At 72.9% G+C, this 57,671-nt stretch carries 43 protein-coding genes (2 of these 43 running past the window's edge); 27 read left to right on the forward strand and 16 right to left on the reverse strand.

From position 1 onward, the window contains the following. Positions 1–1,279, reverse strand: partial view of a sensor histidine kinase gene (locus ACFYO8_RS01325; protein ID WP_357708835.1) — the 5' portion only. The gene continues 677 nt to the left of window position 1, outside the view; only the first 1,279 of its 1,956 coding nucleotides appear in the window; its start codon is at positions 1,277–1,279; the stop codon falls past the left edge of the window. Between the two features lie 216 nt (positions 1,280–1,495). Between ACFYO8_RS01325 and ACFYO8_RS01330 the strand changes: the two genes are divergently transcribed. The 3 genes from ACFYO8_RS01330 (at position 1,496) to ACFYO8_RS01340 (ending at position 3,407) form a co-directional block, all read left to right on the forward strand. Next, on the forward strand, positions 1,496–1,675 hold the full coding sequence (locus ACFYO8_RS01330; protein ID WP_354864102.1) for a hypothetical protein: 180 nt from the start codon (positions 1,496–1,498) through the stop codon (positions 1,673–1,675). Next, positions 1,672–2,685, forward strand: coding sequence for a cupin-like domain-containing protein (locus ACFYO8_RS01335; protein ID WP_354864100.1), 1,014 nt, complete (start codon positions 1,672–1,674; stop codon positions 2,683–2,685). The genes ACFYO8_RS01330 and ACFYO8_RS01335 overlap by 4 nt, the downstream gene beginning before the upstream one ends. A gap of 128 nt (positions 2,686–2,813) precedes the next feature. Beyond that, positions 2,814–3,407 (forward strand): VanZ family protein, encoded by a 594-nt coding sequence (locus ACFYO8_RS01340; RefSeq protein WP_354864098.1) that lies wholly within the window; start codon positions 2,814–2,816, stop codon positions 3,405–3,407. 79 nt (positions 3,408–3,486) lie between these two features. Here the strand turns inward: ACFYO8_RS01340 and ACFYO8_RS01345 are convergent, their stop codons facing one another. After that, positions 3,487–6,204 carry a sugar-binding protein gene (locus tag ACFYO8_RS01345; RefSeq protein WP_354864096.1) on the reverse strand — a complete coding sequence of 906 codons (2,718 nt, stop codon included), beginning with the start codon at positions 6,202–6,204 and terminating at the stop codon, positions 3,487–3,489. Positions 6,205–6,731: 527 nt separating this feature from the next. Between ACFYO8_RS01345 and ACFYO8_RS01350 the strand changes: the two genes are divergently transcribed. From ACFYO8_RS01350 to ACFYO8_RS01380, 7 genes are all read left to right on the forward strand, one after another. Next, entirely contained in the window at positions 6,732–7,880 is a 1,149-nt protein-coding gene (locus ACFYO8_RS01350; protein ID WP_354864094.1) for an ROK family transcriptional regulator, read from the forward strand. A 207-nt stretch (positions 7,881–8,087) separates the two neighbouring features. Beyond that, positions 8,088–9,140, forward strand: coding sequence for an extracellular solute-binding protein (locus ACFYO8_RS01355; protein ID WP_354864092.1), 1,053 nt, complete (start codon positions 8,088–8,090; stop codon positions 9,138–9,140). A gap of 60 nt (positions 9,141–9,200) precedes the next feature. Next, positions 9,201–10,277: an ABC transporter ATP-binding protein gene (locus ACFYO8_RS01360; RefSeq protein WP_355095031.1), complete on the forward strand. Its 1,077-nt coding sequence runs from the start codon at positions 9,201–9,203 to the stop codon at positions 10,275–10,277. After that, the gene (locus ACFYO8_RS01365) at positions 10,274–12,022 is read left to right on the forward strand and encodes an iron ABC transporter permease (RefSeq protein ID WP_354864088.1); all 1,749 of its coding nucleotides are present in this window, start codon (positions 10,274–10,276) and stop codon (positions 12,020–12,022) included. Before ACFYO8_RS01360 ends, ACFYO8_RS01365 begins: the two co-directional genes overlap by 4 nt. Beyond that, complete coding sequence (locus ACFYO8_RS01370; RefSeq protein ID WP_355095033.1) at positions 12,010–12,831, forward strand: creatininase family protein; 822 nt, start codon at positions 12,010–12,012, stop codon at positions 12,829–12,831. The genes ACFYO8_RS01365 and ACFYO8_RS01370 overlap by 13 nt, the downstream gene beginning before the upstream one ends. Positions 12,832–12,878: 47 nt before the next feature. Then, a complete protein-coding gene (locus tag ACFYO8_RS01375) occupies positions 12,879–14,333 on the forward strand; it encodes a lyase family protein (RefSeq protein ID WP_354864084.1) in 1,455 nt (484 codons plus the stop codon). Positions 14,334–14,428: 95 nt separating this feature from the next. After that, positions 14,429–15,328, forward strand: a complete 900-nt coding sequence (locus ACFYO8_RS01380) for an ROK family protein (RefSeq protein WP_354864082.1) — start codon at positions 14,429–14,431, stop codon at positions 15,326–15,328. 182 nt (positions 15,329–15,510) lie between these two features. Here ACFYO8_RS01380 and ACFYO8_RS01385 read toward each other — a convergent pair whose 3' ends face one another. The 4 genes from ACFYO8_RS01385 to ACFYO8_RS01400 all read right to left on the reverse strand — a co-directional run bounded on the left by ACFYO8_RS01385 (position 15,511) and on the right by ACFYO8_RS01400 (position 19,554). Continuing rightward, positions 15,511–16,095, reverse strand: coding sequence for a TetR/AcrR family transcriptional regulator (locus tag ACFYO8_RS01385; protein WP_354864080.1), 585 nt, complete (start codon positions 16,093–16,095; stop codon positions 15,511–15,513). Positions 16,096–16,146: 51 nt separating this feature from the next. Further along, positions 16,147–16,872: an ABC transporter ATP-binding protein gene (locus ACFYO8_RS01390; RefSeq protein ID WP_354864078.1), complete on the reverse strand. Its 726-nt coding sequence runs from the start codon at positions 16,870–16,872 to the stop codon at positions 16,147–16,149. Then, positions 16,869–17,999, reverse strand: a complete 1,131-nt coding sequence (locus ACFYO8_RS01395; protein WP_354864076.1) for an ABC transporter permease — start codon at positions 17,997–17,999, stop codon at positions 16,869–16,871. Before ACFYO8_RS01395 ends, ACFYO8_RS01390 begins: the two co-directional genes overlap by 4 nt. A 193-nt stretch (positions 18,000–18,192) precedes the next feature. Then, a complete protein-coding gene (locus tag ACFYO8_RS01400; RefSeq protein WP_354864074.1) occupies positions 18,193–19,554 on the reverse strand; it encodes a PHB depolymerase family esterase in 1,362 nt (453 codons plus the stop codon). 238 nt (positions 19,555–19,792) lie between these two features. Between ACFYO8_RS01400 and ACFYO8_RS01405 the strand changes: the two genes are divergently transcribed. Continuing rightward, positions 19,793–20,764 carry a PaaX family transcriptional regulator C-terminal domain-containing protein gene (locus ACFYO8_RS01405; RefSeq protein ID WP_354864072.1) on the forward strand — a complete coding sequence of 324 codons (972 nt, stop codon included), beginning with the start codon at positions 19,793–19,795 and terminating at the stop codon, positions 20,762–20,764. A 9-nt stretch (positions 20,765–20,773) separates the two neighbouring features. Here ACFYO8_RS01405 and ACFYO8_RS01410 read toward each other — a convergent pair whose 3' ends face one another. Beyond that, entirely contained in the window at positions 20,774–21,448 is a 675-nt protein-coding gene (locus ACFYO8_RS01410) for a 4'-phosphopantetheinyl transferase superfamily protein (protein ID WP_354864070.1), read from the reverse strand. Between the two features lie 108 nt (positions 21,449–21,556). Between ACFYO8_RS01410 and ACFYO8_RS01415 the strand changes: the two genes are divergently transcribed. Then, complete coding sequence (locus tag ACFYO8_RS01415; RefSeq protein ID WP_354864068.1) at positions 21,557–22,036, forward strand: hypothetical protein; 480 nt, start codon at positions 21,557–21,559, stop codon at positions 22,034–22,036. A 27-nt stretch (positions 22,037–22,063) separates the two neighbouring features. Here ACFYO8_RS01415 and ACFYO8_RS01420 read toward each other — a convergent pair whose 3' ends face one another. Next, entirely contained in the window at positions 22,064–23,653 is a 1,590-nt protein-coding gene (locus ACFYO8_RS01420) for a ricin-type beta-trefoil lectin domain protein (protein ID WP_354864066.1), read from the reverse strand. 515 nt (positions 23,654–24,168) lie between these two features. Here ACFYO8_RS01420 and ACFYO8_RS01425 point away from each other — a divergent pair. The 3 genes from ACFYO8_RS01425 to katG all read left to right on the forward strand — a co-directional run bounded on the left by ACFYO8_RS01425 (position 24,169) and on the right by katG (position 28,027). Next, positions 24,169–25,170, forward strand: coding sequence for a glycoside hydrolase family 11 protein (locus tag ACFYO8_RS01425; RefSeq protein WP_354864064.1), 1,002 nt, complete (start codon positions 24,169–24,171; stop codon positions 25,168–25,170). A 128-nt stretch (positions 25,171–25,298) separates the two neighbouring features. Next, the gene (locus ACFYO8_RS01430) at positions 25,299–25,724 is read left to right on the forward strand and encodes a Fur family transcriptional regulator (RefSeq protein WP_354864062.1); all 426 of its coding nucleotides are present in this window, start codon (positions 25,299–25,301) and stop codon (positions 25,722–25,724) included. A gap of 26 nt (positions 25,725–25,750) precedes the next feature. Next, the gene (gene katG / locus ACFYO8_RS01435; RefSeq protein WP_354864060.1) at positions 25,751–28,027 is read left to right on the forward strand and encodes a catalase/peroxidase HPI; all 2,277 of its coding nucleotides are present in this window, start codon (positions 25,751–25,753) and stop codon (positions 28,025–28,027) included. Positions 28,028–28,314: 287 nt separating this feature from the next. Here the strand turns inward: katG and ACFYO8_RS01440 are convergent, their stop codons facing one another. The 4 genes from ACFYO8_RS01440 to ACFYO8_RS01455 all read right to left on the reverse strand — a co-directional run bounded on the left by ACFYO8_RS01440 (position 28,315) and on the right by ACFYO8_RS01455 (position 31,197). Then, positions 28,315–29,535 (reverse strand): MFS transporter, encoded by a 1,221-nt coding sequence (locus tag ACFYO8_RS01440; RefSeq protein WP_354864058.1) that lies wholly within the window; start codon positions 29,533–29,535, stop codon positions 28,315–28,317. Positions 29,536–29,611: 76 nt separating this feature from the next. After that, on the reverse strand, positions 29,612–30,085 hold the full coding sequence (locus ACFYO8_RS01445; protein WP_354864056.1) for a hypothetical protein: 474 nt from the start codon (positions 30,083–30,085) through the stop codon (positions 29,612–29,614). 34 nt (positions 30,086–30,119) lie between these two features. Continuing rightward, positions 30,120–30,308: a ribonuclease gene (locus ACFYO8_RS01450; RefSeq protein ID WP_354864054.1), complete on the reverse strand. Its 189-nt coding sequence runs from the start codon at positions 30,306–30,308 to the stop codon at positions 30,120–30,122. Between the two features lie 76 nt (positions 30,309–30,384). Then, entirely contained in the window at positions 30,385–31,197 is an 813-nt protein-coding gene (locus ACFYO8_RS01455; protein WP_354864052.1) for a hypothetical protein, read from the reverse strand. A 112-nt stretch (positions 31,198–31,309) separates the two neighbouring features. On the opposite strand from ACFYO8_RS01455, the gene ACFYO8_RS01460 reads away from it, so the two are divergent. After that, positions 31,310–33,982: a cation-transporting P-type ATPase gene (locus ACFYO8_RS01460; protein WP_354864050.1), complete on the forward strand. Its 2,673-nt coding sequence runs from the start codon at positions 31,310–31,312 to the stop codon at positions 33,980–33,982. A 21-nt stretch (positions 33,983–34,003) separates the two neighbouring features. Next, positions 34,004–34,933 (forward strand): universal stress protein, encoded by a 930-nt coding sequence (locus tag ACFYO8_RS01465; protein ID WP_354864048.1) that lies wholly within the window; start codon positions 34,004–34,006, stop codon positions 34,931–34,933. A gap of 27 nt (positions 34,934–34,960) precedes the next feature. Here the strand turns inward: ACFYO8_RS01465 and ACFYO8_RS01470 are convergent, their stop codons facing one another. Then, positions 34,961–35,260: an STAS domain-containing protein gene (locus ACFYO8_RS01470; RefSeq protein WP_354864046.1), complete on the reverse strand. Its 300-nt coding sequence runs from the start codon at positions 35,258–35,260 to the stop codon at positions 34,961–34,963. Next, a complete protein-coding gene (locus tag ACFYO8_RS01475; protein WP_354864045.1) occupies positions 35,257–39,405 on the reverse strand; it encodes a SpoIIE family protein phosphatase in 4,149 nt (1,382 codons plus the stop codon). The genes ACFYO8_RS01470 and ACFYO8_RS01475 overlap by 4 nt, the downstream gene beginning before the upstream one ends. A gap of 304 nt (positions 39,406–39,709) precedes the next feature. Here ACFYO8_RS01475 and rph point away from each other — a divergent pair, with 304 nt between their 5' ends. Continuing rightward, positions 39,710–42,307 carry a rifamycin-inactivating phosphotransferase gene (gene rph / locus ACFYO8_RS01480; RefSeq protein WP_357710951.1) on the forward strand — a complete coding sequence of 866 codons (2,598 nt, stop codon included), beginning with the start codon at positions 39,710–39,712 and terminating at the stop codon, positions 42,305–42,307. A 46-nt stretch (positions 42,308–42,353) separates the two neighbouring features. Here the strand turns inward: rph and ACFYO8_RS01485 are convergent, their stop codons facing one another. Next, the gene (locus tag ACFYO8_RS01485) at positions 42,354–44,462 is read right to left on the reverse strand and encodes a cellulase family glycosylhydrolase (RefSeq protein ID WP_355094894.1); all 2,109 of its coding nucleotides are present in this window, start codon (positions 44,460–44,462) and stop codon (positions 42,354–42,356) included. A 303-nt stretch (positions 44,463–44,765) separates the two neighbouring features. Between ACFYO8_RS01485 and ACFYO8_RS01490 the strand changes: the two genes are divergently transcribed. The 6 genes from ACFYO8_RS01490 (at position 44,766) to mmsB (ending at position 52,029) form a co-directional block, all read left to right on the forward strand. Then, positions 44,766–45,134, forward strand: a complete 369-nt coding sequence (locus ACFYO8_RS01490; protein WP_355094896.1) for a MerR family transcriptional regulator — start codon at positions 44,766–44,768, stop codon at positions 45,132–45,134. A gap of 42 nt (positions 45,135–45,176) precedes the next feature. After that, a complete protein-coding gene (locus tag ACFYO8_RS01495) occupies positions 45,177–46,271 on the forward strand; it encodes a 12-oxophytodienoate reductase (protein WP_355094898.1) in 1,095 nt (364 codons plus the stop codon). Positions 46,272–46,442: 171 nt separating this feature from the next. After that, positions 46,443–47,819 carry an endo-1,4-beta-xylanase gene (locus ACFYO8_RS01500; protein WP_387188617.1) on the forward strand — a complete coding sequence of 459 codons (1,377 nt, stop codon included), beginning with the start codon at positions 46,443–46,445 and terminating at the stop codon, positions 47,817–47,819. A 202-nt stretch (positions 47,820–48,021) separates the two neighbouring features. Beyond that, positions 48,022–49,161 carry a multiple monosaccharide ABC transporter substrate-binding protein gene (gene chvE / locus ACFYO8_RS01505; RefSeq protein ID WP_355094902.1) on the forward strand — a complete coding sequence of 380 codons (1,140 nt, stop codon included), beginning with the start codon at positions 48,022–48,024 and terminating at the stop codon, positions 49,159–49,161. A gap of 82 nt (positions 49,162–49,243) precedes the next feature. Continuing rightward, positions 49,244–50,782: a multiple monosaccharide ABC transporter ATP-binding protein gene (gene mmsA, locus ACFYO8_RS01510; protein ID WP_354864033.1), complete on the forward strand. Its 1,539-nt coding sequence runs from the start codon at positions 49,244–49,246 to the stop codon at positions 50,780–50,782. Further along, positions 50,779–52,029, forward strand: coding sequence for a multiple monosaccharide ABC transporter permease (mmsB, locus tag ACFYO8_RS01515; RefSeq protein WP_354864031.1), 1,251 nt, complete (start codon positions 50,779–50,781; stop codon positions 52,027–52,029). Before mmsA ends, mmsB begins: the two co-directional genes overlap by 4 nt. Positions 52,030–52,088: 59 nt before the next feature. Here mmsB and ACFYO8_RS01520 read toward each other — a convergent pair whose 3' ends face one another. Next, a complete protein-coding gene (locus ACFYO8_RS01520; protein WP_354864029.1) occupies positions 52,089–53,744 on the reverse strand; it encodes a ricin-type beta-trefoil lectin domain protein in 1,656 nt (551 codons plus the stop codon). A gap of 652 nt (positions 53,745–54,396) precedes the next feature. Between ACFYO8_RS01520 and araB the strand changes: the two genes are divergently transcribed. The 3 genes from araB to ACFYO8_RS01535 form a co-directional block, all read left to right on the forward strand. After that, positions 54,397–56,079, forward strand: coding sequence for a ribulokinase (gene araB, locus ACFYO8_RS01525; protein ID WP_354864027.1), 1,683 nt, complete (start codon positions 54,397–54,399; stop codon positions 56,077–56,079). Beyond that, positions 56,076–56,747 (forward strand): L-ribulose-5-phosphate 4-epimerase, encoded by a 672-nt coding sequence (locus tag ACFYO8_RS01530; RefSeq protein WP_354864025.1) that lies wholly within the window; start codon positions 56,076–56,078, stop codon positions 56,745–56,747. Before araB ends, ACFYO8_RS01530 begins: the two co-directional genes overlap by 4 nt. A 97-nt stretch (positions 56,748–56,844) precedes the next feature. Beyond that, positions 56,845–57,671: the 5' portion of an ABC transporter substrate-binding protein gene (locus tag ACFYO8_RS01535; protein WP_354864023.1), read on the forward strand. The gene runs 169 nt beyond the window's last position; the window shows 827 of its 996 coding nt (coding positions 1–827); it begins with the start codon at positions 56,845–56,847; the stop codon falls past the right edge of the window.

Below are 57,671 nucleotides of genomic sequence, written 5' to 3' on the forward strand. Positions count from 1 at the left end.
CCACCGGGGCGAGCACGGCGAGCGCCTCGCCGGCCCGGTCGTCGAGCAGCTCGCCGGGCCGGGGCCAGGCGTGCAGGTGACCGACCAGCCGGTCGCCCCGGAGCAGCGCAACGGTGACCGGCGGCCCGCCCTCACGCGGCGGCGGTTGCGGCTCGTCCTCGGTGATCAGCACGTCGGCCAGCCGCAGCGCGGTGGCCACCGCCGCGCCGATGTCGCTCGTGCTGCCGCCGCTGCGCACCACCCGGTGCAGCAGGAGTTCGGGCGCCTCGCCGTGCACGAGGCCGTCCACCCGTCGCTGCACGAGCGCGCGGACCGGCTGGAACGCGGCCGCGATCGCGCCGGTGACCAGCAGCTGCGGCAGCGGCATCGCCTGCGGCAGCAGCCGGTCGAGCAATGCGACGGCCGCGCAGTAGGCGGCGATCACCGTGGCTGTCATCAGGTACCAGACCAGGGTGCGCCGCACGGCCAGCCGCAGTCCCCACAACTGCTGGCGCAGCACCACCACCGCCACCGCGGCGGGGAAGAACGCCTGGGAGGCGAGCATCAGCAGCGCGGGCACGGCCGGCGGCGCCACCGCCGGCGGCAGGAGCGTGGTCAGGAAGGCCAGGGTGAGCAGCGCGCTGCCCGCGGTCACCCAGCCGAGGCCGTTGCGCCGCGTGGGCTCCCCGCGCCGCCACCGCCACGCGACGCCGGCGGCGGCCAGCAGACCGAGCCCGGCCAGCGCGTACGCCAGCACGGGCGACAGCTGTCGCAGCAGCGCGGCGCGGCCCTCGCGTAGTTCCGGCGTCAGCGGCACCACGCCCACCGGCGGCGACGCGGTGACGAGGACGGCCACCGTCAGCACCACGTACCCGAGGCCGGCCGCGACGGCGATCCGCTCGAGCCGGCCGGGTGGCCGCTCCGGCAGCAGCCAGGGCATGACCACGACGAGCGAGTAGAGGCCCGGCACCCAGGCCCAGTGGTGCAGGGCGGTCAGCAGCGGCGGCCCGCCGACGGCGAGCTGCCACTGGCCGCAGCACGCGGCGAGCGCGCCGCCGAGCGCCGTCGCGGTGGCGATCCACCCCGGAAGCCGGCTGCCGCTGCGCCCGCGACTCAGGATCAGCCACGCCACCGCGCCGTAGACGACGCCGTCGAGCAGGTCGACGAGCGAGTAGAGCTGAGTGGCGGTGAACGGGGGAGTCGCCACCGCCCAGCCGACGACCGCACCGAGGGTGAGCACGCCGGAGGCGGCGAGGACGACCCAGGCCCCCGCGCGCCGGGTACGGAATTCGTCGCGCATGTCAGGTCCACTGTGTCAGGACGTAAGGCGCCGGGGACCACCTGAACGGCGTGCGGTGGATGGCGGGCCGGACGGGGGTGTCCCGGCGGCCGGGGGCGGATGTCCCGGCCGGGGCGGGACCGGGGTATCGGCCGTGCGGCGTGGCGGCGGCGTCCCGGGCCGGGCGGGATCGGCGTCCCTGGTGGACCGGGACGCCGCGCCGGTTGACTGCCGGGCATGACCGAAACCACGCCGGACCACATCCCGGCCCACGTCAAGAATTCCTACGTCAACTGCTCCGAGTACACCCGGGCGCCCCGGCTCACCCCGCCGCCCTCCGAGGGCCGCGCCGACGCCGTGGTGCTGACGCTGCGGCCGTCCGCGCCGGCCGCTCCGTCCGTCGGGGTCACCCGGTGACCGTGGCCGCCGCACCGGGCCTGCTCCCCGTCTGGCGGGAGTGGCTCGCCGAGAACCTGGCGATGGGAGTCGCCGCCGGGCAGGCCCGGGCGGCGGCCGTCGACGCCGGCGCGGACGCCGACGCCGTCGACGCCGAACTGGCGGCGCTCGCCGACCATCCGTACTTCGCCGTCTGCCGGCGGCTCGCGCTGCGTTACGACTGGATGGAGTCGGTGCTGGACACCTACCGGGTGCTGCGCGACGACGACGAGGGCCGCGTCCTGGAACGCCGGGCCGACCTCACCGCCGAGGAGTTCTTCGGCCGCTACTACTACGGCAACCGGCCGGTCGTGCTCGACGGCCTGATGGCGGACTGGCCGGCACTGGACTGGACACTGGACCGGATGGCCCGGAGCTGCCCGGACGCGGTCGTCGAGGTGATGACCGGCCGGGAGGCGAACCCCGACCACGCCTGGCAGTACGACAGGCACCGCACCACCATGGCGTTCGTCGACTACCTGGCGATGCTCGGCTCCGGCGCGCGGACGAACGACTACTACATGGTGCCCCGCAACGAGAACTGGAACGGGGCGCTGCGGGCGCTCGCCGACGACGTTGCTCCGCCCCCGCACCTCGTCGACCCGGCCGGTGGCGGCCATCTGCTGCTGGGACCGGCGGGGACGGTGACGCCGCTGCACGTGGACAACAGCACGGTGCTGCTCTGCCAGGTGCTCGGGCGCAAGCACGTCCGGCTGGTGCCGTCGTACCAGCGGCATCTGGTATATCCCCGCGGCGGGACGTTCAGCGCGGTGGACGCGGCGCGACCGGACCTCGACCGGCATCCCCGGTACGCCGAGGCGACGGTGCTGGAGACGGTGCTCGAACCGGGGCAGATGCTGCTGGTGCCGGTCGGGTGGTGGCACTGGGTGCACGCGCTGGATCTCAGCGCCACCGTCACGTTCCACCACTTCCGGGTGCCCGGTCAGAACCATCGGATGGCCACGCCGCCGGCGGCCCGCGCCGACGGGTGAGGACCGGCGGCGTGCCGGCCGGGCTTCCCGCGTACTCGACGGAACCGGCCGGCCTCGCGGACGACGACGCGCGGCGGGAGGCAGGATGACACCCGGACGGCCGTCGGCCGGACGGAGGTGGAGGCGGCGTGGTCGAGGGATGGCACGGCTGGTTCGGCACGATCACCGGGGTCGTGCTCCTCACGGTGGCCGCGTTGCCGGCCGCCGCGCTCACGGTGTGGGTGCTGGCCCGCCGGCGCGGCGGCGGGGCGGCGGCGTGGCGTAGGTCGGTGGCGGAGGTGGGCATCGTCTACGGGACCGCGCCCTGGGTCTGGATGATCATGCTGCCGGGGGAGCGGGCCGGTGCCGTCCCCGGCCGGGTGAGCCTGGTGCCGCTGCGGGACCTGCTCACCGTCCTCGCGAGCGGGCCGCTGACGGCGACCGGCCAGATCGTCGGCAACCTGCTGGTGTTCGCGGCGCTCGGGTTCTTCGCCCCGCTGCGGTTCGCGGCGCTGGCGTCGGTGCCGCGGATCCTGGCGCTCGCGGCCGGTTGCTCGGTCCTGGTCGAGGTGGCGCAGTACGTCCTGCGGCTGGACCGGGTCTCCTCGGTCGACGACGTCCTGCTCAACGCCGCCGGGGCCGGGCTGGCCGCGCTGGCGTCACGCCGCTGGTGGCGGGAGCCGGCCGAGGCGTCACCGCCCGCGACCGGCGCCGGTTCGCCGATGGGGGCGCGGTCCGGGTAGTGCGGACGGCACGATGGGCCGGACCTGCCGGCCCGGCCCATCGCGGTGCGCACGTCAGGTCGACGCGCTCACCGTCCGGTCAGCTCAGCGTCTTCGCCGCAGCTGTGGTGGCGCCGCCGTGCTCGTACGAGACGAGCAGCGAGGTGCCGGCCGGAAGCGGCCCGTTCAGCGGCAGGACGAGCGTGCCGTCCTTCCGCAGGTCGGCCTTGGCCTGCGCCACGACCTTCGTGCCGTCCCAGAGGAAGGCCCGGGCGGTGCCCGCCTTCTTCACCTGGAGCTGGACCGACACCTTGCTCGCGGTGCTGGTGACCTTCTTGATCTTCACGGTGTCGTCCGGCAGCTTGGCGTAACCACCCGGTGCGACCCCGTCCGAGACGGACTGCAGCAGGGTCTGCGGCGAGTCCACGCTCTGCGCCGCGGTGTCGGGCATGATCGGAGCCTTCGGCGCCGACGGCTTCGCCGCCAGGGCCGGCAGCGTCGCGTTGCCCCAGCGCCACGGGTCGGCCCGTACGCCGCTCCAGGTCGACCAGCCGACCCGGGTCTGCGAGCTGAGGTCCTGCGTGTCCGAGTCGTTGACCAGGATGTTCAGGCCCATCCGGTTCGGGTCGATGGTGTCCGGCAGCACGCTGAACGGAATCTTGACCTCGATCCGGTAACCCGTGTACGGGTTGCTGGTCACCACGGAGGCGATCTCCACACCCGGCGCGGTCTCCGGGCCGCCCTGGTGGTTGTCCCGCTCCCGGGCGAAGCACGGCGGGTTGCCGTTGGCCTCGTCCCTCGTGGCCGGGAAGAGCGCCATGTTGAACACGGTGGAGGTGTTCGCCGAGTTGCCCCGCGGGTCGATGCCGAACTCGATGTTGTCGTTACGCCGCGGACGCTTGCAGTCCTCCGGCGGCAGGACGGTGCCGAGCACGTCGTCGGTGATGGTGAAGATGGCGTACAGGGCGTCGTCGGTGTGGGTGAGCTGGGCGGTGCCGGAGATGTCCGACGCCGGGGCGGCGGTGCCCTCCCAGCGGGTCGAGATGTCGATGACCTCGCCGGTGTACTCGTGGTCGTGACCGTGGCCGTCCACAGTCGGCGCGGTGGCGGCCTTCGGGATCGTGGTGACCGGGACCAGGTTGAACGCGCCGGGCTCGCTGGCGCTGCCACCGGTGTAGCTGGTCTCGATCTGCACCCGGTAGGCGCCGTTGTCCGGGGCCCGGTTGGCCGTCGGCAGCGACGTGTCGGTGTTGGTCACGGTGAACGTCACCGAGGTGCTGGCGCCCGGCTGGAGGCCGCTGTACGGCACCTGCTGCTCGGCCACCGAGAAGCCGGCGGGGACGTTCAGCTTGACCGCGCCGGACTCGACCCGGGTGCCGTGGTTGGTCAGGTTGACCTTGACGCTGCGGGTGCCGCCGCTGGGGATGTTCAGCAGGGACTCGATGAGCGCGTCGAGCTGCTGGGTCTTGTTCCGCACGGTCCACGCGCGGAAGTCGGCGATCTCCTCCAGCGGCTCCAGGGTGCCGCGCACCGGCGCGGTGCCCTGAACCTGGGCGCTGCTGGTGCCGCTGCCGTCCTTCTTGCTGGTCAGCGTGGCGTCGATCTTGAAACGGGTACCCACCTGGACCTGCGCGGGCGGGGTGACCGTGAAGGTCTTCACGACCTCCTTACGCGGGGTCAGGGTGCCGACGTTGCCGTTGCCGCTGACCGTCCAGCCGGCCGGCACGTTCAGGGTGACAGCCGCGCCCGGGATGGCCTTCTCGGCGTACAGGACGGTGTCCACCTTGATGGGCTGGCCCGCCACGGCCTCCCAGGTGCGCGGACGCACGTGGACCTCGGTGCCTAGCGGCAGGCCGCCCGGGGCGCGCACGGTGGCGCCCTGGAGCGCGCCGGTGCCGGCGCCCACGTTCGGGTCCGGGTACGGGGTGCGGGTGTCGATCAGCGTCAGCCGGTTGCAGCCGATGGCGTCGGGATTGGTCGTCGGGAAGGAGCTGTTGCCCCAGCCCTGCGACACGTACTCCCGGCGGGCCCAGGTCTGGACCGTGTTCCACCGGTTGCCGTCGTGGCGTGCCGACTCGTAGCCCTGCCAGGTGCCGAAGACGACGTTGCTGGCCTCGTTCGGGGTGAACGTGGTCTCGCAGGCGGGACCGTTGCTGGCGGTGCCGCTGCCGCCGGTCTGGAAGATGCGGGAGACCCGCCAGGGCGCGAGTCCCTCCTTCTTGATCTGGTCCGGGAACGCCTTCGGGTCGGCCGCCGCGTAGAAGGCCTCCACGGCCAGCATGGCCGCCTTCTGGTGGTTGCCGTGGTTGCCCTGCGTCGCCGAGGGGTTCATCGTGAGGATGACCTCGGGCTTGGTGGTCCGCAGGACCCGCACGATCCGGGACAGCGTCTCCTGGTGGCCCCAGACCTCCTCGGTCAGGGGGGCGCTGGCGGTGTACCAGAAGTCCAGCGCGTCCAGGTTGTAGATGTGCTCGACGCCGGCCCAGCCGACGGCCTTGCGCTCCTCGGCCTCCCGCAGGATGCCGAGCTCCGGGCCCTCTTCGAGGCCGGTGGCGTTGCCGCCGCCCTCGCCGCGGGTGGTGGTGATGACGCCGGCCTTCATGCCGTGATACTCGTTCCAGTATCCGAGCATGCCGAGCTGGCCGGCCTCGTCGTCCGGGTGGGCGCCGATGAACATGATGTCCAGGTCAACCGGCTTGTCGGACTTCTTGGCCTGGGGCTTCGGTGCTGCTTGCTGGGGGTTGGCCTGGGCCGGAGCGGCCAGGCCCATCGACAGCAGACCGCACATGGCGATCGCCGCGCTGGTGCGCCATCTCATGGGCATACCTCTTCGTCTCGAAGCGGGAGTGCTGCGGCTGGACGGTGACGGGCCCGGCGCGGGCCGGCTGACACGTGGCTCGTGCCGGGCCGTGAGGCGGACAGCTGTCCACTGAGGATTGTCGGATCCTCGCTGGTGGTGGTGCTCGACAACGGGGGTGGTGGTGCACGCGCACCGTCACGGCGTGAGCGGTGCGCACAGTGGCGCCGTGTTCGGGCCACCGGAAGGCCTTCGGGCCGTAACCTAGGGATCTTGCGGAGCCGTCGTCAATAGGCTTGGACGACTTTCTTCCTTATTCGAAGAAACAATCCCCCCTGCTCAGGGCGATGGCCGCGCGGTCTTCGGTAACCTGTGGACAGTCTATGTCCGGGTTTGGGACCCCAATGTGGACCGGAGGGCTCGTTTTGCCTGCCATGTCGGTCTGGCCCCGGCCCGCCCAGCTTGTCGGCAGACAAACTCTCCCTGGTCGGCGGACCGAGATCATCTCGTTACTTGACCAGATAATTTTTTCGCACTAAGAATAAAGTGTGTCTGACAAAGCCCCGACCAGCCCGGTCAGCCGTGAGCGGTCCCGTGAGATCAAGCGTCTCTCGGTGATCTTGGCCGCCCGGCAGGCCCGGCGGCTGTCCCGGGTGGACCTCGCCGAGATGACCGGCCTCTCGGCGGCAACCGTGACCGCGCTCGTGCGGGAGCTGGTCGCCGAGGGCTACCTCATCGAACGCGGCCCCGGCGCGCCCACCACCGGTCGGCCCCGGGAGATGCTCGAGTTCAACCCCCGCGCCGAGCTCGTCGCGGCGGTGTCGCTGGAGCCACCCCGGATCAGCTGCGAGATCGCCGACAGCGAGGGCGCGGTCATCGCGCACCGCGTCGCGCGGCTCGGCGCGGACGTGGTGGAGACCGTCTGCGAGTTCGTGCTCGACCTGGTCGGCGACAACCTGCCGTCGCTTCGCGGCGTCGCGATCGCGGTGCCCGGCGTGTCCAGCAACGGCGCGGTACGCCTCGCGCCGTCGGTCGGGCTGGTCGAGGCGTGGCCGATCGGCGAATCGGTGCAGCGGCGGCTCGGCGTACCCGTGGTCGTCGACAACGACGTCAACCTCATGGCCGCCGGCGAGTGCGTGGCCGGTGCCGGCGCGGACGTGGCCAACCTGCTGCTGATCCACGTCGCCGACGGCATCGGCGCCGGGCTCGTGCTGGACGGCAAGGTTCGGCGTGGCGCCAGCGGAGCGGCCGGCGAGGTCGGCTTCCTGCCGCTGGGCGGCGGCACCGAGCGCCGCTACACCGGCGTGGGCGAGTTCGAGGCGCAGTGGTCGGTGAACGCCATAGCGGAGCGGGTGGTCGCGCTCAACCCCGGCCGCCGGCCCGAGTCGCCGGTACGGGAGCTGAGCCGGCTCGCCGCGACCTCGGCGCTCGCCCGCGACTACCTCGACGAGGTGCTCGGCGCCTGGGCCGGGCTCATCCTCTCCTGCGCCTGCGTGGTCGATCCAGGGCTGGTGCTGCTCAGCGGCGCCGCCGCGGAGCTCGACGACGCGGCCCTGGACCAGCTCCAGGCCCTCGTCTCCGCCCGGACCCCGGCCCCTACCGAGGTGCGCCGGGCCACCCTGGGCGACCAGGCCGTGCTGCACGGAGCGATCAGCTACGCGCTCTCGGCCGCGGTTCCCCGACCCTCACTTCCCTGACCACCCCCCGACCCCGGCCCCGGACGACCCCCGACCCCGACACCACACCCACCGCCGCCCACCCCCATCGTCACCGCCGCCGTCGCGGCGACCGCGTCCGTACCCGGACGGCAGGTCGCGGCGCGATGCGGCACGCCCCGGTCCCGGGACGGGACCGCACACCGACTTTCCCGCTTCCGATAGTTCCCCCGCAAAGTGGAGGTTCCAATGAAACGTCGTTTGGCCCTGGCCGTCGCGTTCAGCGCGCTACTCGCCGTCAGCGCGTGTGGCGGCAGCGACGACGACGCGGACGCCGGCTCCGGCAGTTCCGCGTCGGCCGAGAAGGTCGTCATCTACAGCGCCCGCGACAAGTCGGTCACCGACTACGTCGTCGAGCAGTTCACGGCCAAGAACCCCGAGTACAAGGGCAAGGTCGAGGTGCTCAACATGGGTGCCCAGGAGGTGCTCGAGCGGGTCCGCGCCGAGAAGGCCAACCCGCAGGCGTCGGTCTGGTGGGGCGGCACCCAGCAGGGCCTCGCCGCCGGGGCGTCGGATGGCCTGCTGGAGTCCTGGCAGCCGTCGTTCGCCTCGAAGATCGACGCGCGGTACAAGGACGCCGAGGGCCGCTGGTTCGGCGAGATCCTGCTGCCCGAGGTCATCATGTACAACAACAAGGCGCTGACCCCGGAGACCGCGCCGAAGGACTGGGACGACCTGGTCGACCCGAAGTGGAAAGACAAGATCATCATCCGGGACGTGGCCGCCTCCGGCACCATGCGCTCGATCTACGCCTCGATGATCCAGCGCTTCACGGCCGACGGGTCCAACCCGCAGCCCGGCTACGACTGGCTGCGCAAGCTCGACGCCAACACCGTCGAGTACGCCGCCAACCCCAGTGACCTCTACCTGAAGATGTCGCGTGAGCAGGGCGTGGTCAGCGCCTGGAACCTCCAGGACATCCTGCTCCAGGCCAACGAGAAGATGCCGTTCGGCTACGTCATGCCGGCCTCGGGCGCGCCGGTGCTCGTCGACGGCGTCGCGGCGGTCAAGGGCGGCAACAGCGAGGGCGCGAAGAAGTTCCTCGAGTTCCTGTTCGACGACTCGCTGCGGGCCAGCCTGGCCAAGGACTACTTCCAGATCCCCGCTGTCGACATCGCCGAGAAGCCCGAGTGGCTGACCAAGCTCGACCTCAAGCCGATGAACGTCGACTGGAACGTGATCGGCAAGAACGAGACCGCCTGGATCACCCACTGGAACGCCCAGATCAAGGGCAAGGGCTAAGACGCTCGGAACCGGGCCGTGCTCCGGCACGGCCCGGCTTCGTCCTGGAAGGACCCAGAAATGATCGATGTCCGACTGACGGCGGTCAGTAAGCGCTTCGCCAAGTCGAGCGACTCCGCGGCGGTCGATGACGTCACCGTCACCATCGGAGCCGGCGAGTTCTTCACGCTGCTCGGACCGAGCGGTTGTGGCAAGACGACGACGTTGCGCATGGTGGCCGGCTTCTACTTCCCGACCTCCGGTCACATCCACTTCGGCGACGACGACGTCACCCACTGGACGCCGAACAAGCGGGACACCGGCATGGTGTTCCAGAACTACGCGCTGTTCCCGCACATGACGGTGGCGCAGAACGTCGCATACGGGCTGAAGGTCCGCCGGGTCTCCCGCGCCGAGCAGGCCCGCCGCGTCACCGAGGCGCTCGCCCAGGTGCACCTCGCCGGGTACGGCGACCGGCGCATCGACGCGCTCTCCGGCGGCCAGCAGCAGCGCGTCGCGCTGGCGCGGGCCCTGGTCATCCGCCCGCGCACCATGCTGCTCGACGAGCCGCTGTCGAACCTCGACGCGAAGCTGCGCGAGGAGACCCGCGCCGAGATCCGGCGCATCCAGCGGGAGAGCGGCACCACCTCGATCTACGTCACGCACGACCAGGCCGAGGCGATGGCGATGTCGGACCGGATCGCCGTGATGGAGTCCGGCCGGGTCCAGCAGGTCGGCACCCCGCACGAGGTCTACTACCGGCCCGCGAACTCGTTCGTGGCCCGGTTCATCGGACGCAGCAACGTGCTCAGTCTGCCGGTGACCGGCGCGACGGAGCAGCGCGTCCGGGCGCGCCTGCCCGGCGGCGCCACGATCGAGGTCGGCGCCCCCGCCGGACACGGCCTCGCCGAGGGCGACACCGCGCTGGTCTCCGCGCGCCCCGAGCACATCGCGGTCGGCGGCGGCGACGACGCGACGGCGGCCCTGCGCGGGCGGGTCAACCACGTCGAGTTCACCGGCATGGCCACCCACGTGACTGTCGACGTGGACGGCGACGACGTGATGGCCGCCATGGTCGACGCGCCCGCCGGTATCCAGCTCGGCGACGTCGTGGGCCTGCGGCTCGTACCGGAGCGGCTCTGGGTGGTCAAGCCGTGACCGCTGCGAACCCGACCGCCCCCGGCTGGGCGGCGGTCCTCGGCCGGCGCCTGGCCGGCGGGGCGAATTCACGATGGTTCCCCTACCTGCTGGTGCTGCCGCTGGTCCTGGTGCTCTGGGGCTTCGTCGTCCAGCCGATGTTCGCCACCTTCCGCGAGAGCGTCAGCGCCAACGGCAGCGACAACTACCTCCAGTTCCTCTCGTCCTCCGGGGTGGCCCGCGAGTCGCTGTTCACCTCGCTGTTCATCTCGGCCGCGAGCGTGCTGCTGTGCGGCGTCGTCGGCGTGGCGATGGCGTTCCTGCTCAAGCGGTTCCACTTCCGCGGCCGGCGGCTCATCGAGGCCTTCATCCTGGTGCCGGCGGCCCTGCCGCCGCTGATCGGCGCCGTGTCCTTCCAGCTGCTCTACAGCAACATCGGCATCGTGCCGCGCGGCCTTCAGGCGCTGCTTGGCACCGACAAGCCGGTCCTGGCCTTCGACGGCATCGCCGGCGTGCTGGTGGTGCACACGTTCACCATGTACCCGTTCTTCTTCCTGGCCGCCTCGGCGGCGCTGGCCGGCATGGACCCGTCGGTCGAGGAGGCGGCGTACAACCTCGGCGCGAGCCGGGTGCGCGTGTGGCGCACCGTCCTGCTGCCGATGCTCACCCCGGCGCTGATCTCGGCGTCGCTGCTGGTCTTCATGACGTCGCTGGCGTCCTACACCGCGCCACTGCTGTTCAACGTCAGCCAGACCATGACGATGCAGATCTACATCAACCGCACCAACGGCGACCTGCCGATGGCCTCGGCGTACGCCTCCGTGCTCGGCATCGTCTCGATCATCTTCCTGCTGTGCATGCGCTGGTACGAGGGGCGGCGTAACTACCAGTCCCAGTCCAAGGGCGTCTCGGCGGTCCGGCGGGAGATCACCAACCCGATCGGCCGCTGGCTGGCCCCGCTCGCCTCGGTGCTGGCCACGCTGGTCCTGCTCGCCCCGGTCGGCGCGATCGCGCTCGTCGCGTTCTCCGAGGACCGGTCCTGGACCACCGAGGTGCTGCCGCCGACGTACACGTTCGAGAATTTCGTCACCATCTTCACCGACCCCAAGGCGTTCCAGCCGATCCTCAACTCGGTGCAGATGAGCCTCCTCGCGGTCGTGGGCTGCGTGGTCATCGGCGTGCTCGTCGCGTACGCGGTGCGGCGGCTGAAGTTCGTCGGACGCGGCCTGCTCGACGTGGCCGTGATGATCGCCTGGGCGCTGCCCGGCACGGTCGTGGCGATCAACCTGATCTCGGCGTTCAGCACCGGCAACGCGTTCAGCTTCGGGCAGGTGCTGGTCGGCACGTTCTGGATCCTGCCGCTGGCCTACTTCGTGCGGTTCCTGCCGATCGTGTTCCGGTCCAGCTCCGCGACGCTGGCGCTGATCGACCCGTCGCTGGAGGACGCCGCGCGCAACCTCGGCGCCTCCTGGCTGCGCGCGTTCTACACGATCACCGTGCGGCTGATGCTGCCCGGCGTGCTCGCCGGCGCGCTGCTGGCGTTCGTGCACGGTGTCGGCGAGTTCGTCGCCTCGGTGCTCATCTACACCTCGTCGACGGTGCCGATCTCGGTCGCCATCAACAACCGCATGTACAGCTTCGAGCTGGGCACCGCGGCCGCCTACGGCATGCTCCAGGTGCTGCTCATCTTCGTGGTGATGTGGTTCTCCGGGCGGCTGGAGAGCAGCCGTACCGCGACCCGGAGGGCCGAGCAGTGGACGAACTGATCGAGCGGTGGCGGACCGGGGGAGGTCTGCTCCCGGTCACCCGGGTGCCCGGGCACGCGTTCGCCGCCGTGACCGAGGCGGCCGACCTGGCGGTGCTGCCGGTCGGCGCGGTCGAGTGGCACGGTCCGCACCTGCCGATCGGCACCGACCTGATCCTGGCCGAGGGCTTCGCCGGGGAACTGGCCAACGGGTCCGCCCGGGCGGTGCTGTTCCCGGCCACGCCGTACGCCGCCTGCCCGGGCCAGACCCGGCAGTGGCCGGGCACCGTGGCGCTGCGGCCGGAGATCGCCGTCGGCTACCTCGCCGACGTGCTCGCCGGCATCGTCGAGGCGGGCTTCACCCGGGTGCTCGTGGTCAACGGGCACGACGCCAACATGTCCACCGTCCGCGCCGCCATGGAGTGGGTGTCCGGGCGGCACCGGGCCAGCATGATGCTGGCGAACTGGTTCCAGCTTGTCGGCCCGGACGAGACGACCGACATGTTCGGGGAGCTGCCGGCCCGGGGGCACGGCGGCGCGTACGAGAGTTCCGCGGTGCTCGGCTTCGACCCGGACGCGGTGCGCCTGGACGCGGCGCCGGACCTGCCGCCGAAGCCGAAACTGCCCGTCCCCTACCCGTACGTGCTGGTGGAGTCGCGGCCGGATCCCTGGCAGGGCTGGTCGGGCCACGTCTCGCTGGCCGGCCGGGAGGCCGGCGACCGGATCCGCGTCACCGCCGGCGCACGCCTGCGCGAGCTGGTCGAGGCGTGGCTGGCCGCGCCGCTGCCCGGGCCGCCCGGCGCCGACCGGCCGGACCAGACGACCGGATGACCACGCGCGGCACGCCGCACGACAACGCACCACCTCGGGAGGCCACCATGAGCCCGTCACTGACCGTCTACCAACAGCACCATCTGCGCGTCGTGTTCGACCACCACGTCGCCCACCTCTACCCGGCGATGGTCACGGCCAGCAAGGCCCACGTCGTCATGCTCGCCGAGCAGGGGCTGATCTCCGACGAGGCCGCCGCGACGATGCTGCGTGGCCTGGCCGCCCTCACCGGCGACCGGCCTGAGGAACTGGAGTACGACGGCAGCGTCGAGGACGTCTACTACACGCTGGAGAAGCGTCTCGCCGCCGCGGCCGGCATCGAGGTGTCGCAACTGAGCGTGCAGCTCGCGCGCAGCCGCAACGACCTCGACGCCGGCGTCTTCCGGATGGTGCTGCGCGACCAGCTGCTCCAGGTGCTCGACGCGCTGCTGGCCACCGGCCGGACCGTGCTGGACCGCGCGGACCGGCACGCCGACGTGGTGATCACCGGCTACACGCACCGCCGCCCGGCCCAGCCGACCAGCATCGGGCACGTCTTCGCCGGCTACGCCGAGGCGCTCGCCGGTGAGGCCGCCGCGTACGCCGACCTGCTCGACGAGATGAACCGCTCGCCGCTGGGCTCCTGCGCCTTCGCCGGCACCGACCTGGACATCTCGCCCCGCCGGCTGGCCGACCTGCTCGGCTTCGACCAGCTCATCGTCAACTCGTACGAGGCGGTGGCCGGCGCCGACCACCTGGTCCGGGTCGCCACGCTCAACGCGCAGGCGCTCGCCACCGGCGCCCGGCTCGCCCGCACCCTGATGGACTGGCTGAGCTGGGGCTGGGTGGTCACGCCCGCCGACTTCACCCAGGGCAGCAGCATCATGCCGCAGAAGCGCAACCCGGTGGTGCTGGAACACCTCGTCTCGATGGCCGGCGCCGCCGCCGCCGACGCGGCCAGCGTGCTGAACAACGTCGGCGCCGCCTGGTGGGAGGACTCCAACAACGCCACCACCGACGTGCAGGCCCGGCTCTGGGACGGCGACGACCGGGCGTACCGGTTCTTCTCCCTGCTCGGCGGCCTGATCGAGAAGCTGGACCCCCAGCGCCCGCCGTCCGGCGAGGAGATCGTCGCCTCCGGCGCCACCACCACCGCCGCCGCCGACGCGCTGGCCCGCCACGGCGTGCCGTTCCGGGGCGCCCACTCGCTGCTCGGCCGTCTGGTACGCGGCGGCGCCCCGGCCACCTGGACCGGGGAGCTGGTCCGGTCCACCGCCGCCGACCTCGGCCTGACGCTCGACGACGCCGCGGTACGGGACCTGCTGGGCGCCGCCGTCCGCCCCGAGCTCGTGCTGCGCCGGGCCCAGGCCGACGGGCCCGGCGAGGCGGCCGTCCGGGACCAGGTCGGGCGACTGTCTACAATGCTCGACGCGGTGCAGGAGCGGGCGCAGGCGTTGCGCGACCGGCTGACCCGTGCCGACGCGGCTCTCGCCGAGGCGGTCGCGGCGAGGGTAGGCCCGTGACGGGCCGGCCGACGCCGCTGGCCGTGGTCGCGGACGTCGTGTCGCGGCGACCACGTGATCTGGACCGACGGCCCGAAGGGCGATCTGACATCACCATGGAACGACCGGCAAATTCGCGCCTGCTCGGCATCGACTTCGGCGGCACCAAGATGGCCATCGGTGTGGGCGACACCGACGGCCGGCTGCTCGTCTCCGAGCGCCTGCCCACGAACGCCGAGCAGGGCGCGCAACAGGCCCTCACCCGGGCGCTGGACCGGGCGCGCGACCTCGCCGAGCAGACCGGCGGCACCATCGTGGCGGCCGGCATCGCCTCACCCGGCATCGTGCACGACGACGGCATCGAACTGGCGCCGAACGTCCCCGGCTGGGAACGGCTGCGGCTGGCCGACGCGGTCCGCGCCCACCTGAACGTGGCGCACGTGCGGGTGGTCAACGACCTGAAGGCCGCCGCCCACGCCGAGCTGCGGCTCGGTGCGCTGCGCGACGCCGACCCGGGACTCGTCGTCGGGCTGGGGACCGGGGTGGCCGCGGCGGTCACCGTCAACGGTGAGGTGCTGCCGGGCCGCCACGGCGCGTCCGGCGAGATCGCCTACGGACTGACCGACCTCAGCTGGCCGCCTCGCCTGGAACCGATGCTGGAGGCGACGTTCTCCGGCCGGGCCCTGGACGAGCTGGCGCAGCGGCTCGGGGTGGACGGCCGGGCGGCCGGCCTGTGCGCGGCCGCGGAGCAGCCCGGCCCGGTACGCGAGCAGCTCCGCCGGCGCGTCGACGAACTGGCCCGTCAGCTGATCACGTGCTGCCTGCTGCTCGACCCGCAGCGGATCGTGCTGGTCGGCAGCGTCGCCGGCAACGACCTGGTGCGTGAGCTGCTCAGCGAACGGCTCACCCACACGCTGCCGTACCCGCCGGAGATCGTGCTGTCGGACTTCGCGCAGGACGCCGCGCTGCTCGGCGCGCTCGCCCTGGCCACCGAGGCCCAGCCCGCGGTGGTCTGAAGGCGACCACCGGGGAAACGCCGCCGGGCGGGGCGCGCAGCTGTGTGCCCCGCCCGGTCCGCGCCGGCCGGCTCATGTGCGGAACGCGGCGGCCGCCTCCTGGATCTGCGGCCCGGTCGCCGAGGACCCGCGCCGGGCCGGGACACGTCGCGCCCGCCGCCGGCCCGGCCGCGGGCTTCGGGTCAGCCGGCGTCCGGTCGCAGGTACGGCGCGAGCAACTCGCGGGCGAGACCGGTCGCGACCGCCAGGTCGAGCCCGTTCTCGATCATCCGGCTGAGGGTGTACACGATGGACTGGACGAGTTCCGCCATCCGGTCCGGGTCGCTCGCCCCGTGCTCGGTGAGCGCGGCGCGCAGCGGCGCTTCGAGGCTGTCGTGCAGCAGCCGGCTGGAGGTCGCCAGCACCTCGCTGTCACCCGCCGACGCCAGCGCCCGGGCCAGCGCGTGGTCCCCCCGGGCGACCAGTTGCAGGTTGGCCTCGACGTACGCCAGGATCCTCGCTCCCGGCGTGCCGGCCTCGGCCATCTGCTTCTCGACGAAGGCCGACCACCGGGGGAAGGTGTCGGCGACCAGCACGTCGAACATGTCGGTGCGGGACTTGAAGTACGAGTACGCGCTGGAACGGGCCAGCCCGGCGTGCCGGGCCACGTCGGCGAGGCTCGGAATCCGCTCCGGGTGCTCGGAGAGCAGGGCGCGGGCGGCGTCCAGCAACGCCGCCCGCTGCGCGGCCCGGTGTTCCGCAACGGTCGAGGCTTGGATCTTCGGCACGCCGACCTCCCCGTCTCTCCCCGTCGCCCGCGTCGTTCCCCGCGGTCGTGCTCAGCCGCTCGCGGCGAGCTTGCCGTCGACCATCTCGTAAACGGTGTCACAGTATTGCAGCACGTCGTGGTCGTGAGTGACCATCACGACCGCCACCGAGCGCTCCCGCGCCTCCTGGGCGAGCAGCTGGACGATGTCGTGGCTGCGGGCCCGGTCCAGGGCCGCGGTCGGCTCGTCCACCAGCAGCACCGAGGGCTCGGTCATCAGCGCCCGGGCGATCCCGACGCGCTGGCGCTCGCCACCGGAGAGCTGGTGCGGCCGTCGGTCGGCCTTGCCGGCCAGGCCGACGTGCGCGAGCATCTCCAGCGGGCCGCGGCCGGACCGCTCCCGCCGCCCGCCCAGCCGAAGCGGCAGGCGCAGCTGGTCGGCGGCGGTCAGCGCGGGCAGCAGGTTGCCCGACTGGAACACGAACCCCACGTGCCGGCGGCGCAGCTCGGTGCGCGCCCGGCGGCTGGACACGGTCATGTCGTGCCCGGCCACCGTGACGGCCCCCTCGTCGGGGCGGGCCAGCCCACCGGCGACGGCGAGCAGGCTGGACTTGCCCGCGCCGGACGGCCCGACGATCGCGGCCAGCTCGCCCGGCGTGACGGTCAGGTCGACGTCGTCGAGCGCGTGCACGGTCTCCGCGCCGTCGCCGTGACGCAGGTGCACGCCGCGCATGACCAGGCCGAGGGCGGCCGGAGTGGTGCCCGGAGTCGAGGGGTACGGGGTGCGCCGGCTGCTCATCGGTTGCCTCCCAGGGCGGTCGCCGGGTCGATGGAGGTGAGGCGGACGACGGCGGCTGCCGCGCCGGCCAGGCCGAGCACGAGCAGGCCGGCCGCGGCGGCGGCGATGCTCTGCGGGTGCAGTGCGAACGGCACGTTGCCGCCGGAGATCAGCGCGCCGAGGCCGAGGCCGATCCCCATGCCGACGGCGATGGCGAGGGCCAGCAGGATCAGCGCCTGGGTGAGGGCGTCGCGCAGCACCCAGCGGGTCGAGGCGCCGAGTGCCCGCAGCACCGCGACCTCCTGCTTGCGCTGGATCGCCCAGACCGCGAAGAACGCGCCGGCCACGAGCGCCGAGATCGCGTAGAGGAAGCCCTGGATCAACTGGAGCGTGGTCGTCTCGGCGGTGTAGCCCGGAGAGGCGCCGTAGGACTCGTCGAGCGTCATGCTCTCCGTGCCCGCCGCCTTGTCGCCCGCGGCCAGGTCCACCGAGTCGCCGTCGGCGGCGCGGACCGCGACGGCGGTGATCTCCTGGGCCGCCTGCGCCGGCACCTGCGCGCCGGCCGGGGTACCGGACTTGATCGCCTGCCACGTGGCCAGCGGCACGTACGCCACGTCGACGTGGCCGAAGGTGTCCTGTTGCTCGGTGACGCCGACCACGCGCAGCCGGGTGCCGAGCCGGTCCACGGTCACCGTGTCGCCGACGCGCAGGCCCGCGTCGACAGCGGTGGGGCTCACCACGATCCCGTCCGCCGGGCCGAGGCGGTCGCCCTCACCGACGGCGGGTGACAGGAACGAGTCGGTCTCGACGCCGAACAGCGCCAGGTCGACCTCGGTGCCCCCGTCGGTACGCCCGTTGATGAGCGTGTTGCCGAACGCTGTCGCCTCCGCCACGCCCGGCTGGTCGCGCCAGGTGTCCACCGCCGAGGCGTCCACCACGCTGCGCGAGAACGCCGAGTCGTGCTGCACGCCGTGGGCGAAGGCGAACGAGGTGACCGGCAGGTTCTGCAGGCCGGAGACGCCGTCGCGGACCAGCCCGACGGACAGGCCGGACAGCATCACCATCAGCACCGAGATCAGCGCGATCACGGCCCCCATCAGGGCGAATCGCAGCCGCGCGAACCCCAGCTCGCGAATGGCCAGGAACATCAGCCGCCACCTTTCAAACTTGTCGACACCATGTCGCTATGTTAGCAACGCGGTGTCGGCAAAAAGGGAGCGGCGGCTGTCTACCCGACCACACCGCAAGGCGGGACGTGCGCGTGAAACGGCCCCGCGACCTCTCGGGTCGCGGGGCCGTCCCCGGCGCCGTGGGAAGAAACGCCGGAGTGTGGAGCGCCGGTCAGGCGAGCGTGCAGGGCGAGCCGTTGAGGCTGACCGAGCCGGGCCGGGCGGTGTTGCCGGTGTGCGTGGCCTGGAAGCCGATGGTGGTCGAGCCGCGGGCCGGGATGGCCGCGTTGTACGCGACGTTGCGTGCGGTCACCTGACCCGAGGCGGGGGAGTAGGACGCGTTCCAGCCCGAGGTGATGGTCTGGCCGCCGGGCAGCGTGAACGTCAGCGACCAGCCGTTAACCGCGGTCGTGCCGGTGTTGGTGATGGTGATGTTCTCGGTCAGCCCGTTGTTCCAGGCGTTCAGCTCGATGCTCACCGAGCAGGCGCCGGTGCCGGGCGGCGGGGTGGTCGGGCCCGGCGTCGGCGAGACGGTCGGACTCGGCGAGACCGTCGGGCTCGGCGACACCGTCGGGCTGGCCGTGGTGGTGGGGCTGGGCGTGCTGGTCAGGCCGAAGAACGCCAGCGCGGCCGCGGCCATGCCGGCCGACGGCAGGCTGTGCCCGGCGCCCTGGATGCTGTACGCCTCCACCTGGACGGTGCCGGTGCTGTCGGCGTAGCGGCGCCGGTTCCAGCCGGACTGCGGCGTGTCGGTGGACGTGGGGTTCTGGCTGAGCCCGAACACGTTCGTCCACTGCTCGATCGTCTCCTGGAGCAGCGAGTACGGCACCAGCGTGTCGGCCGTGCCGTGCCACAACTGCACCCGGGGACGGGGTCCGGTGTAGCCGGGGTACGCCTGGCGGACCGCGTCACCCCACTGCTGCGGGGTGCGGTTCATGTTCCCGCCGGTGCACTGGCTGGCGCCGGGGGGATAGTCGGCGGCGCCGGCGAAGCAGTTGAACGGCACGCCCATGAACGCCGCGCCGGCCTTGAAGACGTCCGGGTAGAGCGCCAGCATGTGGTTGGTCATCATGCCGCCGGACGAGCTTCCGGTGGCGTAGACCCGGTCCGGGTCGGCGCCGTACTGCTGCTGGACGTATCGGACCATCGAGATGAGCGACACCGGGTCGCTGCCGCCGCCGCGCCGCTTGGCCGCGTCGGACCAGGTGTCGAAGCAGTTGCCGAAACCGGCCTGCTGGGTCGCGCTGGGATAGATCACGATGTACCCGTACCGGTCGGCCAGGCTGGCGAACTCGCTGCCGGAGTAGAAGCCGGGGCCGGATCCGCCGCAGCCGTGCATGGCCACCACGGTGGCCGGACGGGCCGGACGGTTGTCCGGTACGTAGACGTGCATGCGCATCCGGCCGGGGTTGTCGCCGAAGCTGGTCACCTCGGTCAGCGAGGCCGCGTAGGCGGGTTGGACGGTGGGGAGCACCAGGCCGGCCGCCCCCAGCGACGCGGCCAGGGCCACCACCATCTTGGCTCTGATTCTCACGGAATCTCCTTCGATCGCCCTGTGCGGGCGGTGACGGGCGGGTACGCGCCGCGTCGGCGGCCCGGACCGCCGCGGTTGCCGCGTCTCGCCCACTGACGTGTCTCGCCCGGCCCGGCTCCGTCGTGTGGCACATAGTGTTCCCGCCGGACGCTGAAGTGTCAATCGATGTGCTCCGATGAGCTGTGGCGGCGTTCGTCTACAGTCGGTGCACCGTCCCTGAGCCGAGCCCGGAGCGCGTGTGGCAAACCCGTTCGACATCGAGGAGATCTACCCGGACGAGGGGCCCGCGGCGCGGCTGCCCCGGCGGCAGGCCGGCACGTCGCCGCAGAGTGTCGCGGTGACCCTGCTCGCCGACTACACGCTGCGTACCCGCGCCGCCCTGCCGTCCGCGGCGATCGTCGCCCTGCTCGGCGAGGCCGGTGTGACGAGCGCCGGCGCCCGTACCGCGATCAGCCGGCTGGCCCGCCGTGGTGTGCTGGAGGGCAGCCGGCAGGGCCGCAACAGCTCCTACCGGCTCAGCCGCACCGCCGCCGAATACCTGTCCGCCGGCGGGAACTGGATCATCGCCTCCACGACCGAGGTGCAGGCGTGGGACGGCTGCTGGACCATCGTCGCCTTCTCGCTGCCGCAGGACCACGGGGCGCAGCGCCGTGCGCTGCGCGGCCAGTTGCGCTGGCTCGGTTTCGCGCCGCTCTACGACGGGCTGTGGATATCGCCGTACGAGCTCGCCGCGCCCGCGCGGGCCCGGCTCGCCCAGCTCGCCCTCGGCGCGGTCACCGTGTTCCGGGGCCGGCAGGACGCGCTGGACGCGATCGGCCAGCGCGCCCCCGTCGACGCCTGGGACGTCGATGCGATAAGCGGACGGTACGAGGCGTTCCTGCGCCGGTGGAGCCCGCTGGCGTCGCGCCTCGCCACGGTCGACGGCGCCACGGCCGTGCGAGCGCGGACCGAGGTGATGGACACGTACCGGCGGTTTCCCACCCTCGACCCGCGGCTGCCGCTGGAGCTGCTCCCGGCCGGGTGGCCGCGCCGGGCGGCCCGGGACCTGTTCGCGGCCGTCTACGACGGCCTGGCCGAGCCCGCCGAGACCCACGTCCGGGCGGTCGTCGCGCGGTTCGCCGACCCGGTGCCGGCCGGCATCCGGGCGCACACCACCACCGACATGCTCGCCGGCGTGGGCGAGGACGGGTGCGGAGCCACCGCGGGCTGACCGCGACGGTCACCCGCCGACGCGGGAGCGGCCCTCGACGGCGTACGGCCCGTCGCCGGCCAGCGCGACAGCCACCGCGACCCCGGCGGGCGCGGGCAGGTCGGCGAGCCGGTGCGGGCCGGCAGGCCGGACGCACTCGACGACGTCGCCCCGGTGCACCGGCATGCCGAGGTTGGGCCACAGCCGGCCCCCGGCCGCCTTGACGGCCGCCTCCTTGCGGGCCCAGAGCCGGGTGAACCGCAGCGCCCGGTCGGCGTGGTCGGCCCCGGCGGCGACGTGCCGTGCCTCCTGCGGATGGAAGAGGCGCACGGACGCGGACACCGGGTCCCCGCCCGGCGCGACGTGCTGGATGTCCACCCCTACCGGCCGGTCCTCGCTCAACGCGACCGCCACGAGATCGCCGGAGTACGACAGGCTCGTGTGCAGGCCCGCCCCCGGGCCGATCAGCGCCGGTTTGCCGTACCGGCCCGGCCGCCAGGCCAGCGCCGCCGGTGACGTGGCGGTGGCCCGCCCGGCCAGGAGACGCAGCGCGCCGTGCGCCACGGTGAACCGGTCCCGCAGCGCCTCGGTGCCGAGCCGCGCGGCCCGGCGCCGCTCGTCCGCGTCGAGCACCGACCGGTAGCGGGCCAGCTCGTCCGCCGGCACCTCGGCGGCGACGATCCAGACCTGGACGGCGTCCCGCATGGACGGCAGAGTAACCTCGCCCGTCACGCGGGCGCCCGCCTGCGCGCCCGGTGCCGCGGGCCGTCACGCGAAGATCGACAGCTGGCGGGGCCGTGTCAGAATCTGGCCGTGTCCTACCTCCCCTCGCAGCCGTACCCGCCGATGCCCGGCGGCGTCAGCCCGCTGATCGCCTACCCGCACCCGATCGCCCCACCGCCCGGCTGCGGCGTGCTCGTCGTCTCGGTGAACCGCGGGCCGTACGCGATTCCCGTGCCGGTGACCAGCCGCTTCAAGATCGACCGCCAGGTGGTCGCGATCCCCGGCGAGGGGACGTGGCACGTCGCGGTGCCGGCCGGCTCGCACGACGTCCGGTACACCGACTTCATGGGTTTCCCGCTGGTCACCACGGCGCTCGCGGTGCAGCCGGGGGCCGCCCACCACCTCTCGTTCCGCTTCGGCGGTTGGCGCAACCGGGTCTACGACGGATACGGCACCGACGTCACCCGGTTCGGCCTGTGGTCCAACTACAGCGTCATGCTGGTCACGCTGGCCGTCGTCGGCCTGATCTGCTGCGGGCTGTTCGGGCTGTTCCTGGGCGTGACCCCCTGATCCGGCCGGGCGGGCCTGGTCGCGCGGCTAGCGCAGCGACCAGGTCTGCTTCACGTTGAACACGCAGGTCCAGGCGTTCAGCGGGGCGCCCGCGGAGTGCCCGTCGACGTCCAGGCAGCGGTCGGTGGCCCGGTTGAACAGCGACCGCCGGCCCTGGCTCTCGATCCACTCCCACTTCTGTGCCGGGTTGCCGCTGCACCACGCGGTCTGCACCGGCACGCCGTCGCGCTTCTCGCCCCAGGCCACGTCCAGGCAGAGGCCGCCGTTGACCCGGACGCTGCCGTCGGAGGCGAACGTCCACCACTGAGCACGCTCCTCCCGGCAGGCACGCAGGACGACGCGTACGCCGTCCCCGCTGCCGCCGCTGGCGCACAGACCGGTCTCCTTGCCGACGAGTTGCTTCGCGCCGGCCGGCCGGGCCGGCGCGGCCGGCTTCTCCGGCTGGCCCGGCTTGCCCGGCTTGCCCGCCGCAGGCGACGGCGTGGACGGGCGCGTGGACGGGGAGGACGACGGCTTCGGCGTGCGCGTGCTGGCGGCGGGCGTGCCGGAACTCGGCGGCGTGCCGCGCAGCCGGCCGTCGAGGGCGTAGAAGTCGGTGAACTCCCGGACCGTGCGCAGGAACGCCTGCGTGCCGGCGTCGAAGTCGCCGCCGGTGCGGCGCACGGCGTCGGTCCCGTTGCGGTACGCCGCCAGCGCCAGCAGGTCCGGGTCGCCGTCGAGCGCGGCCAGTTCCCGCCGCAGCGCGCAGAGCGTGGCGCCGGCCGCCGGCACGGCCGCCCGCGGATCCCACGGCGAGGCGCCGGACGGCCCGTGGGCACGCCACACGTCGGGCCGGAACTGGGCGATGCCCTTGCGGCCGTCGGCGCCGAGCAGGTTCGGGTCGAAGCCGGAGGAGGCCATCAGCTGGGCGGCGACCGCAGCCGGCGGCACCTGCTGGCACACCGAGCCGGCCCGCACCACCAGGCGGACGTACGCGGCGGGGACCGCCTTCGGCTGCCGCCGTTCGCCCTCGCTGACCGGACCGGACTCGGCGAAGCCGGCCAGCCGGCCGTAGTAGGCGGCGTACCGGGCCGCCTCCTCGACGTACGGCAGCGCGGCCGAGGGCACTCCGGTGGCGGACCGGACCTCGTCGAACCCGGTGTGGAAGGCGGCCAGCGACAGCCGCCACGGGTCACCCGGCACGGCCGCCGCGCGCAGCTGACCGGCCAGGTCGCACATGTGGTGCGCCAGCGCGAGGACGTTGACGGCGGCGTCCGTGCGCTGCGCGTCCGGCCACGGCGCCCAGGTCCGCCACCGCTCGTCGTCCAGTCCGGCCAGGCCCCGCCCGCCGGACGCGGTCCGCTCGGCCCGGCCGTCCAGACCCGACTCGGCCATCAACTGGCCGGCCAGCCGCGCCGGGGTCAGCACGGGGCAGGACCGGGCCGCGGTCCGGACGGCGGTGAGCTGCTCGGCGGAGACGGTTCGACCGGCCGGCGCGTCGTCGCGGGCGGTGGCGACGTTCCAGCCGAGGGCGGCGACCACCAGGCTCAGCGCCGCCAGGCCGGCGGCTCCGGCGGCGACGACGCCGCGCGGGATCCGGCGCGGCCGGGAGCGCGGGCCGGGGGCATCGGGTGTCACAGGCGGTCCTTCCGGTGATGACGTACGCCGGACGGGTGCGCGACGTCCTCGGTTCACCCGGCCGGAATCGGGTCCGACTCCGGTCCGGCCGCCATTGAACCGACCGACCGGCGGGCCGTCAATGTGGACACTACGGCCGGGTCCGGGTGTCCGGGCCGGGTGGGGCGGTGTTGATCCGGAACGGGACCGAAAACTTTCGGAACTCGATCCCGGTCCCGGCCCCTGCCGGCGGCCCGCCGACATTCCGAAAGGGCTGATCGGACGCCCTTTCCGGCAGCCGTAACGCCTCCTCAGGAGTCCGGCAACGGTTACCACAACATTTCCGGAACTTGTTGACAGGATGAACCGGCACTCCAATACTGTGGCCATCGGCGTATCTCGATTGACGTCGATGTCCTACCACCACCCGTGGCGCGGCTGTCGCCCCGGTCCCGCCGTTCGCGGGCGGGCGAGCGCACCCGGCTCGCGCCACCCGGCTGGCCGCCCGCCAGTCGTCACAGGGAGGAAACCCGTCCATGAAAGACGCCCCCGTCCGTACGGGCATCCGCAGGCGCGGAGGTCTCAGGATGGTCCTCGGCGGCGCCTGCGCCGTGGCGCTGATCGCCGCCGGGGCGACGGCGGTCACGTCCGGTCCGGCCTACGCCGACACCACCGTCACGTCGAACTCGACCGGCACCAACAACGGCTACTTCTATTCCTTCTGGAAAGACAGTGGCAACGTCTCCATGACCATGGGCAACGGCGGTCAGTACAGCACCCAGTGGAGCAACATCAACAACTTCGTCGCCGGCAAGGGCTGGAACCCGGGCGGCCGCCGCACGGTCAGCTACTCCGGCAGCTTCAACCCCTCCGGCAACGCGTACCTGACGCTCTACGGGTGGACGCGCAACCCGCTGGTCGAGTACTACATCGTCGACAGCTGGGGTAGCTGGCGCCCGCCGGGCAGCGGCTACATGGGCTCGGTGTCCTCCGACGGCGGCACGTACGACGTCTACCGGACCCAGCGGGTGAACGCCCCGTCGATCGAGGGCACGCGGACGTTCTACCAGTACTGGAGCGTCCGGCAGTCGAAGCGCGTGGGCGGCACCATCAACGCCGGTAACCACTTCGACGCCTGGTCCCGCTACGGCATGAACCTCGGTACGCACGACTACCAGATCCTGGCCACCGAGGGCTACCAGAGCAGCGGCAACTCCAACATCACGATCGGCGGGACCAGTGGTGGCGACCCGACCACCCCGCCGCCGAACAACGGTGGCTGCACGGTCAGCGTCAGCCGGGCCGAGGAGTGGGGCGACCGGTTCAACGTGACCTTCTCGGTCAGCGGCACCAGCAACTGGGTGGTCAACATCCAGACCCAGGGTGGCCAGAGCCTGCAGAACAGCTGGAACGCGTCGGTCAGCGGCACCAGCGGCACGCTCACCGCGCGCCCGAACGGCAACGGCAACAGCTTCGGCGTCACGCTCTACAAGAACGGCAACAGCAACACCCCGACGGCGAGCTGTTCCGCCGCCTGAACCTTCTTCCGGGGAGGGGGTGCCGCGCCTGGCGCGGCACCCCCGTTTCGCGTGCCCGAAGCACGTGACAGCCGCCACACCTTGGCAAAAACTTGATTGATTCCAAAAGACCGGACTAAGGTCGACGCATGACGGCCGACTTCGAGACGCAGCTCCGGGCGGTCTCGTTGCGGGTGACACGGCCCCGCCTGGCGGTGCTGGCCGCGCTGCGTGACCACCCGCACGTCGACACCGACACCGTGATCGCGCTGGTCCGCGCCGAGCAGCCCACCGTCTCCCACCAGACGGTCTACGATGTGCTGCGGGCACTCACCGACGCCGGGCTGATCCGGCGCATCCAGCCGGCCGGCGCCACGGCGCGTTACGAGTCGCGGGTGGGAGACAACCACCACCACGTCGTGTGCCGTTCCTGCGGCGCCATCGCCGACGTCGAGTGCGCCGTCGGCCACGCCCCCTGTCTCACCGCCTCCGACGACCACGGCTTCGTGGTGGACGAGGCGGAGGTCGTCTACTGGGGCACCTGCCCCGGCTGTGCGGCCGACCGCACCGCCTAGTGATCCGCCAGTTCGGAAGGAAACAGATGAGCGACACCCAGGACAACCGGCCCGTCAGCCCGCAGGGCGTGGACGCCAAGGAGGCGGCCGGATGCCCGGTCGCGCACGACTCCGTGACCGCGCACGGCAGCGAGAGCGAGAACCCGGCGATCGACTCGCCGACCCCGAAGACCGGCGGTCGTCCGCGTAGCAACCGGGACTGGTGGCCCAACCAGCTCGACCTGTCGGTGCTGCACGCCCACTCGCACAAGGGCAACCCGCTGGGGCCGGAGTTCAGCTACGCCAGGGAGTTCGCCAAGCTCGACGTCGAGGCGCTCAAGCGGGACATCACCGAGGTGCTCACCACCTCGCAGGACTGGTGGCCGGCCGACTTCGGCCACTACGGCGGCCTGATGATCCGGATGAGCTGGCACGCCGCGGGCACCTACCGGATCGAGGACGGCCGCGGTGGCGCCGGTGACGGCGGGCAGCGGTTCGCCCCGCTGAACAGCTGGCCGGACAACGCCAACCTGGACAAGGCCCGCCGCCTGCTCTGGCCGGTCAAGCAGAAGTACGGCCAGAAGATCTCCTGGGCCGACCTGCTGGTGCTCGCCGGCAACGTATCCCTCGAGTCGATGGGCTTCAAGACCTTCGGCTTCGGCTTCGGTCGCGAGGACGTCTGGGAGCCGGAGGAGATCTTCTGGGGCCCCGAGGACACCTGGCTGGGCGACGAGCGCTACGCCACCGAGAAGGACATGGTGGCCGGCGTCGGCGCGACCGAGATGGGCCTGATCTACGTCAACCCGGAGGGCCCGCGCGGCAACGCCGACCCGCTCGCGGCGGCGCACTTCATCCGCGAGACCTTCCGCCGGATGGCGATGAACGACGAGGAGACCGTCGCGCTGATCGCCGGCGGCCACACGTTCGGCAAGACCCACGGCGCCGGCCCCGCCGACCAGCACGTCGGCCCCGAGCCGGAGGGTGCGCCGCTGGAGGCGCAGGGCCTGGGCTGGCTGAGCACGTACGGCGAGGGCAAGGGTGGTGACACGATCACCAGCGGTCTCGAGGTCACCTGGACCGACCGCCCGACCCAGTGGAGCAACCGGTTCTTCGAGATCCTCTTCGGCTACGAGTGGGAGCTGACCACCAGCCCCGCCGGCGCGAAGCAGTGGGTCGCCAAGGACGCCGAGGCGATCATCCCGGACGCCCACGACCCGTCGAAGAAGCACAAGCCGACCATGCTGACGACCGACCTGTCGCTGCGTGTCGACCCGGCGTACGAGAAGATCTCCCGCCGTTTCCTGGAGAACCCGGACGAGTTCGCGCTGGCGTTCGCCAAGGCCTGGTACAAGCTGCTGCACCGTGACATGGGCCCGGTCAGCCGCTTCCTCGGCCCGTGGGTGCCGGAGGCCCAGCTCTGGCAGGACCCGGTGCCGGCCGTCGAGCACGAGCTGGTGAACGACGCCGACATCGCCGCGCTCAAGGCGAAGGTGCTGGAGTCCGGCCTCACCACCGCCCAGCTGGTCTCCACCGCCTGGGCGTCGGCCGCCAGCTACCGCTCCACCGACAAGCGCGGTGGCGCCAACGGCGCGCGGATCCGGCTGGAGCCGCAGCGCAACTGGGAGGTCAACCAGCCCGAGCAGCTCGCTGTCGTGCTTTCCACCCTGGAGGGCATCCAGCAGGAGTTCAACGCCGCCGGTGGCGCCCGGATCTCGCTCGCGGACCTGATCGTGCTGGCCGGCTCGGCCGCTGTCGAGCAGGCGGCGCGCGACGCCGGTGTCGAGGTGACGGTGCCGTTCCACCCGGGTCGCGCCGACGCCACGCAGGAGCAGACCGACGTCGAGTCGTTCCGGGTGATGGAGCCGCGCGCCGACGGGTTCCGCAACTACCTGCGGCCGGGCGAGAAGACCCAGCCGGAGGTGCTGCTCGTCGACCGCGCGTACATGCTGAACCTGACCGCGCCGGAGATGACCGTCCTCGTCGGCGGCCTGCGCGCGCTCGGCAACAACGTCGGTGGCGCCGCGCACGGCGTGCTCACCGACCGGCCCGGCGTGCTCACGAACGACTTCTTCGCCAACCTGCTGTCCCCGGGCACCCGGTGGAAGGCGGCGGAGTCCGAGGAGCACGTGTACGAGATCCGGGACCTCGCGACCGACCAGGTGAAGTGGACCGCCACCGCGGTCGACCTCATCTTCGGCTCCAACTCGCAGCTGCGGGCGCTGGCCGAGGTCTACGCCAGTGACGACGCGCGGGAGAAGTTCGTCCGCGACTTCGTCGCCGCCTGGACGAAGGTCATGGAGCTGGACCGCTTCGACCTGGCCTGATCCGCCGTACCGTCCCGAGCCCCGGTCCGTCGCGCCGCGACGGGCCGGGGCTCGCCGTTTTCGGCACCGGCGGCCGCCGCGCGTGGGTGCGCAGCTGATCGGTTCACCCCGTCCCAGGCAGCGGGAGCCCTTCCGGCGCTCGGTAGCGCCGTCCAGCATGGATCGTCGCCTCACCACCCCGTCCGGCGGCACCCGCGCCGTCAGCGACACCTGGCGCTGACGATCGTGCGGCCCGTCCCCGTCACCCCTGGGGACGGGCCGCGTCCGCGCCGGTCAGACGGCAACGTCTACCGGAAGCCGCGGCTGCGCTCCCGGCCGGCGCTGGTCCGCCACCTGTCCGGCCCGCCGGCTGCGGGCTGACGACCCGGCCGGACGGCCGCCGCCAGTGCCGCGGCCAGGCACACCACGGCGGCGAGCACCAGTGGCGGCCGGCCGCCGACGGCGACCGCCGCCGACCCGAGCGGGATGGCGAGCGTGATCGGGCCGAACATCGCCGTGTTCGCGGTGCCGGCGACCCGCCCGAGCATCGCCTGCGGCGTGTACGTCTGCACGGCGGTGACCGCCGCGACGAGCGTCCACGGCAGGCCGACGCCGATCACCACCGAGGCGGCGAGCGTGCCCGGCCACCACGGCAGGCAGCGTCCCAGACAGCCGGCCGCGAACAGGACGGTGCCGGCGACCCCGATCGCGATCTCGCCGTGGCGGCGGACGAGCCGGCCGACGACCAGCCCGGCGAGCAGCGAACCCCCGCCCTGCGCGCTGGCCAGCACGCCGAGAGATGCCGGCGGCAGCGCCAGGTCCGTCACCACCACGTCGTACAACGCCGCGGTGGTGAAGCCGGACATCGCGATGGACACCGCCGCGAGCGCCACCGGTACGCGTACCGCCCGCCGGGCCAGGAGCGCGGCGAGACCGTCCCGCACTCCCACCGGGCGCGCGGGCGGGGGAGCGGGTGCCGTCCGCGTCAGGCGCAGCGCGCCGTACAGGACGGCCACGAGCACCGGTACGGCGGCGGCGAGCACCGCGACGACGTGGCCGCCCCGCCACGCGTACAGTCCCGCGCCGGCCAGCGGCGCCACCAGCTTCATGCCCTCCTGCGCGCTCGACCGCCAGCCGTTGACGTCGGCCAGCCGGGCCGGCGGGAGCGCGGCGGGCAGCAGCGCGGTCTCGCCGGCGTCGACGAGCACGTAGCCGACGCCGTAGACGAGCGAGACGAAGTAGATCAGCCACGCCTGGCCGGGCCCGCGTACCGCCAGCAGGCTCAGCAGCGCGGCGGCGAGCGCGAGGTTGACGCCGATCACCAGGGGACGCCGGGGCGCCCGGTCGAGCAGGCCGCCGAGCCACGGTCCGGCCAGCGTCGGGGCGTAGACGCAGAGACCGGCCAGGGCGGCGAGCCCGGTGGAGCCGGTGAGGTCCAGGATCCAGATGCCGGAGACCAGGGCCATGGCGCTGCCGCCGAGGCCGGACAGCAGCGAGACGGCCACGAACAGGACGGCGTTGCGGCGCATGGTCCCCCGAAAGATTGAGCCTGGTGGACTCATCTTCGGGAGTTGAGCCGTCGAGGAGCAATGCGTCAAGCGCACGTCAATGTCGTGTTGACAGTGCGGTGGCGATGCGCCGGGCGGCGTCGCGTGCCGGCCCGGGCAGCGCCTGTCCGGGCCCGGTCAGGTCTGCGGCGAGGTTCGCGGCCAGCGTGTGCAGCGGCCCGGTGGTGGCGTCGAGGGCGAGCGCGCAGGTGCGCCGCGCCAGGGCCGCGCGGGGGAACCGGCCGTCCCACGCGCGATCCGCCTCGATCCAGCGATGCAGGTCGGTGACGGCCGACCGCAGCGCCGGCACCTCGGGGGACGCGACCGGGTCGAGCCGGGTGAGGCGGGCCCGGCGAGCCGCCACGAGGCGTTGCCGTCGCTGCTCGGCGGCCTGCCGACTGCCGAGGTCCAGCGCCTGCGCGATCTCGGCCCAGGTGGCGCCGTCGTGGCGGGCCCGGTCGATCAGGTCCAGCTCGCGGTCGTCCAGCGCGACCCGAGCCGCGGCGATCTCGGACAGGCTCCCGGGGGTCACCCGTCAACGCTACATTGACATCCGGCTCGGGGCGTCAGTCCTCCGGGAGGCCCGGGCCGACCTCGCCACGTGCCAGGTGCTCGGCATTGCGGTCGGCCTCGCTCTCGGCGTTCTCCGCCCCGGCACCCGGATCCCGGGTACGCCGCCCCTCCGAGTCCTGGAACACCTGCCCGCGCTCGAGCGCGCCCTCCTGCTGCCGCTGGAACTGCTCCGGATCCGTCATGACCGTCAGGTGCCCCGGCCACGCAGCGCCAAACCGGGCGGACGCCCCGGCCACGCGGCGGCGAACCGGCGGGTGCTCAGCGCGGCGGTGAGACGTACAGGCCCGTCCTGCAGCCGGTCTCGCCCGGTTCCAGCCAGATCCGGTCGTACCCGGGGGACTCGATCCTGCCGGCCGGCGTGCGCACGAGCAGGAGGCAGTCCCGTTCGGCCGGTACGCCGACGGCGGCGACGAGCGCGCCCTCGTGCACTGTCGTGTCGACGGTGATCCACTCCTGCGGGAAGGCCGCCCGCACCGCTGCGGCGAGCGTGGCCGGGGTGGCGTCGCGCAGCACTGCGGTGAGCCGCTTCCGCCCGTCCTCGGGCAGGCCCGGCACCGGCGCGGCAGTGGGTGGTGGGGGAGCGGCGCCGCTCGGGCAGTCGATCTCGCGGTACGTCGTGTAGCGGTAGAGCTGGAACTCGTAGCGGTAGCAGCGGACGGCCTCACCGGCGGTGTTGCTCGCGCCGCCGATCGATACCTGAGGCTGCTCGGTCACTGTCACCACGAACCGCACGTCGACGGTTGCCCGCTCGTCCCGGGCGGTGCGGCCGGACCAGGCCAGCGCCTCCCGCCGGACTGTCGCACCGCTGCCCGGCGTGGTGGACCCCGCCTCCTCGATGATCTCGGCCGCCGCGATCGACCCGGCGTCCCGCACCCGGTCACGGTGCCCCAGCTCCGTGTTGAGCTGCTTCGCCTCCGCCGCTGCGGCGTCGCGCGCCAGTGTGTCGCCGCTCTCCTCCCCGATCCCCTTGCCGCAACCGGCCGACGTGAGGAAAAGCACCGCGAGCGCGCTGCGGACCCACCGGTGACGGGACAGAGGTTTCGGCCGGGTGGCGCTGGGTGTCCGGCTCATCGCGCAGACGTTACCGACGAGCCGGGTGTCGCGTTGCCCCGTACCGCCTGAGGGCCGTTGGTCCCGGGCCCCACAGGTCCTCGGCCCTGCGACCCGCATATCCTGGCGCGCCATGCTGGAACGGCCCGGCGCGGGCGGCGACGACACGGAGGACGATGTGGTGTTCAACGGCGGGCCCGCTACAGCGACGACGCCCACCGAGATCTCTCCGGCTTTCGCGACCGGGCTCGGCTCCGCCGAGGCGGCCGCCCGGCTGCGCGCCGACGGTCCGAACACCGTGGCCGCCCCGCGCAAGCGCGGACTCGCCGGCCGGATCCTCCGCCAGCTCACCGACCCGCTGGTGGCGCTCCTGCTGGCCGCCGCCGTGGTGACCACGCTGCTGCGCGACTACCCGGACACCGCGGTGATCGTGCTGGTCGTCCTGATCAACACGGCGATCGGCGTGGTGCAGGAGGTACGCGCCGACCGGGCCGTCGCGGCGCTGGACCGGCTCGCCGCGCCGACCGCGCGCGTCGTCCGCGACGGCCGCGACCTCGTGCTGCCCGCCGCCGACCTGGTCCGGGGCGACCTGGTCCGGCTGGAGGCGGGCGACGTGGTGCCCGCCGACCTCGACCTCACCGCCGCCGTACGCCTCAGCCTGGACGAGTCGGCGCTGACCGGCGAGTCGGTGCCGGTGGCCCGGGCCGCGGGGGAGGAGGCGAGCGCGGGCACCGTCGTCACCACCGGCCGTGCCGCCGGAACCGTGGTGCGCACCGGCGCGGCGAGCGCGCTGGGCCGGATCAGCGCCCTCGTCGCGGCGACCCGGCCGGCGCCCACCCCGCTGCAACGACGTCTCTCCTCCCTCGGCCGGGTGCTCGGCCTGACCGCCGTGGTGCTCTCCGGGCTGGTCTTCGCGATCGGCGTACTCGACGGGCGGCCGGTCACGCAGATGGCGGTCACCGCTGTCAGCCTCGTGGTGGCGGCCGTGCCGGAGTCGCTGCCCGCCGTCGTCACGCTCGCACTTGCCCTGGGCGCGCGCCGGATGGCCGGCAGCCGGGCCATCCCCCGCCGGCTGCACGCGGTGGAGACCCTCGGCTCGGTCACGGTGATCGCCTCCGACAAGACCGGCACGCTCACCGAGGGCCGGATGGCGGTGCAGTACGCGGTCGTCCCCGGCCGCGACCGCTACGCCGTCACCGGCATCGGCTACGCGCCCGACGGCGAGGTGCACCACCGGGGCGAGCCGGTGAGCGCCCCCGACGAGCTGCGCGCCCTCGCCCGCGCCGGGCTGCTCTGCAACGACGCCACCGTGACGCCACCGACCGACGAACGGCCGGAGTGGACCGCCATCGGTGACCCGCTGGAGGCGGCGCTGGTCACGTTCGGCGCCCGCTGCGGCCTGGACCCGGAGACCACCCGCGGGGCCTGGCCCCGGGTGGCGGAGGCCCCGTTCGACCAGGACCTGCGCCGGATGACCACCGTGCACCGCCGCGACGACGGGCGCTACCTGGTGGTCTGCAAGGGCGCCCCGGAGAACCTGCTGGCCGCGCCGCTGGTGGACGCCGACGCCGGGGAACTGGCCGAGCTGACCGACGCCGCGCACCGGCTCGCCACCGAAGGGCTCCGGGTGCTGGCGGTCGCCGCCGCGGTGGTCGACACCGTGCCGGACCCGGCCCGGCCGACCGGCCTGCGCCCGCTGGGCCTGGTCGCGGTCGGCGACCCGCTGCGGGCGGCCGCGCCCGGCATCGCCGCGGGTTTCGAGGAGGCCGGCATTCGGCTGGTACTGATCACCGGTGACCACCCGGCGACCGCCGCCGCCATCGGCGGGCGGCTCGGGCTCTGGCGCGACGGCGACCCGCTCGCCAACGGCGACGACGGCGACCCGGGCCGGGCCCACCCCGAGACCCGGGTGTACGCGCGGACCCAGCCGGAGCAGAAGCTCGACATCATCGCCGGCCTTCAGAACCAGGGGCACGTGGTGGCGATGACCGGCGACGGCGTGAACGACGCCCCGGCGCTACGCCGCGCGGACATCGGCGTGGCGATGGGCGGCGGCACCGAGGTGGCCCGGCAGGCCTCCGACCTGGTGCTCGTCGACGACGACCTGACCACTGTGGCGACCGCCATCGGTGAGGGCCGCCGCATCTACGACAACATCCGCCGGTTCCTGCGCTACGCGCTCGCCGGTGGCGTGGCCGAGATCGCGGTGATGCTGCTCGGCCCGCTGGTCGGCCTGCCGGTGCCGCTTCTGCCGGCGCAGATCCTCTGGATCAACCTGCTCACCCACGGCGTTCCCGGGGTGGCGCTGGGCGCGGAACCGGCCGAGCCGGGCACGCTGCGCCGGCGACCCCGCTCGCCGCAGGAGTCGGTGCTCGGCGGTGGCCTGGGCCGGGACGTGCTGCTCACCGGCGCGCTGATCGCCGCGGCGACGCTCGGCGCCGGTGTCTGGGCCGCGGCGGCGGACCGGCCGTGGCAGTCGGTGGTGTTCGTGGTGCTCGGCCTGGCCCAGCTCGGCGTGGCGCTGGCGGTCCGCGCGACCCGTACGCCGGGCACGCGCGAACGCAACCTCGCGTTGCCGGTGGCGGTCGCGGTCTCCGCGGTCCTGCAGGTGGCGGGCGTGCTGCTGCCGCCCCTGCGCGAGCTGCTCGGCACGTCTCCGCTCAGCGCGCTCGACCTGCTGGCCTGCGCCGCGATCGGCGTACTGCCCGGTCTGGTGCTGCGGCTGACCCGCCGCTTCCGGGGGACCGGCGACCCCCGGGTGGGGACCGACGGCCCTGCCGGGCCGGCCGCCGGACGGGCAGGCTGAGGACGAGCGAAGGAGGATGTCATGACGATCCGCCCGCAGGCCCCCGTCGTGGTGGGCGTGGACGGCTCCGCCGCCGCGCTGGACGCGGTCCGGGTGGCCGCCCGCGAGGCCGCCGACCGCAACCGCCCGTTGCAGGTGGTGCACGCCTTCATCTGGCCGCTGACCCGCGCGCCGCTCACCCCGGCGCCGGGCGCGCCCGCCGGCGCCGGCCTGCGCAACCAGGCCGAGCGGTGCGTCGCCGAGGCGGTCGCCGAGGCCCGCAAGGTCGCGCCGGACGTACCGGTCACCGGCGTGGTGGCCGACGGCGCGGCGGCGGCGGTGCTCGTCGCCGAGTCCCGCGACGCGGCGCTGATCGTGCTCGGCCACCGCGGCCTGGGCGGCTTCGCCGGCCTGCTGATCGGCTCGGTCACGCTCCAGGTGTCGGCCCGCGCGCACTGCCCGGTGCTGGTGACGCGCGGCGAGGCGCGCGCCGACGGCCCGGTCGTGGTCGGCGTGGACGGTTCCGAGTCGTCCACCGCGGCGGTCGGGTTCGCGTACGAGGAGGCCGCCCGCCGGGACGCGCCGCTGGTCGTGCTGCACGCGTGGCTGTATCCCACCCCGATCGGCCCCGGCGACATCCTGCCCCTGGTGTACGACCCGGCGGCGCTCGAAGAGGAGTCCAGGCGGGTCGTCGCCGAGTCGATCGCCGGCTGGGCCGAGCGCTACCCGGACGTGCCGGTGCGGCAGCGGTCGGTCCGCGGCGCCCCGGCCCGGGTGCTGGTGGAGCAGTCGAAGGACGCCCAGTTGGTGGTGGTCGGCGCGCACGGCCGCGGCGCGCTGGGCGGGCTGCTGCTCGGGTCGGTGAGCCACGCGGTGCTGCACCACGCCCACTCGCCGCTGGTGATCGTGCGTAACCTGCCGGAGGTGGCCCGTGACCTGGCCGGGTCCGGAGAGCCGGCCACACCGGGCTGATGACGCGTCACCGCCGTCGGCGGCGCGTCAGGCGCTGCGGACCGTGGTGAGGTCGGCCAGCCCGGAGATGGTCAGCAGCGGCTCCAGCAGCGGGCCGGCGACCAACGCGATCCGGTCGGCGTGCGGGAACAGCGCGGCCAGCCCGGCGCTGTCCAGGTACTCCACCTCGGTGAGGTCCACGAGCAGGGGATCGCCGTCGGCGCGCACGGCCCCGGCCAGCGCGTCGGCGAACGTGGACGCGTTGCTCATGTCTATCTCGCCGACGGCGGCCAGCACGCGTACGCCGTCCGGGCTGTCGCTCGTGGTCAGAGTCAGGGACGTGCTCATGGCGTGATCCTCGCCTGCATGTCAACCGTGGTGCCGGTCGCCCCCGCGGTGACGCTGATGCTGTCCATCAGCGCGCGCATGAGCACGAGTCCCCGGCCGCGGTGCGGGTCGGAAGGCTGGTCCCGGTCCCGCCAGTGCCCGCTGTCGGTGACACTCAGGCGCAGGTCGTCGGCGGTGGCGGCGGCGCGCAGCCGGATCCGGCCGCCCGGGTCGTCGCGGTGCCCGTGCTCGATCGCGTTGGCGCACGCCTCGCCCGCCGCCACCAGGATGTTGTAGGCGTGGGCCGGGGCCAGCCCGCAGCGGTCGAGCCATCCCCGCAGCGCGGTGCGGACCTCGGCCAGCCGTGTCGACTCGGCGGGGAACTCCAGCTCCAACGGCCCGGGGTGGCGGTAGAGCAGCAGCGCCACGTCGTCGTGGTAGCCGCCGTCGGGGGTGAGCCGGGCCATGATCTCGGTGGCCAGCGTCTCGATCGGTGCCTGGTGGCCCTGCTGGATCGCGTGGGTCGCGCGGGCGATGCCGGTGGTGATGGGCTGGCGGCGGCGCTCCACGAGGCCGTCGGTGTAGAGCATCAGGGTGGCGCGCGCCGGCACCGTCGCCTCCGCCTGCGGCCGTTCCTGGCCCGGGCGTACGGCCAGCGGCCGGGACCGGCCGTGTTGCAGGAGTTCGGGAGTGCCGTCGGCGCGGACCACGATGGCCGGCGGGTGACCGGCGCTGGAGTAGCGCAGCAGGCCGGTGGCCGGGTCGAGGACGCCGCAGAAGACGGTGGCGCAGGCGGCCCCCGGCAGCAGCGCGGCGAACCGGTCCAGGGCCACGAGCGTCCCGGCCGGGCTGGGGTCCTGCAACAGCAGTGCCCGGCAGGCGCTGCGCAACTGCCCCATCACCGTCGCGGCCCGCAGGCCGTGTCCGACGCAGTCGCCGACCACGATGCCGATGCGCCCGTCCGGCAGTTCCACGGTGTCGTACCAGTCGCCGCCGACCTTGAGCGGCATCGCGGCGGGGGAGTATCGCACCGCGAAGCCGGCGGGCAGCTGCGCCGGGCCGAGGATCGCCCGCTGCAGGGCCAGCGCGGTCTCCCGCTGCTGGTCGATCTGGTGCACCCGGTGCAGTGCCTGGCCGATGTGGCCGGCCAGCAGCGCCAGCAGGGTCTGGTCCTGCTCGGTGAAGGGCCGCTTCTCGCCCAGGTCGATCCAGAGCGCCATGGTGCCGTGCGGGTGTTCGACGGCGATGCCGGCGCCGTGCGTACGCGTCGCCACCGGCGTCAGCAGCGGCGTGTCCCGCAGCGCGAGCAACGCCTGCCGGCGCTCGTGCGGCAACGTCTCCCACCGTGCCGCCGGGTCGGTGGCGGTCACGTCGGGGGCGGGCGGGTCACCGAAGACGGCGGCGAGGACGCCCGCGGCCCGCCACAGCTTGCGCAGCTCGTCCAGCACCCCGTGCAGCGCGTCGGTGAGGTCCTCGGCCTGCGACAGCCGCATGCTCAGCCCGGCCAGGGCGGTCTCCCGCTGCACCGCGTAGTGCTCCGCGGTGACGTCCCGGAACGTACCGACGATCATCCGCCGCCCGCCGTCCGGGTCGTCTACCTGGTTGAACGCAGCCGAGATCCAGATCCGGTGCCCGGCGCGATGGGTCACCGGCACGGTGTAGGTGCCACGGGTCTGCCCGACGAGCGTGGAGAACGCCTCCGCCACCTGACGGTGCGCCTCGGGTTCGGCCTCCCGGTCCGGCCACCACGGGTGCACCGGCGGATAGGGCAGTCCGTCGGTGTCGTAGCCGAGGATGCCGGTGAACGCCGCGTTGATCTCGATCACCGCGCCCTCCTCGTCGCAGACGAAGAACCCCTCCTGCAACGAGTCGACGAGCGCGGTACGCCAGCGGGCGTGGTGGTTGCGCAGCCGGGCCAGCTCCACGTTGGCGCGTACGCGGGCCAGCAGCTCGGCGGCCGGGAACGGCTTGACCAGGTAGTCGTCGGCGCCGGCCTCCAACCCCTCGATCGAGGCCTCCTGACCGGCGCGGGCGGACAGCAGCAGCACCGGGGTGCCGGCCGTACGCTGGTCGGCGCGCAGCGCGGCGACGAGTTGCAGGCCGTCGAGCCGAGGCATCATCACGTCGCTGACCACCAGGTCCTGGGTGTGCGCGCGGGCGGCGTCCAGCGCGGCCTGCCCGTCGGCGACGGCCCGCACCTCGTGCCCGGCCGAGCGCAGCAGCCGGGTGAGGTACTCCCGCATGTCGGCGTTGTCGTCGGCCACCAGGACGCGGGCCGGCGCCCCGCCGGGCAGCGGCTGGACCGGCCCGCCGGCCGGATCGTCGCCACCGAGCGCGGCTCCCGGGTCGGCGGGCAGCCAGCGCAGTGCCTCCTGCACGAACGGCTCGGCCGACGCGGATGTCCGGCCGGTGCCCGCCGGGGCGAGCGCGTCGGCGGGCAGGTGGGCGGCACCGAGCGGCAGCCGGATCGTGAAGGTGGTGCCGCTGCCCACCGCGCTGTGCGCGTCGATGTCACCGCCGTGCAGCGTGACCAGCTCCTTGACCAGGGCCAGGCCGATCCCGCTGCCCTCGTCGGACCGGGAGCGGGCGTTCTCGATGCGGTGGAACCGCTCGAACAGGCGCGGCATCTCGTCGGCGGGTACGCCGATGCCGGTGTCGGAGATCCGCAGCACGGCCGTGTCGCCCTCGGCGCGCAGCTCCACCCGGATGGTGCCGTCGAAGGTGAACTTCAGCGCGTTGCTGAGCAGGTTGAGCACCACCTTCTCCCACATGCCGACGTCCAGGTGCACCGGCTCGGGCAGGGGCGGGCAGTCGACCTCGAAGGACAGACCGGCCCGTTCGATCGCCGACCGGAAGACACTCGCCAGGTCGGCGGTCACCGCGGCCAGGTCCACCGGTTCGTAGCGGGCCTGCATCCGCCCGGCCTCGATCCGGGAGAAGTCGAGCAGGCTGTTCACCAGCTTGCCCAGGCGCAGCCCGTTACGGCGGATGACGTCCAGCTCGGCGCGGACCTGCTCGTCGGCGTCCGGCAACCGGCCGCGCAGCTCGTCCAGCGGTCCCATGATCAACGTGAGTGGGGTGCGGAACTCGTGGCTGATGTTGGAGAAGAACGCGGTCTTCGCGCGGTCCAGATCAGCGAGCTCCTCGGCCCGCCGCTGCTGCGCCTGGTAGCTACGGGCGCTGGCGATACCGGTGGCCAGATGCCCGGCGGTCAGCTCGACGAAGCCGCGGTACCCGTCGTCCAGCTCCCGGTAGCGGTTCAGCCCGGCGACCAGGAACCCGTACGGCGCCCCGCCCTGCTGCCGCAGCGGGACCAGGAGCGCCTCGGTGGGCGGGGCGGTCCAGACGCCGGTGGGAAGGTCCGCGAAGGCCGGGCCGTCGAGCGCGACCCGCACCGACTCGCCGTCGGCGGGGGCCTCCGCCGGCCACGGTGCGGCGGGGTCACCGGGGGACAGGGTGGCCGGTGCTGCCGGGTGGCCCGCCGCCAGCCCGGTCGCCTCCACCAGCCGGGCGCCACCGTCGTCGTCGTACAGGTAGGTGAGTGTGAACGGCAGGTCCTGCGGGTTGCGGGCCAACTGGCGGCTGACGAACGCCAGCGTCTCCTGCTCGGTGCGGATGACGCTCGGGTCCGAGCCGAGGTCACGCAGCGTGGCCATCCGCCGCTCACCGATGACCCGCTCGGTGTCCTCGCTGACCACGCAGAGCATCCCGACCAGGCCGCCGTCGTCGGCGCGCAGCGGGCTGTAGGAGAACGTGTGGTACGTCTCCTCGCGGTAGCCGGCGCGCTCCAGGAACAGCAGCAGGCCCTCGTCCCAGGTCGCCTCGCCGGTGCGCAGCACGGTGTCCACGCGGGGGCCGATGTCGTCCCAGATCTCCGCCCACACCTCGTTCGCCGGACGTCCCAGCGCCCACGGGTACTTGCGGCCCAGCGTGTCCCGCCGGTAGGCGGCGTTGCAGAAGAAGGTGAGCTGCGGCCCCCAGGCCATCCACATCGGGAACCGGGAGGACAGCAGGATCCGCACCGCGGTCCGCAGGCTCTGCGGCCAGGTGTCCGGCGGGCCCAGGGGGTGCGCCGACCAGTCGATCCGCGCCAGGTCCGGCCCGATCTCACCGTCGACGGCGAAGACGTCGGCACGCGTACGCGGGTCGGTGTCAGCGCCGCTCATCGCCCGAGTCTCCCCCCACCCCGTCCGGTCCCGCTCGTCCAGTCCGCGGGCGGGCCCCGCGTCCTCGTGGTCGATTCTTGCCCCGTCGCGCCCTCGGCACTCCACCCGGGGCGGGGAGATCTGACTCACCAGGCGGCAGCGGGTCAGGGCAGGGGGTTCGTAGAGGAGCGCAAACGAGTGGCGAGGAGACGTATCTCCTCGCCACTGTCAACGTATATCGCACCCGGGGTCTTGCCGCAAGGCCCCGGTGTTGCCGCAGAATTCTCGCCCGACGCGGATCGAGCTGCGGAAACGGGGGAACGGCATGGCCGGACGGTACGTGTGGGAACTGCGCGAGGTGAACGACACGCGCATCGCCGCGGTCGGCGGCAAGGGCACGCAGCTGGGCGCGTTGACGCGCATCGACGGGGTGCGCGTACCACCTGGTTTCTGCGTCACGACCGGCGCCTTCCGGCTTGCCGTGGCGCGGACGCCGGCGCTCGCCGGCCCGCTGGACCGGCTCGCCGGCGCGGACGGGGACGACCCGGCGGCGATCCGGACGGCCGCCGCCGAGGTCCGCCGCGTCGTCGAGGGGACCGCGTTGCCCGGCGAGGTCGCGGCGGCGGTCACCGCCGCGCTGGCCGGGCTCGGCGCCGACGGCGCGTACGCCGTGCGGTCGAGCGCGACAGCGGAGGACCTGCCGGCCGCCTCGTTCGCCGGCCAGCAGGACACCTACCTGAACGTGGTGGGCACGTCCGAGGTGCTGCGGCACGTCAGTCGCTGCTGGGCCTCGCTGTTCACCGAGCGGGCGGTGACGTACCGGCGGCGGCACGGCATCGACGACCGCGCCGTGGAGATGGCGGTGGTGGTGCAGCGGATGGTCGTCCCGGACTCGGCCGGGGTGATGTTCACCGCCGACCCGGTCACCGGAGACCGGACGGTGGTCGCGGTGGAGGCCGGGTTCGGTCTCGGCGAGGCCCTGGTCTCCGGCCTGGTGAACCCGGACGTTCTCACGGTGCGCGACGGCACGGTCGTGGCCAGGACGATCGGCGCGAAGTCGCGGGAGGTGCGCGCGGTGCCCGGCGGCGGCACCCGGGAGACGCCCGTCGACCCGGCGCGGCAGGCCCGGCCCGCGCTGACCGACGCCCAGGCGGTACGCCTCGCCGCGCTGGGCCGGCTGATCGAGGCGCGCTTCGGGCGCCCGCAGGACATCGAGTGGGCCCTGACCGGCGACGACGTGCACATCCTTCAGAGCCGGCCGATCACCACGCTGTTCCCGGCGCCGGCTGCCGCCGACAACCGGTTCCACGTCTACCTGTCGGTCGGGCACCAGCAGATGATGACCGACGCGATGACGCCGCTGGGCCTGTCGATGTGGCGGCTCACCGCCATGGCGCCGATGCACGAGGCGGGCGGGCGGCTGTTCGTCGACGCCACGCCGTACCTGGCCACTCGGGCCGGCCGGGCCGCGTTCCTGGACATGATCGGCCGGGCCGACCCGCTCACCCGGGACGCGCTGGAGACGGTCCTCGCCCGCGACGTCCTGCCGGCCGTGCCGGATCCGGCGACGGACGCCCGGCCGGCCGGCGGCCCGCCGCCCCCGATCGACACCGACCCGGCGATCGTCGTCACGCTGGTCGAGCGCAGCCGGGCGTCCGTCGCCGCGCTGCGCCGCGACATCGGTGGCCGATCCGGACCCGAGCTGTTCGACTTCCTGACCGAGGCGTTCGCCGAGCACAAGCGGGTGCTCACCGATCCGCTGAGCGGCCAGGCGATCATGGCGGGGATGCAGGCCGCCTGGTGGCTCGACGACAAGCTGGGGGAGTGGCTCGGCGAGCGCGGCACGGCCGACACGCTCACGCTCTCCGCGCCCGGCAACGTCACCGCCGAGATGGGACTGGCGTTGCTCGACGTGGCCGACGTGATCCGCGCGTACCCCGAGGTGGTGGCGTTCCTGCGGGACCACGCCGCCGACGACGGGTTCCTGGACGAGCTGCCCGGGCTGCCGGGCGGCGCGCAGGCGCGCGACGCCATCGCCGGCTATCTCGACCGGTACGGCATGCGCTGCGTCGGGGAGATCGACATCAGCCGGCCCCGGTGGAGCGAGCGGCCCGTCACGCTGGTGCCGCTGATCCTGGACAACGTCCGCAACTTCGCCCCGGGAGCCGCCGCGCGCCGCTTCGCCCACGGCCGGGAGCGGGCCGAGGCGAAGGCCCGGGAGGTGCTCGACCGCCTGCGCGCGCTGCCCGACGGCGACCGCAGGGCCGCCGAGACGCAGGCCATGATCGAGCGGGTACGGACGTTCGCCGGCTACCGCGAGTACCCGAAGTACGACATCGTGAGCCGCTACGCGGTCTACAAGGCGGCGCTCGTGGCCGAGGCCGGCCGGCTGGCGCGGGCCGGTGTGCTCGCCGATCCCGAGGACGCCTTCCACCTCACCTTCGACGAGTTCCGCGAGGCCGCGGCCACCGGCCGGGTGGACGCCGGGCTGATCCGCCGGCGCCGGGAGGAGTTCCGGGCGCACCAGGGGCTCACCCCGCCCCGGGTGCTCACCTCCGACGGCGAGGCCCTCAACGGCTCGTACCGGCGTGACGACGTGCCCCCGGGCGCCCTGGCGGGGCTGGCGGTCTCGGCCGGCGTGGTCGAGGGGCGGGCGCGGGTCGTGGCGGACCTGGCCGGGGCCGACCTGGAGCCGGGCGACATCCTCGTCACCGCGCACACCGACCCGAGCTGGACGCCGCTGTTCGTGGGTGCCGCCGGCCTGGTGACGGAGGTGGGCGGCCTGATGACGCACGGCGCGGTGATCGCCCGCGAGTACGGCCTGCCGGCCGTGGTCGCGGTGCCGGACGCGACCCGGCTGATCCCCGACGGCGGGCGGATCCGCGTGCACGGCACCGACGGGTACGTCGAGCTGCTGTCCTGACGGCCGGTCCGGGTCCCGGCGTGCCCGCCGGGACCCGGAGCGCCGGTCAGGCGGGGCTGCCGGTCACCGTGTCTCCGGACCTGACTATCCGGTACGTGACCTGGGTGCCGCTCCAGAAGTGGAAGGTGAGCGTGACCGGGCCGTCGTCGACCTCGGCGAAGAACTCCGGCTTCAGGAGGATCGTGTTCGCGGCGTAGTCGGGCTGGAAGTGCGTCCAGAACTCCTTGTACGGAGTCCAGTCGGCCGGCCCGGCGGGGCTGCCGTCGGCGTACTTCGCCTCCATCGTGGCCAGCTCGTCGCCGTTGAACCGGGTGGGGAGGGCGAAGGCGCCGGTCGTGCCGGTCGCCGCGGACTGCGTCGGCGGATCGTACGAGACGACGCTGATCTGCCACGGCACGCCGGCGGAGAAGCGGGCCTCGACGGTGGCGTTGACGCCCGGGGCGCGGCTGCCGGCCAGCCGGGCCACGGCCGCCCCGGTCAGCGTGAGCGTGGCGCCCGAGACGGTGTAGTCGGCGCCCTCGGCCAGCCTGGTGCCGCCCTGCCACAGCCCCTGGAACGTCGTGCCGTGCAGATCGAGCGTGAGTGCCTTGCCGGTGACGGCGCCGGTGCGGGCCACGTAGATCCGGTCCGAGGACGCGGTGGCGGAACGGGTGGTCCAGCTCGCCTTCATCAGCGCGAACAGGCCGGGGTCGCGCCACTGGAGGTCGTTGCGGTTGAGGAACGAACCGGCGTCCCAGAGGACAGTGGTGAGACCCCGGCTGCGGGCGTGGTAGCCGACGGCCTCGAAGAACTTGAGTAGTTCCCCGCGCTCGATGATGCCGGGCCGGGTGTAGTCGTAGCTGAGCAGCGCCCACTCGCCGATGACCACCGGGATGCCCCGGGAGACGAAAGTGTCGCGCACCCGGTTGAAGCCGTCGACCAGGTCCTGTTCGACGTTGGCGTCGTACCGGGTGCCGCCGGCGATGTTGACGCTGAACGGCCACCATCCGTAGAAGTGGACGGTCGCGGCGATGTGGTCGTCCTGGAGCCGGCCGATCGTTGCCGACAGCGCGTCGAGCCGGGCCTGCTCGGAGCTGGTGTGCAGGGTGGGCAGCACCAGTACGCGGCCGGTGTTGTTCCCGCCGGTGCGGCGTACCAGGCGGACGAACGCGGTGTTCAGCTCGTCCAGCACCTCGTCGCTCTGTGCGTCACCCGCGGTGCCGGTGAACTGCGGCTCGTTGATGCTCTCGAAGAGCAGCCTGGACGAGTGGTCGCGGAAGGTGGTGGCGATCTGGGTCCACAGGGCGGTGTACCGGTTCAACACGGTGGTGCGGTCACCGGGATAGGCGTTGAGCCACTGCCACGAGTCGTGATGCAGGTTGATCAGCACGTACAGGTCCTCGGCCAGCGCCCAGTCGACCACCTGGCGGATCCGGCTCAGCCAGGCCGCGTCGATGGTGTAGTCGGGCGCGGGACCGTGGTGGTTGCTCCAGGTCACCGGCATGCGGATGCTGCGGTAGCCCTGGGAACGCACCTGGTGCAGCAACGCCTGCGTCACCGGCGGGTTGCCCCACGACGTCTCGTCGGGGATGGCGTCGAACGTGTTCCCCAGCCCCCACCCGGGCTGCATGGCGGCCACGGTGGCCATCGCGTCGTCCGACGGCGACGGCGACGTGGACGGCGACGGCGACGGCGACCGGGAGACCGACGACGAGGGCGAGGGCGGCGGGGTGGAGGTCGGTCCGCCTCCGCTGTCGCCGCAGGTGACGCCGTTGAGGGCGAACGAGGTGGGCGCAGTGTTGGTGCCCGTCCAGGCCCCGTTGAACCCGAAGGACACGCTCGCGTCGGTGCCGATCGTGGCGTTGTAGCTCATGTTCTTCGCGGTCTGCCGGGCGCCGGCCGCGGTGACCGTCGCGTTCCATGCCTGCGTCACCCGCTGCCCGGACGGGAACGTCCAGGTCAGCTCCCAGCCGTTGACCGGGCTGCCCAGGTTGGCGACCGTGACGCCGGCGGTGAAGCCACCCGGCCACTGCGACGGCACGGTGTAGGTGACCCGGCAGCCGGCGGCGGCCTGGGCGTTGCCGGTGACGGTCAGGCCGCCGGTGACGGTGAGGGCCGCGACGGCGGCCACCAGGCAGATCCGCCGGCGGATCCGCCGGACGTTGCGTTCACTCATGAGGGGCTCCTCGCCGTGCTGGCGGTGTGGTCGGTGCCGGACGTGCGCGCCGGATCGCGTGGCGGCCGGCGGCGTGCCGGTGCGCGGCGCCTGCCCGGGGCGTGCGCGACGAGGTGGCGAGGGCTCCCACGGCTCGACCGAGGTCATTGATGTGACCGATAACATCGTCAGCCGTCGATGAGACTACCGGATGCGCGTGGAAACGTCGCGTGACCCCGCCGCCGGTTTCGATATCGTCGTGGTCGCCCGCGGCCGGCGCGGCCCGGCGGGGACGAGCGGGGACGCACGAACGCGGGAGGCGCGATGCGGATCGGGGAGCTGTCGGCGCGTACCGGGGTCAGCGCCCGGTCCATCCGGTACTACGAGCAGCAGGGCCTGCTCGCCGCCCTGCGGACGCCGAGCGGGCAGCGGGTCTTCGCCGAGTCGGCGGTGGACCGGATCCGGCTCATCCAGCGGCTGTTCGACGCCGGCCTGAGCAGCCGCCGGATGGCCGAGTTGCTGCCCTGCGTGACCGATCCGGAGATCCGCACCTCGCGGCTCACCGACCGGCTGCGCGAGGAGCGGGCCCGGATGACCGCCGAGATGGCACGGCTCGCGCACGCCGTCGCGGTGCTCGACGACGTGGTGTCCGACATGACGGTGACCGAGGACACCCGGGATCCGGCCGCCTGAGCACTTGCCCTTGACACCGGTGTCAACTCCTAGCGTCGGGCCATGAACGCGACTCTGGACACCGCATCGCCGGTGGCGCCGCTGCTGGAACCCGTCACCGTCGCCGGGCTGCCGTTGCCGTCCCGCTTCGTGATGGCGCCGATGACCCGGCACCGCGCGCCGGGTGGCGTGCCGACGCCGCAGATGGCCGACTACTACCGGCGCCGCGCCGCGGCGGGCATCGGCCTGATCGTCACCGAGGGCGTGCTCGTCGACCACCCCAGCGCCGGCCACGAGGACACCGTGCCGCGGGTGACCGCCGGCGCTGCGGAGGCCGGTTGGCGGGGCGTGGTCGACGCGGTGCACGCCGCCGGCGGCCGGATCGCCGCGCAGCTGTGGCATCTGGGCAGCCTCCGCGAACCGGTCGACGGCCGTCCGGCCTGGACCCCCTCGGGGGTACGCGAGCCGGGCCGCCCGGCGCCGCACGCGATGACCGCCGCCGACGCGGACGTGCTGCTGGCGGCGTACACGGACGCGGCACGGGTGGCGGTCCGGGCCGGATTCGACGCGGTCGAGATCCACGCCGCGCACGGTTACCTGCTGGACGAGTTCCTCTGGCCGTACACGAACCGCCGGACCGACGCGTTCGGCGGCTCGCCGGCGCGGCGGGCGGCGTTCCCGGCGGCGGTGGTGCGTGCGGTACGCGCACAGGTCCCCGCGGGCCGCCCGGTGATCGTGCGGTTCTCCCAGTTCAAGGAGCGGGCGTTCGACGCCCGGATCGCCGACACCCCGGCCGAGCTGGCGCAGATCCTCACCGCGTTCGCCGAGGCCGGCGCGGACGTGTTGCACGCCTCACAACGCCGCTTCTGGCAACCGGCGTTCGCCGGCTCGGCGCTGAACCTGGCCGGCTGGGCCAAGCGCCTCACCGGCCTGCCGACGATCACCGTCGGCTCGGTGGGGCTGCGGCGGGACTTCCTGCGCCCGGCCGGCCCGGAGTCGGTGGCGGGCCTGGCCGCACGGCTGGTGGACGGGGAGTTCGACCTGGTCGCGCTCGGCCGCGCGCTGCTGGGCAACCCGGCCTGGGTGACGCACGCCGCCACCGGCCGGCTGGACGAGATCGTCGACTACCGCAAGGCGCACGAGGACGTCTATCCCTAGGCGGCGGGGGGTTGACGCCGGGGGATGTTATCGCTCACAGTCGATGGCAGGGCATGAGCGCCGCAAGGCTCACCGGGCGAGCCGCGCTGGGCGTACCTCGACACCGTCACCGGACGCGGGGTCGGGGACTCGCACCACCACCATCGCGTAACCCCCGGAAGAGGAATCCGCATGAGACGAAAGAGAGCCTTGCTGACCACCGGCATCCTGGCCGGCGCGCTCGCCGCCGGGATGGCGGTGACCCTGGCGCCGGCCGCGAGCGCCGGCACCACGCTGCGCGCGGCGGCGGCCGAGAAGGGCCGCTACTTCGGTGCCGCGGTCGCCACCGGCAAGCTGTCCGACAACACGTACACGACGGTGTTGAACCGCGAGTTCAACTCCGTGGTGGCCGAGAACGAGATGAAGTGGGACGCCACCGAGCCGCAGCAGGGGCGGTTCACCTACACCGGTGGCGACCGGCTGGTGAGCCACGCCCGCGCGAACGGGATGTCGGTGCGCGGGCACGCACTGCTCTGGCACCAGCAGCAGCCGTCGTGGGCGCAGGGCCTGTCCGGCAGCGCGCTGCGCAACGCCGCGATCAACCACGTCACCCAGGTCGCCACCCACTTCCGGGGGCAGATCTACGCCTGGGACGTGGTGAACGAGGCGTTCGCCGACGGCGGCGGCGGCGGGCGTCGCGACTCGAACCTCCAGCGCACCGGCAACGACTGGATCGAGGCGGCCTTCCGGGCGGCCCGCGCGGCCGACCCGGGCGCGAAGCTCTGCTACAACGACTACAACACCGACGGCATCAACGCGAAGTCGACGGGCATCTACAACATGGTCCGCGACTTCAAGTCGCGCGGCGTGCCGATCGACTGCGTCGGCTTCCAGTCGCACCTGGGCACCACGATTCCCGGCGACTACCAGGCCAACCTCCAGCGCTTCGCCGACCTGGGCGTCGAGGTGCAGATCACCGAGCTGGACGTGATGACCGGCGGCAACCAGGCGAACATCTACGCCGCTGTCACCCGCGCCTGCCTGGCGGTGTCGCGCTGCGCCGGCATCACCGTGTGGGGCGTGCGGGACTGCGACTCGTGGCGCGGTTCGGACAACGCGCTGCTGTTCGACTGCTCGGGCAACAAGAAGGCGGCGTACAACGCGGTGCTCGACGCGCTGAACGCCGGGGGCGGCAACCCGCCGCCGACCACCACCCCGCCGCCGAACAACCCGACCACCCCGCCGCCGAACAACCCCACCACGCCGCCGCCGGGTCAGGGCGGATGCTCGGCGTCGGTGACGCTGAACTCGTGGACCGGCGGGTTCGTGGCGACGGTGAAGGTGACGGCGGGCTCCTCGGGCACCCGGGGCTGGACCGTCAGCATGACGCTGCCGGGCGGCGCGAGCATCACCAACACCTGGAGCGCGACGGCCAGCGGGAACAGCGGCGCGGTGCGGTTCACGAACGTGGACTACAACGGCCAGCTCGGCGCCGGCCAGAGCACCGAGTTCGGGTTCCAGGGCAACGGCAGCGGATCGGGCCTGACGCCCACCTGTTCCGCTAGCTGAGCCAGGGCCACCGCGAGGGCGACCGCGCCGTCGCCCTCGCGGTGCTCCACCACATCTCCCGTCCGACCTGGACCGTCGCCTCTGTTACGAGAAAGAGACGTGCGCATTTCGCGCGATTGGTTGACGGGGCAACTTGTGAGCGTTAACACTCGCCGTGAGGGTTACCTGTGTCACAGGGACCGCCACGACAGGGAGGACGCTCGTGCGCAGACGACTTCTGGCCGCACTCAGCGGTGCCGCGCTCGTGATCAGCCTGACCGCCTGCAGCGGCGAGGGCGCGGGAGGCGGCGGAGACACCAGCTCGGCCAAGCCCGGCGACCTGACCATCGGCGTCTCGATGCCGACCCAGACCTCGGAACGGTGGATCGCCGACGGCAATTCGGTGAAGGAGAAGCTGCAGGCGAAGGGCTACAAGGTCGACCTCCAGTACGCCGGCGACGACATTCCCACCCAGTCGCAGCAGATCGACCAGATGATCACCAAGGGCGCCGACGTGCTGGTCATCGCCCCGATCGACGGCACCGCCCTCAGCGGGCAGCTCCAGGCCGCCGCGGCGGCGAAGATCCCGGTCATCTCCTACGACCGGCTCATCCGCAACAGCCCCAACGTCAGCTTCTACGTCAGCTTCGACAACTACAAGGTCGGCGTGGCGCAGGCCAACGCGCTCCTGGTCGGGCTCGGCCTGCTCACCAAGGACGGCGCCAAGGGTGCCGCGACCGGCCCGTTCAACGTGGAGCTGTTCGCCGGCTCGCTCGACGACAACAACGCCGGTTTCTTCTTCAACGGCGCGATGGACACGCTCAAGCCGTACTTCGACGCCGGGACGCTGAAGGTCAAGTCGGGGCAGACCAAGATCGAACAGGCCGCCATCCTGCGCTGGCAGCAGGAGACCGCGCAGAAGCGGATGGAGGACCTGCTCACCTCCAGCTACAACGACGGCAGCAAGGTCGACGGCGTGCTGTCGCCGTTCGACGGCCTGTCCCGGGGCATCATCACCGCGCTGCAGAACGCCGGCTACCGCGGCGGCGCGAAGAAGATGCCGGTGGTGACCGGCCAGGACGCCGAGGTCGCCTCGGTCAAGCTCATCAACGACGGTGTGCAGAGCTCCACCGTGTTCAAGGACACCCGGCTGCTGGCCGAGCAGGCGGTCATCGCCGCCGAGGCGTTCCTGCGCAAGGAGGAGCCGAAGGCCAACGAGACCAAGGCGTACAACAACGGCGTCAAGGTCGTGCCGGCGTTCCTGCTGCCGGTGCAGACCGTCTACAAGGAGGACATCAAGTCCGTCCTCGTCGACTCGGGCTACCTGACCGAGGCGGAGGTGGCCGCCGGTCGAGCCGGCTGACCCCGCGGCGACGGGCCCGGCGGCCACCGCGCCCCGGGCCCGCCCGCTCCGGACACCACGACCACGAGCAGGACGGATATCCATGAGCGATCACATCCTCGAGATGCGTGGCATCACGAAGACCTTCCCCGGGGTGACCGCGCTCCAGGACGTCTCGCTCGCCGTACGGCGCGGCGAGATCCACGCGATCTGCGGTGAGAACGGCGCCGGCAAGTCCACCCTGATGAAGGTGCTGTCCGGTGTCTATCCGGCGGGCAGCTACGACGGTCAGATCGTCTTCGACGGCGAGCCGGTCGGGTTCCGGGGGATCCAGGACAGCGAGGCCCGCGGCATCGTCATCATCCACCAGGAACTGGCGCTGGTGCCCTACCTGTCGATCGCCGAGAACATCTTCCTCGGCAACGAGCGCCGCGGCCGCGGCGGGCTCATCGACTGGCATCGGACGAACGCGGAGGCCGCGGCGCTGCTGCGGTCGGTCGGGCTGCACGAGAACCCGGTCACCCCGGTCATCCAGCTCGGTGTCGGTAAGCAGCAACTCGTGGAGATCGCCAAGGCGTTGTCCAAGCGGGTCCGGCTGCTGATCCTCGACGAGCCGACAGCGGCACTCAACGACGTCGACTCGGCGCACCTGCTGGACCTGCTGCGCCGGCTGCGCGACCAGGGCATCACCTGCATCATGATCTCGCACAAGCTCGGCGAGATCACGGCCGTCGCCGACTCGACCACTGTGATCCGCGACGGCCGTACCGTCGAGACGCTGGACATGTCCGACGGCGCCGTCACCCAGGAGCGGATCATCCGCGGCATGGTCGGGCGCGACCTGGCCGCCTTCTACCCGACCCGCAGCGTGGCGCCCGGCGAGGAGGTGCTGCGGATCGAGGACTGGTCGGTGCGCCACCCGACCCAGGACCGCCTGGTCGTCGACCGGGCCTCGCTGCGCGTGCGGGCCGGCGAGGTCGTCGGCATCGCCGGCCTGATGGGCGCCGGGCGTACCGAACTGGCGATGAGCGTGTTCGGCCGGTCGTACGGCCGGGACATCCGCGGCCGGCTCTTCGTCAAGGGCCGCGAGGTACGGGCACGCACGGTGGCCGAGGCCATCGCCAACGGCATCGCGTATGCCACCGAGGACCGCAAGCGCTACGGCCTCAACCTGATCGACGACGTGCGGGGCAACGTCTCGGCCGCCGCGCTGGACAAGCTGGCCCGCCGCGGCTGGATCGACGGCAATCGGGAGATCCAGGTCGCCGAGCGGGGGCGGCGCGACATGAACATCAAGGCGCCGACGGTGATGTCGGTGGTGGGCAAGCTCTCCGGCGGCAACCAGCAGAAGGTCGTGCTGGCGAAGTGGCTGTTCACCGACCCGGACGTGCTGATCCTCGACGAGCCGACCCGGGGCATCGACGTGGGCGCCAAGTTCGAGATCTACACGATCGTCAACCGGCTGGTGGCCGACGGCAAGGCCGTCGTGCTCATCTCCTCCGAACTGCCCGAGCTGCTCGGCATGTGCGACCGCATCTACACCCTGGCGGCCGGCCGGATCACCGGGGAGATGCCGGTGGCCGACGCCACCCAGGAGAACCTGATGGAACTCATGACCAAGGACAGGGATCTCGTCGGATGACCAGCACGAAGCCTCCCCCCGAAACGAAGATCGCCGCCCCGGACACCGGCGCGGCGGCGACCCTGCACACCGGCACCAGCGACCCGCGCGCGCTGATCCTGGGCAACCTGCGGCAGAGCGGCATCTACATCGCCCTGGTGGTGATCGTGGCGCTGTTCGCGGTCCTCACCGACGGTGTCTCGCTGAGCCCGGGCAACCTGACGAACATCGTCCTCCAGTACTCCTACATCCTGGTGCTCGCGATCGGCATGGTCATCGTGATCATCGGCGGGCACATCGACCTGTCGGTGGGTTCGGTGGTGGCGCTCACCGGGGCGGTCTCGGCGGTGCTCGTCATCCGCGAGGGCCTGCCCTGGTGGGTCGGCGTCCTGGCCGCGCTCGCGGTGGGTGTCGCGGTCGGCGCGTGGCACGGCCTCTGGGTCGCGTACGCCGGCATCCCGGCGTTCATCGTCACCCTGGCCGGCATGCTCCTGTTCCGTGGCCTGACGCTGCGCGTGCTGGACAACATCTCGCTGTCGCCGTTCCCCGAGGAGTACCAGCGGGTCGCCGCCGGATTCCTCAACGGACTGCTGGGCGGCCAGGGCTACGACGCGTTCACGCTGTTCATCGGCGCGTTCGCGGTGGTCGGGTACGCCGCGAGCGTGTTCCGGACCCGGGTCGCCCGGGTGCGCCACGAGCAGCCGGTGGAGTCGTTCCCGCTGTTCGTCCTGCGGGTCGTGGTGGTCGGCGCCGTGGTCATGTGGTTCGCCTGGCAGCTCGCCCACGCCCGGGGCCTGCCGATCGTGCTGATCGTGCTGGCCGTGCTCGTGCTCGTCTACGGCCTGCTCACCCGACGGACGGTGTTCGGCCGCCGGGTGTACGCCATCGGCGGCAACCTGCCGGCGGCGATGCTGTCCGGCGTACGGGTGAAGCGGGTCAACTTCTGGATCTTCGTCAACATGGGCTTCCTGTCCGGCGTGGCGGGCGTGATCTACTCGTCCCGCTCCAACGGGGCCCAGCCGGCGGCGGGAAACATGTTCGAGCTGGACGCGATCGCCGCGGCCTTCATCGGCGGCGCGGCGGTCACCGGAGGCGTCGGCACCGTGGTCGGCGCCATGGTGGGTGGCCTGATCATGGCGGTGATGAGCAACGGGATGCAGCTCATGAGCATCGACCAGTCCGTCCAGTCGGTGGTGAAGGGCCTGGTGCTCCTCGTGGCCGTGGCGTTCGACATCTGGAACAAGCGCCGGGCCTCCGGCGCCCGGTGACGGCCGGCCGGACGCTCGCCCCTTCGTCCGGCCGGCCGCCGTTCACCGGCGGTAGCCGCTCAGGCCCGGCTCCACCGTTGGTTGGTGTTGCCGTGGCAGGTCCAGAGGATCACCCGGGTGCCGTTCGCGGTGCCGGCGTTGTCGACGTCCAGGCACAGCGACGGGAAGCGCACGTTGCTCACCGTGCCGTTGCCGTTGAACGTCCACTGCTGGTTGGTGCCGCCGTTGCAGTCCCAGATCTGCACCCGGGTCCCGGCCGTCGCGCTGGTCGGCACGTCCAGGCACTTGCCGAGCACCTGCAACGCCTGCCCGTTGGCGGTGAACTGCTGGTTGGCGTTGGTGTGGCAGTCCCAGATCAGCGCTCCGGTCCCGTTCGCGGTGCCGGCGTTGTCGACGTCGAGGCACCGGCCGGACGACTCGCTGCGCAGCCGGAACGTGGCCGGGACCGGCGGCGGGGTGGTGGTGCCGCCCCCGCTGACCCGGTAGACCACGGTGCCGTGCGCGGGCACGCTCGCCGAGATCGTCCCGGTGCTGCTGGACGTGGCGTCGGTCCACGCGTCGCGCAACGTGAACGAGCTGCCGCTCTTGCCCACCGCCGCCGCCGTGGTGGAGACGGTGGTGGTCGAGCCGCCCTGGTTGAACAGGGCTACCGCCACATCGCCGTTGGCCAGCGGCTTGGCCAGCACCCGCCGGGTGCCGTCGAAGGAGACCTGGACCGCTTGGCGGCCGAGCGTGTCCTGGTTGATCGCGACCAGGTTCGCGTTCCGCAGGATGGCGAGGGTGGCCGCGTTCGCCGAGCGTACGTCGTTGCCCATCATCAGCGGCGCGGCCAGGATCGACCAGAGCGCGAAGTGGCTGCGCATCTCGGTGTCGTTCATCCCGCCCCGGCCGACTTCGAGCATGTCCGGGTCGTTGAACCCGCCGGGGCCGGCGTACCCGGCCAGGGGCACAGTGACGTCGACGATGTTCTGGATACCCATCGGGTAGCCGTTGGTCTGGCCGGTGTTCCACGCGTTGGTGATGTCCTCGGTGGTCCGCCACAGGTTCGCCACGTCGCTCCAGTTGCGCTGCGGCCCGGTCTTGGCGTGGTAGCTGTTGGGGTTGATGCTGTAGACGATCGGCCGGCCGGTGGACGCCAGCGCGTCGCGCATGATGCCGAACCGCGCCACCTGGTCGTTTATCGTCCCGGTGCCGGAGCACCAGTCGTACTTGAGGTAGTCCACGCCCCAGGCGGCGAACTGGCGCGCGTCCTGGTACTCGTGGTTGAGGCTGCCGGTGGCGCCGGGGAACGCGCCGCCGACCTGGGCGCAGGTCTTGTCCAGCGGCACCTGGTAGATGCCGAACAGCAGGCCGCGGGCGTGCAGGTAGTCACCGAGCGACTTCATCCCGCTGGGGAACCGTTGCGGGTTCGCCTGGAGGTTGCCCTGCGCGTCCCGGTTCGGGTCGAACCAGCAGTCGTCCACGACGACGTACTTGTATCCGAGGTCGCGCAGGCCGTTGCTGACGATCGCGTCGGCGGTCTGGCGGATGAGCGTCTCGTTGATGTTGCAGCCGAAGGTGTTCCAGGTGTTCCAGCCCATCGGCGGGGTACGGGCGACGCCGTTGTCCAGCGCCTGGGCGGGACGCGGGGTCATCGCCTGGTCGGTGACTGTGGCGGCGAGCGCCACCGCCGCGACGCCCAGGACGGCGAGCGCCCGTCGGGTCCATCTGCGCACTGATCCTCCTCGGTCGCCGGGCGCCGGCCGTGCCGGCGTCCGGTTGGGAGCGGCCCGCCGAACGCACGACGTCGCCCGTGGTGCACCGGGGCGTACGCGGCACAGCAGTCGAGAGGGGCCGGCGGTCACCGGCGGGCGCTCATGGGTGGTGGGTCCGGCGGTCGACGGGGTCGCCGTCCACGTCGCCGCCCGGCTGCGGCGCCGGGGTTTCCCGGACGGCGGCGCCACGAAGCTGGGATGGCCAGAATGTTATCGCTGACATCCATCCCTGTAAATAGCGGAGCGCCCTGCGGCGGCGGTGGCGACTGCCGCTCGGGCAGGTGGCGTGGCCAGAAAAAGTGCCGCTGAGTGGCACTGTGAGGGCCCGAACGGCCCCCTCCGGGCACTCCGGCCCACGGCGCTGCCCGCGCCCGCTCAGCGATCTCTGAGGGCATCGATTGTTGTCGCTAACATGGCCGCTGTCCGGGGTCGGGGACCGTGCTGGCGGCGCGTCCGCGTGGATCTCTGCGGGCGGCGGCCGCGCCGGTCCGCGCGCCCGGTTCGGGACGTGTCCGGAAGGGCCGATCCTCGTTACGCACCTGTTGCCCGGAGGTGTCTTGACGGATGTATATGTGAGCGCTAACACTATCCCCGTGACACGGCGGAGGGGCAAATGAGCGAAGTGGACGCGTCCGACCGGTATGTGATCGGGGTCGATTTCGGCACGCTGTCCGGGCGGGCGCTCGTGGTCCGGGTCCGTGACGGCGCCGAACTCGGTACGGCGGTGCACGAGTACCGGCGCGGGGTCATCGAGACCGCGCTGCCCGACGGCGGCCCGCCGCTGCCCCCGGACTGGGCCCTGCAGGACCCGGACGACTACCGCGACGTGCTGCGCCACGCGGTGCCGGCCGCGCTCGCCGAAGCCGGCGTCGACCCGTCCCGGGTGGTGGGCATCGGCACCGACTTCACCGCCTGCACGGTGCTTCCCACCCTCGCCGACGGTACGCCGCTGTGCGAGGTCCCGGAGCTGCGCGAGCGGCCGCACGCCTGGGTGAAGCTCTGGAAGCACCACGCCGCGCAGCCGCACGCCGACCGGATCAACGCGCTGGCGGCCGAACGCGGCGAGCCGTGGCTCGGCCGCTACGGCGGCAAGATCTCCGCGGAGTGGCAGTTCGCCAAGGGCCTGCAGATCCTGGAGGAGGACCCGGAGGTCTACCGGCGGGCCGAGCGCTTCATCGAGGCCGCCGACTGGATCGTGTGGCAGCTCTGCGGGGCCGAGACGCGCAACGTCTGCACCGCCGGCTACAAGGGCATCCGGCAGGACGGCCGGTACCCGTCACCGGACTACCTGGCCGCCCTCGATCCCGGCTTCACCGACTTCGTGACCAAGCTGGACGGTCCGCTGCTGCCGCTGGGCGCGCGGGCCGGCACGCTCAACGCCCGCGCCGCCGCCTGGACCGGGCTGCCCGAGGGCATCGCGGTCGCGGCCGGCAACGTCGACGCGCACGTCACCGCCGCCGCCGCCCAGGCGCTGCGCCCGGGCCGGCTGGTAGCCATCATGGGCACCTCCACCTGTCACGTGCTCAACGGCACCCACCCGGCCGAGGTGCCGGGCATGTGCGGCGTGGTCGACGGCGGCATCAGCCCCGGCGCCTGGGGCTTCGAGGCCGGGCAGAGCGGCGTGGGGGACATCTTCGGCTGGTTCGTACGCCACGCCGCCCCGGCCGGATTCGACTCGCACGAGCGGCTCACCGAGGCCGCCGCCGCCCAGCCGGTCGGCGCGCACGGCCTGGTGGCGCTGGACTGGTGGAACGGCAACCGGTCCCTGCTGGTCAACCACGACCTCAGCGGGATGGTCGTCGGGCTGACGCTCGCCACCCGGCCGCCGGACGTCTACCGGGCGCTGCTGGAGGCCACCGCGTACGGCACCCGGATGATCGTCGAGGCGTTCGCGCAGGCCGGCGTGCCGGTCGAGGACCTGGTGGTGGCCGGTGGGCTCACCTCCAACCGGCTGCTCATGCAGATCTACGCCGACGTCACCAACCGGCCGCTGAGCATCATCGGCTCCGCCCAGGGCCCGGCGCTCGGCTCGGCCATCCACGCGGCGGTGGCCGCCGGGGCGTACTCGACGATCCACGAGGCGTCCGCCGCTATGGGGCGCATCGACGAGGCCGTCTACCGGCCCGTACCGGAGAACGTGCGGGCGTACGACGCCCTGTACGCCGAGTACCGCGCGCTGCACGACCACTTCGGTCGCGGCGCGAACGACGTCATGCTCCGCCTGCGGGCGATCCGCAACGCGGCGGTGGACGCCGCCGCGGACCGCGCCCCTGCGACCCTGGAGGTGGTCGGATGAACAGCCAGGTCGACGCGTTGCGCGAGACGGTGGCCCGCCTGCACCGCGAACTGACCCGCTACGACCTGGTGGCCTGGACCGCCGGCAACGTGTCGGCCCGGGTGCCCGGTCAGGACCTGATGGTCATCAAGCCCAGCGGGGTCGACTACGACGACCTGACCGCCGAGGCCATGGTGGTCTGCGACCTGGGCGGCACGGTGGTCGACGGCGACGGCGCCCCGTCCAGCGACACCGCCGCCCACGCCTACGTCTACCGCGCGATGCCCGAGGTCGGCGGCGTCGTGCACACCCACAGCGGGTACGCCACCGCCTGGGCGGCCCGCGGCGAGGCGATCCCGTGCTGGCTGACCGCGCAGGCGGACGAGTTCGGCGGGGAGATCCCGATCGGGCCGTTCGCGCTGATCGGCGGCGACGACATCGGCAAGGGCATCGTCAGCACGCTGTCCGGGCACCGCTCACCCGCGGTGCTCATGCGCAACCACGGCGTCTTCACCATCGGCCGCGACGCCCGGGCGGCGGTCAAGGCAGCGGTGATGTGCGAGGACGTCGCCCGTACCGCCCACCTGGCCCGCGCGCTCGGGCAGCCGGTGCCGATCGCGCCGGCCGACATCGACGCGCTCTACGACCGCTACCAGAACGTGTACGGCCAACGCCCGTCGGCGCACTGACCCCGGACAGCGCCGCGCACCCCCCACCACCACACCCGGGCCGCTCCGGCTTCCGCCGGCCGCGTGCCCGGAACATCCAACCCCCGGAGGAGATTCGATGAGAAGCAGGAGTACGGCACGCACGGTCGTCGCGGCCGTCGCCGGCGTGCTGCTCGCCGCCAGCATGGCCGCGTGCGGCAACAGCGACACCGACGGCGGTTCCGGCGACGGCAACGACAAGATCGTCCTGGGCTTCTCCCAGGTGGGCGCCGAGAGCGGCTGGCGTACCGCCAACACCACCTCCATCAAGGAGGCGGCGGCCGAGGCGGGCATCGAGCTGAAGTTCGACGACGCCCAGCAGAAGCAGGAGAACCAGATCAAGGCGATCCGCAACTTCATCCAGCAGAAGGTCGACGTGATCGCCTTCTCGCCGGTGGTGGAGTCCGGCTGGGACACCGTGCTCAAGGAGGCCAAGGACGCCAAGATCCCGGTGATCCTGACCGACCGCGCGGTCGACTCGGCCGACAAGTCGCTCTACAAGACGTTCCTCGGCTCGGACTTCGTCAAGGAGGGCCGCCTCGCCGGCGAGTGGCTGGTGGAGCAGAAGAAGGCGGCGTCCGGCCCGGTCAACATCGTGGAGCTTCAGGGCACCACCGGCTCGGCGCCGGCCAACGACCGGAAGAAGGGCTTCGCCGAGGCCATCGCCACCAATCCCAACCTGAAGATCGTCGCCTCCCAGTCCGGTGACTTCACCCGGGCCGGCGGCAAGCAGGTGATGGAGCAGTTCCTCAAGGCCAACCCGAAGATCGACGTGCTCTTCGCGCACAACGACGACATGGGCCTGGGCGCGCTCGAGGCGATCACCGCGGCGGGCAAGGTGCCCGGCAAGGACATCACCATCATCACCGTTGACGCGGTGAAGGACGGCATGCAGGCCCTCGCGGA

Origin of the sequence: Micromonospora sp. NPDC005257, from assembly GCF_042872445.1 — a bacterium.
Lineage (GTDB): Bacteria > Actinomycetota > Actinomycetes > Mycobacteriales > Micromonosporaceae > Micromonospora.

Bases quoted from the DNA above. Each gene is read 5' to 3' on its own strand.
- ACFYO8_RS01470 (WP_354864046.1), bottom strand. From the start codon at position 35,260: ATGAGCACGTCCCTGACTCTGACCACGAGCGACAGCCCGGACGGCGTA.
- ACFYO8_RS01395 (WP_354864076.1), bottom strand. From the start codon at position 17,999: ATGTTCCTGGCCATTCGCGAGCTGGGGTTCGCGCGGCTGCGATTCGCC.
- araB (WP_354864027.1), top strand. From the start codon at position 54,397: ATGAGCGAAGTGGACGCGTCCGACCGGTATGTGATCGGGGTCGATTTC.
- ACFYO8_RS01500 (WP_387188617.1), top strand. From the start codon at position 46,443: ATGAGACGAAAGAGAGCCTTGCTGACCACCGGCATCCTGGCCGGCGCG.
- ACFYO8_RS01380 (WP_354864082.1), top strand. From the start codon at position 14,429: ATGGAACGACCGGCAAATTCGCGCCTGCTCGGCATCGACTTCGGCGGC.
- ACFYO8_RS01430 (WP_354864062.1), top strand. From the start codon at position 25,299: ATGACGGCCGACTTCGAGACGCAGCTCCGGGCGGTCTCGTTGCGGGTG.
- ACFYO8_RS01485 (WP_355094894.1), bottom strand. From the start codon at position 44,462: ATGAGTGAACGCAACGTCCGGCGGATCCGCCGGCGGATCTGCCTGGTG.
- ACFYO8_RS01345 (WP_354864096.1), bottom strand. From the start codon at position 6,204: ATGAGATGGCGCACCAGCGCGGCGATCGCCATGTGCGGTCTGCTGTCG.
- ACFYO8_RS01410 (WP_354864070.1), bottom strand. From the start codon at position 21,448: ATGCGGGACGCCGTCCAGGTCTGGATCGTCGCCGCCGAGGTGCCGGCG.
- katG (WP_354864060.1), top strand. From the start codon at position 25,751: ATGAGCGACACCCAGGACAACCGGCCCGTCAGCCCGCAGGGCGTGGAC.
- ACFYO8_RS01460 (WP_354864050.1), top strand. From the start codon at position 31,310: ATGCTGGAACGGCCCGGCGCGGGCGGCGACGACACGGAGGACGATGTG.
- ACFYO8_RS01390 (WP_354864078.1), bottom strand. From the start codon at position 16,872: ATGAGCAGCCGGCGCACCCCGTACCCCTCGACTCCGGGCACCACTCCG.
- ACFYO8_RS01355 (WP_354864092.1), top strand. From the start codon at position 8,088: ATGAAACGTCGTTTGGCCCTGGCCGTCGCGTTCAGCGCGCTACTCGCC.
- ACFYO8_RS01360 (WP_355095031.1), top strand. From the start codon at position 9,201: ATGATCGATGTCCGACTGACGGCGGTCAGTAAGCGCTTCGCCAAGTCG.
- rph (WP_357710951.1), top strand. From the start codon at position 39,710: ATGGCCGGACGGTACGTGTGGGAACTGCGCGAGGTGAACGACACGCGC.
- ACFYO8_RS01490 (WP_355094896.1), top strand. From the start codon at position 44,766: ATGCGGATCGGGGAGCTGTCGGCGCGTACCGGGGTCAGCGCCCGGTCC.
- ACFYO8_RS01450 (WP_354864054.1), bottom strand. From the start codon at position 30,308: ATGACGGATCCGGAGCAGTTCCAGCGGCAGCAGGAGGGCGCGCTCGAG.
- mmsB (WP_354864031.1), top strand. From the start codon at position 50,779: ATGACCAGCACGAAGCCTCCCCCCGAAACGAAGATCGCCGCCCCGGAC.
- ACFYO8_RS01475 (WP_354864045.1), bottom strand. From the start codon at position 39,405: ATGAGCGGCGCTGACACCGACCCGCGTACGCGTGCCGACGTCTTCGCC.
- ACFYO8_RS01455 (WP_354864052.1), bottom strand. From the start codon at position 31,197: ATGAGCCGGACACCCAGCGCCACCCGGCCGAAACCTCTGTCCCGTCAC.
- ACFYO8_RS01375 (WP_354864084.1), top strand. From the start codon at position 12,879: ATGAGCCCGTCACTGACCGTCTACCAACAGCACCATCTGCGCGTCGTG.
- mmsA (WP_354864033.1), top strand. From the start codon at position 49,244: ATGAGCGATCACATCCTCGAGATGCGTGGCATCACGAAGACCTTCCCC.
- ACFYO8_RS01425 (WP_354864064.1), top strand. From the start codon at position 24,169: ATGAAAGACGCCCCCGTCCGTACGGGCATCCGCAGGCGCGGAGGTCTC.
- ACFYO8_RS01465 (WP_354864048.1), top strand. From the start codon at position 34,004: ATGACGATCCGCCCGCAGGCCCCCGTCGTGGTGGGCGTGGACGGCTCC.
- ACFYO8_RS01440 (WP_354864058.1), bottom strand. From the start codon at position 29,535: ATGCGCCGCAACGCCGTCCTGTTCGTGGCCGTCTCGCTGCTGTCCGGC.
- ACFYO8_RS01330 (WP_354864102.1), top strand. From the start codon at position 1,496: ATGACCGAAACCACGCCGGACCACATCCCGGCCCACGTCAAGAATTCC.
- ACFYO8_RS01530 (WP_354864025.1), top strand. From the start codon at position 56,076: ATGAACAGCCAGGTCGACGCGTTGCGCGAGACGGTGGCCCGCCTGCAC.
- ACFYO8_RS01495 (WP_355094898.1), top strand. From the start codon at position 45,177: ATGAACGCGACTCTGGACACCGCATCGCCGGTGGCGCCGCTGCTGGAA.